This is a genomic window from Arthrobacter sp. Z1-15 (assembly GCF_054792395.1).
Window position 1 is genome coordinate 2925800 of sequence record NZ_CP096454.1, and the last position, 56543, is coordinate 2982342.

General features: G+C 66.7%; 52 protein-coding genes and 1 pseudogene (2 of these 53 running past the window's edge). 22 read left to right on the plus strand and 31 right to left on the minus strand.

All coding sequences use genetic code 11. The features are described from left to right. Positions 1 to 591: the 3' portion of a ThiF family adenylyltransferase gene (locus M1D40_RS13330; protein WP_461169140.1), read on the plus strand. It extends 483 nt beyond the left edge of the window; 591 of the gene's 1074 nt are visible here — the last part of the coding sequence; its start codon lies off the left edge, out of view; the stop codon is at positions 589 to 591. A gap of 10 nt (positions 592 to 601) precedes the next feature. On the opposite strand, the gene M1D40_RS13335 is transcribed toward M1D40_RS13330, so the two are convergent. Beyond that, a complete protein-coding gene (locus tag M1D40_RS13335) occupies positions 602 to 2719 on the minus strand; it encodes an ATP-dependent DNA helicase UvrD2 (RefSeq protein ID WP_341393520.1) in 2118 nt (705 codons plus the stop codon). After that, entirely contained in the window at positions 2716 to 3681 is a 966-nt protein-coding gene (nudC, locus tag M1D40_RS13340) for an NAD(+) diphosphatase (protein WP_461169141.1), read from the minus strand. The genes M1D40_RS13335 and nudC overlap by 4 nt, the downstream gene beginning before the upstream one ends. 141 nt (positions 3682 to 3822) lie before the next feature. On the opposite strand from nudC, the gene M1D40_RS13345 reads away from it, so the two are divergent. The 4 genes from M1D40_RS13345 (at position 3823) to M1D40_RS13360 (ending at position 7543) form a co-directional block, all read left to right on the plus strand. Further along, the gene (locus M1D40_RS13345; protein WP_461169142.1) at positions 3823 to 5286 is read left to right on the plus strand and encodes a macrolide 2'-phosphotransferase; all 1464 of its coding nucleotides are present in this window, start codon (positions 3823 to 3825) and stop codon (positions 5284 to 5286) included. A 258-nt stretch (positions 5287 to 5544) separates the two neighbouring features. Next, the gene (locus M1D40_RS13350) at positions 5545 to 5931 is read left to right on the plus strand and encodes a GntR family transcriptional regulator (RefSeq protein ID WP_341393517.1); all 387 of its coding nucleotides are present in this window, start codon (positions 5545 to 5547) and stop codon (positions 5929 to 5931) included. Next, positions 5928 to 6857, plus strand: a complete 930-nt coding sequence (locus M1D40_RS13355) for an ABC transporter ATP-binding protein (protein WP_461169143.1) — start codon at positions 5928 to 5930, stop codon at positions 6855 to 6857. Before M1D40_RS13350 ends, M1D40_RS13355 begins: the two co-directional genes overlap by 4 nt. After that, positions 6854 to 7543 (plus strand): hypothetical protein, encoded by a 690-nt coding sequence (locus tag M1D40_RS13360; protein ID WP_341393515.1) that lies wholly within the window; start codon positions 6854 to 6856, stop codon positions 7541 to 7543. The genes M1D40_RS13355 and M1D40_RS13360 overlap by 4 nt, the downstream gene beginning before the upstream one ends. Positions 7544 to 7884: 341 nt before the next feature. Here M1D40_RS13360 and M1D40_RS13365 read toward each other — a convergent pair whose 3' ends face one another. Beyond that, entirely contained in the window at positions 7885 to 9495 is a 1611-nt protein-coding gene (locus M1D40_RS13365) for an HNH endonuclease signature motif containing protein (RefSeq protein WP_461169144.1), read from the minus strand. Between the two features lie 42 nt (positions 9496 to 9537). On the opposite strand from M1D40_RS13365, the gene M1D40_RS13370 reads away from it, so the two are divergent. Beyond that, positions 9538 to 9777, plus strand: a complete 240-nt coding sequence (locus M1D40_RS13370) for a hypothetical protein (protein ID WP_461169145.1) — start codon at positions 9538 to 9540, stop codon at positions 9775 to 9777. Positions 9778 to 10249: 472 nt separating this feature from the next. Here the strand turns inward: M1D40_RS13370 and M1D40_RS13375 are convergent, their stop codons facing one another. Genes M1D40_RS13375 through M1D40_RS13385 form a run of 3 tightly spaced genes read right to left on the minus strand, consistent with a single transcriptional unit; the run spans position 10250 to position 17456 of the window. Then, positions 10250 to 13768 carry an ATP-dependent helicase gene (locus tag M1D40_RS13375; protein ID WP_461169146.1) on the minus strand — a complete coding sequence of 1173 codons (3519 nt, stop codon included), beginning with the start codon at positions 13766 to 13768 and terminating at the stop codon, positions 10250 to 10252. Continuing rightward, positions 13765 to 17055 carry an ATP-dependent helicase gene (locus tag M1D40_RS13380; RefSeq protein ID WP_461169147.1) on the minus strand — a complete coding sequence of 1097 codons (3291 nt, stop codon included), beginning with the start codon at positions 17053 to 17055 and terminating at the stop codon, positions 13765 to 13767. The genes M1D40_RS13375 and M1D40_RS13380 overlap by 4 nt, the downstream gene beginning before the upstream one ends. Further along, a complete protein-coding gene (locus M1D40_RS13385) occupies positions 17052 to 17456 on the minus strand; it encodes an MGMT family protein (RefSeq protein WP_341393511.1) in 405 nt (134 codons plus the stop codon). The genes M1D40_RS13380 and M1D40_RS13385 overlap by 4 nt, the downstream gene beginning before the upstream one ends. 69 nt (positions 17457 to 17525) lie before the next feature. Between M1D40_RS13385 and M1D40_RS13390 the strand changes: the two genes are divergently transcribed. From M1D40_RS13390 to M1D40_RS13405, 4 genes are all read left to right on the plus strand, one after another. After that, positions 17526 to 18209, plus strand: coding sequence for a 3'-5' exonuclease (locus M1D40_RS13390; RefSeq protein ID WP_341393510.1), 684 nt, complete (start codon positions 17526 to 17528; stop codon positions 18207 to 18209). A 286-nt stretch (positions 18210 to 18495) separates the two neighbouring features. After that, the gene (locus M1D40_RS13395; RefSeq protein ID WP_341393509.1) at positions 18496 to 19476 is read left to right on the plus strand and encodes a methionine ABC transporter ATP-binding protein; all 981 of its coding nucleotides are present in this window, start codon (positions 18496 to 18498) and stop codon (positions 19474 to 19476) included. Further along, positions 19473 to 20273 (plus strand): methionine ABC transporter permease, encoded by an 801-nt coding sequence (locus M1D40_RS13400; RefSeq protein ID WP_445818873.1) that lies wholly within the window; start codon positions 19473 to 19475, stop codon positions 20271 to 20273. Before M1D40_RS13395 ends, M1D40_RS13400 begins: the two co-directional genes overlap by 4 nt. A 128-nt stretch (positions 20274 to 20401) precedes the next feature. Beyond that, positions 20402 to 21241 (plus strand): MetQ/NlpA family ABC transporter substrate-binding protein, encoded by an 840-nt coding sequence (locus M1D40_RS13405; RefSeq protein ID WP_461169148.1) that lies wholly within the window; start codon positions 20402 to 20404, stop codon positions 21239 to 21241. Between the two features lie 75 nt (positions 21242 to 21316). Here the strand turns inward: M1D40_RS13405 and hemL are convergent, their stop codons facing one another. From hemL to hemE, 8 genes are all read right to left on the minus strand, one after another. Further along, positions 21317 to 22645, minus strand: a complete 1329-nt coding sequence (gene hemL, locus M1D40_RS13410; RefSeq protein ID WP_461169149.1) for a glutamate-1-semialdehyde 2,1-aminomutase — start codon at positions 22643 to 22645, stop codon at positions 21317 to 21319. Beyond that, the gene (gene hemB, locus M1D40_RS13415) at positions 22645 to 23628 is read right to left on the minus strand and encodes a porphobilinogen synthase (RefSeq protein WP_461169150.1); all 984 of its coding nucleotides are present in this window, start codon (positions 23626 to 23628) and stop codon (positions 22645 to 22647) included. The genes hemL and hemB overlap by 1 nt, the downstream gene beginning before the upstream one ends. 32 nt (positions 23629 to 23660) lie before the next feature. Beyond that, positions 23661 to 24539: a uroporphyrinogen-III synthase gene (locus tag M1D40_RS13420; RefSeq protein ID WP_461169151.1), complete on the minus strand. Its 879-nt coding sequence runs from the start codon at positions 24537 to 24539 to the stop codon at positions 23661 to 23663. Between the two features lie 24 nt (positions 24540 to 24563). Next, complete coding sequence (gene hemC / locus M1D40_RS13425; protein WP_341393504.1) at positions 24564 to 25520, minus strand: hydroxymethylbilane synthase; 957 nt, start codon at positions 25518 to 25520, stop codon at positions 24564 to 24566. Further along, entirely contained in the window at positions 25520 to 26725 is a 1206-nt protein-coding gene (locus M1D40_RS13430) for a ferrochelatase (protein WP_461169152.1), read from the minus strand. The genes hemC and M1D40_RS13430 overlap by 1 nt, the downstream gene beginning before the upstream one ends. Further along, a complete protein-coding gene (hemQ, locus tag M1D40_RS13435; RefSeq protein ID WP_341393503.1) occupies positions 26722 to 27441 on the minus strand; it encodes a hydrogen peroxide-dependent heme synthase in 720 nt (239 codons plus the stop codon). Before hemQ ends, M1D40_RS13430 begins: the two co-directional genes overlap by 4 nt. Before the next feature lie 74 nt (positions 27442 to 27515). After that, positions 27516 to 29051 (minus strand): protoporphyrinogen oxidase, encoded by a 1536-nt coding sequence (gene hemG / locus M1D40_RS13440; RefSeq protein WP_461169153.1) that lies wholly within the window; start codon positions 29049 to 29051, stop codon positions 27516 to 27518. Between the two features lie 2 nt (positions 29052 to 29053). Beyond that, a complete protein-coding gene (gene hemE, locus M1D40_RS13445; RefSeq protein ID WP_341393501.1) occupies positions 29054 to 30115 on the minus strand; it encodes a uroporphyrinogen decarboxylase in 1062 nt (353 codons plus the stop codon). Between the two features lie 157 nt (positions 30116 to 30272). Here hemE and M1D40_RS13450 point away from each other — a divergent pair, with 157 nt between their 5' ends. Further along, positions 30273 to 31634: a glutamyl-tRNA reductase gene (locus tag M1D40_RS13450; protein ID WP_461169154.1), complete on the plus strand. Its 1362-nt coding sequence runs from the start codon at positions 30273 to 30275 to the stop codon at positions 31632 to 31634. 73 nt (positions 31635 to 31707) lie between these two features. On the opposite strand, the gene moeB is transcribed toward M1D40_RS13450, so the two are convergent. Then, positions 31708 to 32895: a molybdopterin-synthase adenylyltransferase MoeB gene (gene moeB, locus M1D40_RS13455; protein WP_461169155.1), complete on the minus strand. Its 1188-nt coding sequence runs from the start codon at positions 32893 to 32895 to the stop codon at positions 31708 to 31710. A gap of 116 nt (positions 32896 to 33011) precedes the next feature. On the opposite strand from moeB, the gene M1D40_RS13460 reads away from it, so the two are divergent. From M1D40_RS13460 to M1D40_RS13470, 3 genes are read left to right on the plus strand one after another with little or no spacing between them, the layout of a single operon-like run. Next, positions 33012 to 33626, plus strand: a complete 615-nt coding sequence (locus M1D40_RS13460; RefSeq protein ID WP_341393498.1) for a TetR/AcrR family transcriptional regulator — start codon at positions 33012 to 33014, stop codon at positions 33624 to 33626. Positions 33627 to 33672: 46 nt separating this feature from the next. Then, a complete protein-coding gene (locus tag M1D40_RS13465; protein ID WP_341393497.1) occupies positions 33673 to 33897 on the plus strand; it encodes a DUF3107 domain-containing protein in 225 nt (74 codons plus the stop codon). Positions 33898 to 33922: 25 nt separating this feature from the next. Continuing rightward, complete coding sequence (locus M1D40_RS13470; RefSeq protein ID WP_461169156.1) at positions 33923 to 34225, plus strand: hypothetical protein; 303 nt, start codon at positions 33923 to 33925, stop codon at positions 34223 to 34225. Positions 34226 to 34227: 2 nt separating this feature from the next. On the opposite strand, the gene M1D40_RS13475 is transcribed toward M1D40_RS13470, so the two are convergent. Both M1D40_RS13475 and M1D40_RS13480 read right to left on the minus strand, forming a co-directional pair. Continuing rightward, complete coding sequence (locus tag M1D40_RS13475; protein WP_461169157.1) at positions 34228 to 34923, minus strand: SGNH/GDSL hydrolase family protein; 696 nt, start codon at positions 34921 to 34923, stop codon at positions 34228 to 34230. Between the two features lie 172 nt (positions 34924 to 35095). Beyond that, positions 35096 to 35821, minus strand: a complete 726-nt coding sequence (locus M1D40_RS13480) for a ferritin-like fold-containing protein (RefSeq protein WP_341393494.1) — start codon at positions 35819 to 35821, stop codon at positions 35096 to 35098. 384 nt (positions 35822 to 36205) lie between these two features. Between M1D40_RS13480 and M1D40_RS13485 the strand changes: the two genes are divergently transcribed. Together M1D40_RS13485 and M1D40_RS13490 are read left to right on the plus strand one after the other, a co-directional pair. Continuing rightward, complete coding sequence (locus M1D40_RS13485; protein WP_341393745.1) at positions 36206 to 37834, plus strand: DEAD/DEAH box helicase; 1629 nt, start codon at positions 36206 to 36208, stop codon at positions 37832 to 37834. Between the two features lie 19 nt (positions 37835 to 37853). After that, positions 37854 to 38750 (plus strand): DNA-methyltransferase, encoded by an 897-nt coding sequence (locus tag M1D40_RS13490; protein ID WP_341393493.1) that lies wholly within the window; start codon positions 37854 to 37856, stop codon positions 38748 to 38750. 92 nt (positions 38751 to 38842) lie between these two features. Here the strand turns inward: M1D40_RS13490 and M1D40_RS13495 are convergent, their stop codons facing one another. The 3 genes from M1D40_RS13495 to M1D40_RS13505 all read right to left on the minus strand — a co-directional run bounded on the left by M1D40_RS13495 (position 38843) and on the right by M1D40_RS13505 (position 41930). Next, entirely contained in the window at positions 38843 to 38974 is a 132-nt protein-coding gene (locus M1D40_RS13495; protein WP_341393492.1) for a putative transporter small subunit, read from the minus strand. 43 nt (positions 38975 to 39017) lie between these two features. Continuing rightward, positions 39018 to 40685: a sodium:solute symporter family protein gene (locus M1D40_RS13500; RefSeq protein ID WP_461171063.1), complete on the minus strand. Its 1668-nt coding sequence runs from the start codon at positions 40683 to 40685 to the stop codon at positions 39018 to 39020. Positions 40686 to 41081: 396 nt separating this feature from the next. Then, positions 41082 to 41930 carry a PHP domain-containing protein gene (locus M1D40_RS13505; protein WP_461169158.1) on the minus strand — a complete coding sequence of 283 codons (849 nt, stop codon included), beginning with the start codon at positions 41928 to 41930 and terminating at the stop codon, positions 41082 to 41084. Between the two features lie 104 nt (positions 41931 to 42034). Between M1D40_RS13505 and M1D40_RS13510 the strand changes: the two genes are divergently transcribed. Continuing rightward, on the plus strand, positions 42035 to 43633 hold the full coding sequence (locus M1D40_RS13510) for an aminopeptidase P family protein (protein ID WP_445818871.1): 1599 nt from the start codon (positions 42035 to 42037) through the stop codon (positions 43631 to 43633). Positions 43634 to 43777: 144 nt separating this feature from the next. Here M1D40_RS13510 and M1D40_RS13515 read toward each other — a convergent pair whose 3' ends face one another. Beyond that, entirely contained in the window at positions 43778 to 44758 is a 981-nt protein-coding gene (locus M1D40_RS13515; RefSeq protein WP_341393490.1) for a YflT domain-containing protein, read from the minus strand. Between the two features lie 161 nt (positions 44759 to 44919). Here M1D40_RS13515 and M1D40_RS13520 point away from each other — a divergent pair, with 161 nt between their 5' ends. Genes M1D40_RS13520 through M1D40_RS13530 form a run of 3 tightly spaced genes read left to right on the plus strand, consistent with a single transcriptional unit; the run spans position 44920 to position 47949 of the window. Further along, positions 44920 to 46203, plus strand: coding sequence for a magnesium transporter (locus tag M1D40_RS13520; protein ID WP_341393489.1), 1284 nt, complete (start codon positions 44920 to 44922; stop codon positions 46201 to 46203). Continuing rightward, positions 46196 to 46804 (plus strand): DUF1003 domain-containing protein, encoded by a 609-nt coding sequence (locus M1D40_RS13525; RefSeq protein WP_341393488.1) that lies wholly within the window; start codon positions 46196 to 46198, stop codon positions 46802 to 46804. Before M1D40_RS13520 ends, M1D40_RS13525 begins: the two co-directional genes overlap by 8 nt. Positions 46805 to 46806: 2 nt before the next feature. After that, positions 46807 to 47949 carry an Mrp/NBP35 family ATP-binding protein gene (locus tag M1D40_RS13530; protein WP_461169159.1) on the plus strand — a complete coding sequence of 381 codons (1143 nt, stop codon included), beginning with the start codon at positions 46807 to 46809 and terminating at the stop codon, positions 47947 to 47949. Between the two features lie 20 nt (positions 47950 to 47969). On the opposite strand, the gene M1D40_RS13535 is transcribed toward M1D40_RS13530, so the two are convergent. The 4 genes and pseudogenes from M1D40_RS13535 to sigE all read right to left on the minus strand — a co-directional run bounded on the left by M1D40_RS13535 (position 47970) and on the right by sigE (position 50020). Further along, a complete protein-coding gene (locus tag M1D40_RS13535) occupies positions 47970 to 48395 on the minus strand; it encodes a sec-independent translocase (RefSeq protein ID WP_341393486.1) in 426 nt (141 codons plus the stop codon). Positions 48396 to 48465: 70 nt separating this feature from the next. Beyond that, positions 48466 to 49161 carry a hypothetical protein gene (locus M1D40_RS13540; RefSeq protein ID WP_461171091.1) on the minus strand — a complete coding sequence of 232 codons (696 nt, stop codon included), beginning with the start codon at positions 49159 to 49161 and terminating at the stop codon, positions 48466 to 48468. Between the two features lie 177 nt (positions 49162 to 49338). Next, positions 49339 to 49401, minus strand: a pseudogene (locus tag M1D40_RS13545) (hypothetical protein); the annotation flags it as partial. 4 nt (positions 49402 to 49405) lie between these two features. Next, the gene (sigE, locus tag M1D40_RS13550; protein ID WP_461169160.1) at positions 49406 to 50020 is read right to left on the minus strand and encodes an RNA polymerase sigma factor SigE; all 615 of its coding nucleotides are present in this window, start codon (positions 50018 to 50020) and stop codon (positions 49406 to 49408) included. Between the two features lie 238 nt (positions 50021 to 50258). On the opposite strand from sigE, the gene M1D40_RS13555 reads away from it, so the two are divergent. Continuing rightward, entirely contained in the window at positions 50259 to 50897 is a 639-nt protein-coding gene (locus M1D40_RS13555) for an O-methyltransferase (RefSeq protein WP_461169161.1), read from the plus strand. Positions 50898 to 50901: 4 nt separating this feature from the next. Here M1D40_RS13555 and M1D40_RS13560 read toward each other — a convergent pair whose 3' ends face one another. From M1D40_RS13560 to M1D40_RS13585, 6 genes are all read right to left on the minus strand, one after another. Then, positions 50902 to 52473 carry a leucyl aminopeptidase family protein gene (locus tag M1D40_RS13560; protein WP_461169162.1) on the minus strand — a complete coding sequence of 524 codons (1572 nt, stop codon included), beginning with the start codon at positions 52471 to 52473 and terminating at the stop codon, positions 50902 to 50904. Between the two features lie 90 nt (positions 52474 to 52563). Further along, a complete protein-coding gene (locus M1D40_RS13565; RefSeq protein WP_152219550.1) occupies positions 52564 to 52731 on the minus strand; it encodes a DUF3117 domain-containing protein in 168 nt (55 codons plus the stop codon). A 155-nt stretch (positions 52732 to 52886) separates the two neighbouring features. Then, the gene (locus tag M1D40_RS13570) at positions 52887 to 54143 is read right to left on the minus strand and encodes a hypothetical protein (protein ID WP_461169163.1); all 1257 of its coding nucleotides are present in this window, start codon (positions 54141 to 54143) and stop codon (positions 52887 to 52889) included. Further along, complete coding sequence (locus tag M1D40_RS13575; RefSeq protein WP_341393480.1) at positions 54133 to 54711, minus strand: DNA-3-methyladenine glycosylase I; 579 nt, start codon at positions 54709 to 54711, stop codon at positions 54133 to 54135. The genes M1D40_RS13570 and M1D40_RS13575 overlap by 11 nt, the downstream gene beginning before the upstream one ends. Beyond that, positions 54708 to 55094 (minus strand): DivIVA domain-containing protein, encoded by a 387-nt coding sequence (locus M1D40_RS13580; protein WP_461169164.1) that lies wholly within the window; start codon positions 55092 to 55094, stop codon positions 54708 to 54710. The genes M1D40_RS13575 and M1D40_RS13580 overlap by 4 nt, the downstream gene beginning before the upstream one ends. Positions 55095 to 55132: 38 nt before the next feature. Then, positions 55133 to 55903 (minus strand): LOG family protein, encoded by a 771-nt coding sequence (locus tag M1D40_RS13585; RefSeq protein ID WP_341393478.1) that lies wholly within the window; start codon positions 55901 to 55903, stop codon positions 55133 to 55135. Positions 55904 to 56039: 136 nt separating this feature from the next. Here M1D40_RS13585 and M1D40_RS13590 point away from each other — a divergent pair, with 136 nt between their 5' ends. Further along, on the plus strand, positions 56040 to 56543 hold the 5' portion of the coding sequence (locus M1D40_RS13590; protein ID WP_341393477.1) for an amino acid ABC transporter ATP-binding protein. It continues 288 nt past the right edge of the window; 504 of the gene's 792 nt are visible here — the first part of the coding sequence; it begins with the start codon at positions 56040 to 56042; its stop codon lies off the right edge, out of view.

Genomic DNA, 56543 nt, shown 5'->3' on the forward strand with positions numbered 1-56543 from the left:
GTCGGCCCCGGCTACCCGCTGACGGACCAGGGAATGCGCCGCGCGCAGGCGGTCAAACGGCACATTTACCGCCTCGATCCCACCGTGCAGGTCCTCCTCGCCGCCGGCTCTGACGCTTCCGGTCCGAAACGGGCACATCTCGATCTGGCCGTCCGGGTGGGCCCGCCCCCTCCTGCCGGACGGGCAGGGGACGCCCCGGCAAGTGAACATCCCCATCTTGCGGTCACCGTCCAGGAAACCGGCGTGGACGTCGGCCCGCTGGTCGTCCCCGGGCTAACGCCCTGCCTGGAGTGCCTGGACCGGCAGCTGGCTGACGGCAACAGCACCTGGTACACCGCGGCGGACGCGCTGGAACGGCAGCAGGTGGAAGCAGCACCGGCCGGAGAGGAGACCTGCGGCGCGGTTGCCGCTGCCGGAGTCGCCGCGGGGCAGGTTCTCGCGTTCCTGGACGGCGTGGTCCAGCCGGCCACATGGTCGGCAATTCTGGTGCTGCGGGCCGCCGACGGGTATGTCGGACCGAAAAAGCTGTCCTTCCATCCGGACTGCGGCTGCCGGCTGCAGCAAAAGGGATCCCCGGCGCAGGCGTCCTGAAAAGCCGGCCCTAGTTGTCCGCCAGGACCCGCAGGACGGCTTCCCCGTAGCGCTCCAGCTTGGAGGGACCGACGCCGGGCAGCGTCGCCAGACGGTTCAGCGACGGCGGCCGGTCCTCCGCAATGGCCACCAGGGTGGAATCCGTGAAGACGACAAACGCCGGGACGCCGGCCTCGGAAGCCGCAGTGCGGCGCCATTCCCGCAGGGCGTCGAAGGTGCTTTCCTCGTAGGTCACCGGGCACTCGGAGCACCGGCCCACCTTGCGCTCCGACCCGGTGGTCAGCAGTGTGCCGCAGACCCGGCACTTGGCCGGACCGCTGGCCTTGCGGCGCGAGGCAGCCTTCGGCGCCGCCGGGCGCTGCGCGTCGCGGGCCGTCTGCGGACGCAGCCCGTCCAGGAAGCGGGACGGCTTGCGGTTGGCACGGCCGCCCGGGGTGCGGGCAGTGGACCAGGACAGGTGCAGATGTTCCCGGGCACGCGTGATGCCCACATACAGCAGGCGCCGCTCTTCATCCACTGCCTCGGGGGTGTCCGCAAAGGAAATCGGCATCAGCCCCTCGCTCAGCCCAACCAGGAACACGGCATCCCACTCCAGGCCCTTGGCCGAGTGGAGCGATGCCAGCGTCACGCCCTGGACGGTGGGGGCGTGCTGGGAGGCTGCACGCTCGTCGAGCTCCGCCACGAAGTCCATCAGGGTAAAAATGGAATCCGGATCCTGCGTGCGGGCGGCGTGCAGTTCATCGGCCAGCGACACCAGGGCCGCCAGAGACTCCCACTTTTCCCGGACGGCCCCGCCGCCGGCGGGCGCCTCGGGGCTGTAGCCCAGGGACACCAGGATGTCCCGGACCAGCTGCGGCACCGGATCATTGCCCACTGCCCGGGAGGCTGCACGCAGCTGCGCCATGGAGTCGCGGACTTCCCGCCGGGCAAAGAACCGCTCCCCGCCGCGCAGCTGGTAGCCGATCCCGGCCGATGTCAGGGCCTGCTCATAGGCCTGGGACTGCCCGTTGGTACGGAACAGGATGGCGATCTCGGCCGGCTGCACGCCGTCCTTGATCAGCGCCTTGATGCGTTCGGCCACGGAGGCGGCCTCGGCGTCGTCGTCGGCGCATTCGGTGAAGGTGGGCTCCGGGCCGGCCGGGCGCTGGGCAATCAGTTCCAACGGCTTGGGCCAGGGCGGGGCAAACCGCGAGCGCTCGCCTTCGGCCGTCCGGGCGGCCAGGATGCGGTTGGCCAGTCCCACCACCTGCGGAGTGGAGCGGTAATCCCGGACCAGTTTCACGATGGGAGCGTCAGGAAAGCGCGACGGGAAACCCAGCAGGTGCTTGGAGGTGGCCCCGGTGAAGGAATAAATGGTCTGGCTGGAATCGCCCACCACGCACAGCTCGTCCCGGCCGCCCAGCCACAGATCCAGCAGCCGCTGCTGCAGCGGGGAAACGTCCTGGTACTCGTCCACCACGAAGTGCCGGTACTGGTCCCGCACCGTTGCGGCCACGCGGGCGTCCTCCTGCAGGATGCCCACGGTAATCAGCAGGACGTCCTCGAAGTCAATGACGTTGCGGTCCACCTTGACGTCTTCGTAGGCCTGGAAGATGCGGGAGATGGTGATGAGGTCAAAACCGGCCGGAGCGTCCCGGTCCTTGGCAGCCGAGACGTAGCTCTCCGGAGTGAGCATGGAAACCTTGGCCCACTCAATTTCAGCCGCAACGTCACGGATGGCGGCACGGTCGGTGGACAGGCGCAGGCGGCGGGCGGCTTCGGCGATGAACTGGGCCTTGTGGCTGAGCAGGTCCGGCATCTGCCCGCCTACGGTCTGCGGCCAGAAGTACTGCAGCTGCTTCAGCGCCGCGGCGTGGAAGGTTTTAGCCTGGACGCCGCCGGCTCCGAGGTCGCGCAGCCGGGTGCGCATCTCCGCAGCGGCCCGGGCGGTGAAGGTCACCGCCAGCACGCGCTGCGGCTTGTACACCCCGGTGTGGACGCCGTAGGCCATGCGGTGCGTGATGGCACGGGTCTTGCCGGTGCCTGCCCCGGCGAGCACGCAGAGCGGCCCGGTCAGGGACGTTGCCACCTCACGCTGTTCATCATCCAGTCCGGCAAGAATCCGTGCTTCCGCGGAGGTTCCGCTCATGCCCGGTCCTCAATCTCCGGTTCGGCGATGGGTCCTCCGTACCAGCGCTCGATCAGGTTCCGGGCAATGGAAATGCCGCTGGCGATGGTTATCTCGCCGCTGGCAACGGCGTCGCGCAGCTCATCGCGGGTGAACCAGCGGACATCGGAAATTTCGACACCGTCGTGCACGGCTGCGGCGGGGTTTTCCGTGCGGGCGGTAAAGCCCAGCATCAGCGAGCACGGAAACGGCCAGGGCTGCGATCCCAGATACTGCGGCGAGTGGACCACGAGGCCGGATTCCTCGGCAATCTCCCGGATGACCGCACCTTCCAGCGATTCCCCGGGCTCAACGAACCCGGCGAGCGTGGAGTAGCGGTTGCCTTTCCAGGCAGCTGCGGAGCCCAGGAGAAGGCGGTCCTCGGGGTCGGTAACGGCAACGATGATGGCCGGATCCGTGCGCGGGAAGTGCTGGCTTCCGTCCGCGGGGCAGCGGCGGACCCAGCCGCCCTGCTCCGGAACGGTGGGAGTCCCGCAGCGCGGACAGTGGGTGTGGACGGCGTGCCAGTTGGAAACGGCAGCGGCCTGCACGAACAGTGCGGCGTCCAGCTCGCCGAGCAGGACGGCAACCTCCCGCAGCGACGCCCAGCGGGCACCGCCGGTTTCCAGCAGCGGATCCTCCTCCGCGAGGGTGACCAGCACGACGTCGGTGCCCGCCGGTTCCTGCGCGTCGGCCAGTGTGCGGCCCAGATAGACGGGGACCTCGCCGAAACCTGTTTCGGCAACGGGGGCCAGCACCACCTCGGTGTCGCTGATCAGGGCCTTGCCTCCCGCCATGTACATGACGCGGGTGCCCGGGTTGGCACGGATCTGATCGAACAGGTCCGCGGCCACGCGGCGGTCCGATCCGCGGTCCACCGCGGTGCGGGCCAGCGGCAATATTCCAAGAGGGGGTACAACTGCTACCGATGCTGGGCTGCTCATGTCTCTACCGTACTGACTCGCACCCCCCAACCTGTAGTTGGAACAGGACTACCTGCCCGGGCTGAGTTATTGCTCACGCATCCGGCGACTCGCCGCCAGCTTATGGTTATTCGTGCCACATCTACCTCTACGGTTGAAGATGTGAAACGCACCCCCATGGAATTGGCCGCAATGGCCAGCGCCGCCGTCCCCGGGCTGGCCCCCACCGGCGTCGCCGGCTCCCCCGACGACGCCGCGGACTTCGACGCCGCCGTGCTGGTTGACGAAGCAGGAAAGCAGTGGCGGGTACGCTCCCCCAAACACGTTGACGCCAGCATGAGGCTGGAAACCGAACTCCTCGTACTGCGGGCATTTGTGCCGGCGGTGCGGGCGGAGCTTCCGTTCGCGCTCCCCCATGTGGCGGGAACCGTGAGGCAGGGCGACCTGTGCACCTTTGTCTACTCCCATCTGCCCGGCTCCACCCGGGACATCGATTCACTCGTGGCCGAAGGCGGAACGCTGCCCCTGGAAGTGGGCCGGGCCATGGCCGCCATTCACAGCCTGCCCCAGGACCTCGTGAACGACGCAGACCTGCCCAGTTACTCCGCCAACGAATTCCGGCAGCGCAAGCTCAATGAACTGGACCAGGCCGCCACCACCGGCAAGATTCCCCCCGTGCTGCTGCGCCGCTGGGAGCATGCCCTGGAGGACGTTACGCTGTGGCGGTTCAATCCGTCAGTAGTGCACGGGGACCTGCATGAGGACAACCTGCTTGTCTCCAACGGGCGGATCAGCGCGGTCACCGGCTGGACGGATCTTCGCATCGGAGATCCTGCGGACGACTTCGCGTGGCTGGTCGCCGCCAATGATCCCGCCTTTACCGAGGCTGTCCAGTCGGCCTACAACGCCGCCCGTACCGAAACCCCGGACCCGCATCTGATCCGCCGCGCGGCCCTGTCCGCCGAGTTCGCCCTGGCCCAGTGGCTGGTGCGCGGGGTCGCTGCCGAAAACCCCGTGATGATTGCCGAGGCCGAGGAGATGCTGGCCACGCTGGAAGCGGACATCCTCGAACAGGATGCTGCAGCGAAGGCCGAGGAAGCGGAAGCCGCTGCAGCAGCCAGGGAAGCCGCCGTCTCCGCGGAACGGGAGGCTGCCGCGAAGGCCGCATCGGAACCGGTATCCGGTGCCGTTCCCCTGACCGCGGCCGGATCCGCTCCGGTGAAGGACCCGTTCGTCCCCGGTGCCGCTGCTTCCACCTCCGGCTCCGGCTCCGGCTCGAAGAATGCGACGGCGGGAACGTCAGCCGCCAAGGGTGCGTCAGTCAGCCCCGGCTCGGCGCGTGTCAGCGTAACCCCCATCGTGCCGGACACCGGTTCCGCCGGCGCAGCGGCCGGCGACGCCACGGGGCCGATCGCCCGGGTCACGGTACTGCCCGCCGATCCGCACCCGGCGGCCAAGCCGGGCCCCGGCCCCGTTCCCGCCCCTGCTTCACGGGAATCAAAGCAGCAGGCTGCCGGCAAGGGCACCCCCGCAGAGGTAAGCAGCAAGGGCACCCCCGCAGAGGTAAGCAGCAAGAATTCCACCGGCAAGGATCCTGCCGGCAAGCCCCTTGGGAGGGCCAAGTAGGGCGATCCAAGCTCCTGCGAGGAACAAGCCCAAGCGGTATCCAAGCCAGCCAAAACCAGCCAAAGGCCGGGGAAACAACCGTTTCTCCGGCCTTTGCTTTGCCTGCAGGCAAAGTCAGTATTCTTTGCTCGAACCCTTGTGCCGGGCGTCAACAGGTTCTATGGTTACCTACATCACTAACTAACCAATTGACCGACGAGCCGCCGACGCGGTTCCGGTCAGCGAAGCGAGGCCAACCGTGAACCTCAGGCCCACGTCGTGAGCACCTTCGACGACACACGCCCCATCTTCCTGCAGATTGCTGAACGCATCGAAGGGGACGTCCTCGACGGTGTCCTGCAGGAAGAGAGCCAGGTGCCCTCGACCAATGAAATCGCATCTTTTTACCGCATCAATCCCGCGACCGCAGCCAAAGGCGTCAATCTGCTCGTTGACGAGGGTTTGCTCTACAAACGCCGCGGGATCGGCATGTTTGTGGCTCCCGGAGCACGCGGGATCGTCCTGGCCAAACGCCGGGAACAGTTCTACCGCCAATATGTCCGGCCCGTCGCCGATGAAGCGCGGAAACTGGGAATCGGTGCGGAAGAGCTGACCGAGCTCATTCGTCGCAGTGCCGCCGAACATGAAGGGACCCCGGCACCATGAACGTCATAGAAACCCGCGGACTGACGCGCCGCTACCGCGACCAGCTGGCCCTGGACGACGTGACCCTGAACATTGGGGCCGACCGGATCTACGGACTGCTGGGCCGCAACGGCGCTGGCAAGACCACGCTGATGTCCATCCTCACCGCCCAGGAGTTCGCCAGCTCCGGCGACGTGCGGGTCTTCGGGGAGCACCCGTTCGAGAATGAGCGGGTGCTCTCCAAGCTCTGCTTCGTCCGGGAATCACAAAAGTACCCGGATGACTTCACCATCAGTAACGCCCTCGATGCAGCAGCCTTTTTCTTTCCCAACTGGAACAAGCAGCTGGCACAGACACTGCTGGAGGATTTCCAGCTGCCGCAGCCGAAGAAGCACCGGATCAAGAAGCTCTCCCGCGGCCAGCTCTCGGCCGTCGGAGTCATCATCGGTTTGGCTTCCCGGGCGGAGCTGACCTTCTTCGACGAGCCCTATCTGGGCTTGGACGCCGTCGCGCGGCAGCTGTTCTACGACCGGCTGCTCACCGATTTCGCCGATCAGCCCCGGACCATCATTCTGTCCTCGCACCTGATCGATGAAGTGGCAAACCTGCTTGAACACGTGATCGTCATCGACCACGGACGCATTGTCATGGATGACGAAGTGGACGCCGTCACAGGCTCCGCCTTCGCTGTCGCAGGCTCTTCCGCTGCCGTGGAGAATTTTGTGGGCGGCCGGCCGGTCCTGCACCGGGAAGGTCTTGGCGCGCTGAGCTCGGTCACCGTGGACACCCCGCTGTCCGGTGATGACCGCGATCTCGCCCGGACTCTGGGCCTGGAGGTGGCGCCGGTGTCACTCCAGCAGCTGATCATCAGGAGAACCCTCAAGGCCAACGAATCCTACGGTTCCGCGCCGGCAAACAACGACACCGATCTGGAGGTACTGCAATGAACCGGCCGCTCGCAGTAGCGCGCATGCAGCTGCTCAACAAATGGATATATCTCGGAATTCCGGCAATCATCCTTGTCTCGTCCACCCTGATTGCCCTGGCTATCATCGCTGTCATTCCCGACAGCGGAGCACCCAACCTGGTGTTTTCCGGCCAGGCCGTCATGTGGTACTTCCTCGGCATCGGTGTTCAAGCCCTGACGCTAACCTTCCCTTTCTCACAGGCAATGAGTGTCAGCCGCCGCTCCTTCTACCTCGGCACACTCGGCCTCTTCGCGGTGATGTCATTGAGCCTGGGCGTGCTCTACTGGCTGCTCGGCCTGGTGGAAGAAGCAACAAGCGGCTGGGGCCTGAACGCCCACATATTTGCCCTGCCCTGGATCGCCGAGGCTGCGTGGTACACGCAAATCCTGCTGTACTTTGCGCTCTCGACCCTGCTGTTCATGTTCGGATTCTGGTTCGCGACCGTTTACAAGCGGTGGCGCACCGGCGGCCTGGTTGCCGCATGTGTCGGACTAGCCCTGATTCTGCTGGCGGCCGTCGCATCCGCGACCTGGACGGAGTCCTGGGCAGCGGTGGGAGCCTGGTTTGCACAGCTGACACCGCTTGCCCTCACCGGCTGGCTGCTGCTGGGCGGGGTGGTGCTGGCCGCCGGATCCTACGGAACACTCCGCCGGGCGGTGCCCTAGCGGTTGGCCGCGGACGGTAGGAACGGACTGCGCGCCTGAATTGCATAAGACCTGAATTGCATAAGAAAGGCCTCCGGATGAGGCGGTGTTTGTTGAGAACATCTGCCGAACCGGAGGTCTTTCATGTCCCCCCGTCGGGCAGAACCAACCACACATCCACACATCCACACATCCACACATCCACACATCCACACATCCACACATCCACACATCCACACATGATGCTCGCGCGTTGTAGGGTCGGTTCTCACCTTGGCTGCACGCCCATCATCATGGCCCCAGGCATACCCGCTGAAGAATCACCCACCGACCAGCCACGTACCAACCACGCAGGGACTGCCCTAGAACGGCGGCGGGTCATCCCCGTAGTCATCCGCGCTGCTGCCTGCCCGGGTGTCCGTGGTCGTGACCGTCCCGGAATCTATGTGGGGCACGGTCCGGGAATCTGCACGGACAGCCGCGACGGACCGGTCCCCAGCACCGTCCGGGCCGGTTCCCTGCATGACCGGAGCAAGAGCCAGGTGCGGTTCGGTACGGTAAGTCCGTCCTCCCGGCGATGTCCACTCAATAACCCCGGCCGCCGGCTGGCAGGCCTTCCAAAACCCCTTGGTTTTGAACATGTGGTGCCTCCGGCACAAATGCTCGAGGTTGTCATGATCCGTGGCCCCGCCCTGCACCCACGGCCTGGTGTGATCGATCTCGGAAATCACCGCATTCGTCCGGCACCCCGGGAACCGGCAGGTCCCGTCCCGAGCCCGCAGCCACCGTTGAAGTCCGGCCCGGACTTTCCTTCGGCGGCCCACCCGCAGGATCTCCTCAGTATCCGGATCCCGCTCCACCGGCGTCCATTTCCCTGCCTCCCGGGCCATCCGGCGGGCGGCTTCCGGACTGATCGGCCCGTAACCATGCAACTCCGCCGGCTGATCGTCCGCGCCGAAGAGCGTTTCAGCGCTGATCAGCACCAGAATCTCCGCCCTAGCCCCAGCCCTGGCCCAAGCCCCGGCCTTGGCCCGGGCATCGGTGCTGGCATCACTGCCACAACCGGCGCCGGTGCCAATGCCGGCGGTATCCATGCCGGCAGGTTGGGGCTCACGACCACAGGGGTGACTGCCGCCGGACATAAGCAGGTCCTGAAGGATGTCCGCCCGCAACTCATCCACCCTGCGGGGATCACCATCAGCCTGCTCACCCCGGGCAGCCCTGCTCAGCTGAGTGAAGATCGCCTGCGCGTTCTCCGCCGGCAGGAACGCCGAGAGCCAGGACATTCCATCCGCCGCAGGCTCCAGACACACCTTGCGCTTGTCCAACGCACTCAGCTGGCGCTGGACAATGCCCTGCGGATACTGGTTTTCCCGCAACCGCCGCGCCCGCACCCGGAACTGAGCCGCAGTCTGACCCGCTGCAGCCTCCAGCAGCTTTGCCTCGAACCCCGGAAGCTCCACAGCTTCGATGTCCTGGCACTGATCCAACACCGTCTGGGCATGACCGTAACTGATCCCGCCCTGCTCCAGATTGCCCAGAGTCACGGCATGAACTCCGCAGAGACTGCCCGCCTCAGACATCAGCCGCTGCCAGGTACTCTGCGGCACGCAAAGGATCGCTGCTGCCTCCGACGCCGCAAGACTGAACGCCATACCCGGATCAGGCTTTCCGGACGGGAAATGCATCTCGTCCCGGTAAATACTCTGCATCCGGTGCAGGACCTTAGCCTGCTGCGCCTGCGCCCACCGCATCAGATGATCCAGGCGGGAGAGCACAGCACCGGCAGTCTGCTCATCCAGCGCATCCGCGCCCTGCAGAACCAGAGAACCGGATAACCCGTGTTGGCAGGCACTCCCGGCCGCATCACCGGAAACAACAGTGTCGTCGGAAGCAGTAGTGGTGGCGCTGGCGCTGAAAGCAGTGTCGCCGGAAGCCGGGGGCGAATCGGAACGACCCGGAGCAGCAGCCAAAGAGGTAGCAGAAGAGGAGGCACCGACAGCAGCTGATACGGCGTGGAAAACCGAGTAACCGGGCGGTGCAGCGGCCTCCCCGCCGGCGGTGGGGCCGACGCCGAGGGCGGTGCCGTGGCCGTGGCCGTGGCCGTGGCCGTGGCCGTGGCCGTGGCCGTGGCCGTGGCCGTGGCCGTGGCAAAGTCGATGCCGGCAACCATAGCCATCGCAGGCTTGGTGCCGGATGCGGTGCCGGCAGCCTGCTCGCCGAACCGCTCGGAACCGGGAAAAGTCCTGTGCTGATCCATGCCTTCAGGCTTTCACCTGCCTCTGACATTTCCGCCGCCAAAAGAGCCCCCAACAGCCCAAAACAGGCCCTATTTCGGCACCCCAAATACCCGACTTTTTTGGCCGACTACCTGCTTGAGTTTCGAACGGGCCATACGGGCGGGTCAGTGGGGAAACGGCGGGAAATGACCCGCGGTGCACCTGCCTAATAAGCGGCTCGCAAATTACCGGCCCACCGCGTACCCAACGTCCAGAGCGGTTACGGCTAGCCAGGCCTTCCGATACGCATACCGCAGGGCGGACAAAGGTGCGGCCGCCTCCTCAGGAGACGGCCGCACCTTTGCCTTTCCCGCCGGCTGTCTTTCCCGCCGGCTGCCTTTCCCGCTGTTTCTTTCCCACTGGCTGTCTTTCCCACTGGCGGGTTCCGGCGTGCCAGGCCGGCCGGGCAACCTGCGCTAGGGCCATCCCGCACTAGGGCCATCCTGCGCTAGGACGAAGAGTTCGCCGACCGAATGATGTCCTCAAGCTCTTCTTCGCCCAAGAGGTTGAACGGACGGACCAGCTTGTCTGCCGCCACGTAGTAGAACGCGGCATTGACCTTTTCCAACGGCACCTGTTTCAGCCGGGCCCAGGCCAGCCGGTACACCGCCAGCTGCACCGCCCTTACCGCGAGCTTGTCCTTGGAGGGCGGGGCTCCGGTCTTCCAGTCGATCAGGTCCCAGGTGCCGTCCGCGTCCTGGAAGACGGCGTCGATGCGGCCGCGCACCACCACGGCATCCACCCGTGTCTCCACGGGTACTTCGATGAAGGCCGGAGTGCGCTGCGCCCAGGGCGAGGACTCGAAGGTGGCGATCATGTCTTCCAGCTGGTAGGCCTCGTCCACGTACGCGTCCGCCGCACCGGGATGTTCATCGATGTCCAGCATGCCGCTGGTTCCAAAGAATTCCTCCACCCAGGCGTGGAACGCCGTGCCTTTGCGGGCGGCCATTCCGGGCTCCCGCGGCACGGGACGCCGCAGCTGCCGGGTGACTTCCTCCGGATCATCCTTCAAGTCAACCAGCAGCGACGCCGAGATGTGCGCCGGCAGTTCAACCTCCACCACCTGGTTGGGCGGATGGTGGCGGGCCAGGACCAGCTCCACCTCTCGAGCCCAGCGCGTGGGTTCAAACACTCCCGGCGAGGATTCGCGGGGCCCATCCTCCTGCAGCCCCTCCGCGCCGGCCAGAATGTCGATTTCGGACTGCCCGACACGGCCCGCCTGGCGGTCAGCGGCTTCCATCACCGCGGCAGCAGCCCTTTCCATGGCTGCTCGCCGGTCCCCCAGAGGATCAACCGGCCACTTCTGCCGCTGCACATCCGCGTTGGCCGGGTTGGAATCGCCTTCGTCACCGGGCTGCACCCACGACAGGAGAGTGAAGCCCGGTGCACCCGCTTCCCCAAGGTCGTAGAGATCCTGCAGATAGCGGGAGACCGCCGTCGGCTTGGACCGTCCGCCGCCCCACACACTCGAAGTGCAGATCAAGACGTACTTGGCACGGGTGAACGCCACATAGGCAAGCCGGCGTTCCTCACGCTCGGCGTGACCGCGCGCGTCTTCGCTAAAGAGTTTTTCACTGTCCACCCAGCTTTTCTGGTCTTCCTGTTCCCAGTCCCATTGCGGAAGGTCGGGGGCGTCGCCGCGCAGGGGCCAGGGAATGGAGCCCTCGCCGCTGCTCCAGCGGGAGTCACGGTCGTTGGGGAACTGGCCCTCGTTCAGGCCCGGAACCACCACGACATCCCATTCCAGTCCTTTGGAGGCGTGGACGGTCAACAGCTGCACTGCTTCCCGGCTGGCCTCGAGCTGGGTGACGGGCAGTCCGTTTTCCTCGTCGTTGGCGGCTTCGAGCCAGGCCAGGAAAGCCGTCAGGTCCACACGTTCGCTGGAGGAGCTAAAGGTAGCCGCGGCATCGATGAACGCGTCGAGGTTCCGCCGGGACTCATGGATGGACACGCCCGGTTTCGCCGCCACTTCGATGTCCAGCAGGATGCGACGCTCGACTTCGCCGATCAGCGTTGTGAGGTCCTCCCCCACGTAGCTGCGCAGGTCCCGAAGCTCGTCGCGGAGCAGCTTCAGCCGTCGCAGCCCTTCGGCGGAAAGCGACCGCCCGGAGCTGGAGACCCATTCCGGGCGCGGCAGGGAATCCACGGCCTCCACCAGCGACCCGGCTTCGGCCATGTCCGCCTCCACAACGGTTTCGGAGCCGTCCGGCTGCTCATCCGGCCGGTGCACGTTGGCTGCATCGGCCGCGGATACCGCGTGCTCGCGGACCCGGACCAGGTGCCGTGACCAGTCCGCCAGCGCCATCAGATCGGCCGGACCTATGCGCCAGCGCGCTCCGGCCAGGATCCGCAGCATGGAGTCCGAGCGGCCCGGATCTCCAAGCACCCGCAGCACTGCCAGCACATCCACCACTTCAGGCGTCGAGAGCAGCCCGCCGAGTCCGACGATCTGCACCGGGATGCCGCGCGCTTCCAGCGCCTCCCGAACAGGTCCGAACTGCTTGCGTCCGCGGCAGAGGACGGCCACGGTGGGCTGCAGCGGCTTGCCGGCGTCGTCCGTTTCAAACCAGCGGTTCCGATGCGCCAGCACCTGGTCGGCGACGGCGTCGGCCTCGCCGAGGATGGCTTCGGCCCCGTCCGCGGCGGGAACCGAAACGTCAGCCAGGTAGCGTCCGAGGTAGACCTCGCCTACAGGCGCTTTGGGCTTGGCCTGCAGCTCAGGCACATGCGGCAGCCGCTGGCGCGCCAGCCAGGGAGCAGTGCTGTTCAGGGGTGCTGAAACAGTGTTGGCGGCGGCCAGAATCGACGTGGAGTTCCGCCAGGCGACGGAGAGGTTGGCAACGGGAGCCAGTGCACGCGTGCCGTCCGGAAGGAACAGCGGGAACTGGTCCCGGAAGGTACCGAGCTGGCCGGCCGACGCGCCGCGGAAACCGTAGATGGACTGGTGCGGGTCGCCAACCGCCGTGACCGCACGGCCGTCTCCGAAAAGCTGGGAGAAGAGCACCATCTGGGCGTGCGAGGTGTCCTGGAATTCGTCCAGCAGCACCACCTTGTACTTGGCCCGCTCCATCTCCACTGCCTCGGGAATGGTGGCGGCGATCGTGGCGGCCATTTCCACCAGGTCGCCAAAGTCCAGCTGCCGGCGCTCGAACTTCGCACGCCGGTACGCTTCGACGAGCTCGGTGACGGAGATCCGGGTGCGCAGCCTGTCCATAAGTTTCTGCACGGCCGCGGTTGCCGCCTTGGGCTTGCCGGCCAGATACGGCAGCCGCGTGACGGCCTCCAGGTGCTCGGCCAGGTGCTCACGCACCTCGGCCGGACTGGTAAGGTGTTCGGCGCATTCACCGGCCATCTGCAGGACCCCGTTGACCAGGGTGGATTTCGCGGCCGTGAAGTGCTCGAAGTCCCCGGCATAGGCTTCCACTACCTCGGTGGCGAGCTGCCAGGACTGGGCGCCGCCGAGCATGACGGAATCCCGTTCCACGCCCAGGCGGAGCCCGTAGTCGTTCACGATGCCGTTCGCGTAGGAATGGTACGTGGAGACGGCGGGGTCCAGCCTGGCGTCCTCGGACACGTCGGGGCCGCTGCCCGGCGGAATCAGGCCCGGATCAGCGGTGCCCGCGGCCTGGACCCGGTACAGCAGTTCCAGGCGCTGGCGGATGCGGCTGTCCAGTTCGCCGGCGGCCTTGCGGGTGAAGGTCACGCCCAGGATTTGTTCGGGGCGCACCAGCTTATTGGCCACCAGCCAGACCACCCGGTCCGCCATGGTTTTGGTCTTACCGGATCCGGCACCGGCAATGACCAGCAGCGGTTCCAGCGGCGCCTCGATGATTCCAATCTGGTCCGGTGTGGGGTACTGCACGGGATTCGCCGGGTCGGTATGCAGCATTTCAGCCAGTTCGCGGGCAGAGTAGCGCGGAGCCGGGGGAATCTCGGGGGGAAGCGTTTCGGTCAGGGAGGCACTCATTCGGTGACCTGCTTTCCTTCGGGGCACAGGGGGCAGATTTCGGGAAGCCGGCAGCCGTGGCCGCCGAACCCGCTGCGGGTGGGGTCGTGGACGGTGTCGAACCGGGCATCGGACATCAGCGCGGCCGCTTCACGGACCATGTCCCGCGCCGTGGTGTCCTCGGGATCCAGCGGCGGCTGCTGCTGGACGGCAACGGACTTGCTGGTGGTTCCCAGCTGGACCAGGGCGGCGCCGCCGGGCCGGGACGGCTGTACTGCTGCAGCGCCGTCTTCCGGTGCATCACGGTTCACGGCGCCTTCCCGGACCGCCTCCTGGTAAGCAGCCAGCTGGGGATGTTTTTCGAGATCGTCCTTCTTGGGCGCCGATTTGCCGGTTTTGAGGTCGACGATGAAGAGCCGCCCCTCGGAGTCGATCTCCAGCCGGTCAATCTGCCCGCGCAGCAGCGCCGTGCGTTCGCTGCCGCGGATCTCCACGGGCACCTCGGCGGCAAAGTCCCGCTCCACGGCCACCAGTGACCGCCCTTCCTGGCGCATGGTGATGACGTAGGCGGCAAGTTTGCGCACCATGGTCTCCGCTCGCCGGAAATCCAGCTTGCCTTCCCAGTTGTCCTTCATGCCCAGTGTGGGCCAGCGGCGCTGCAGTTCCTGGACGTACTCGCTGCCCGAGGCCTCGGGCAGGTCCTGGGCAATCTGATGGACCAGGGTGCCCAGCGAGCGGGCGAAGTCAGTGGCCTGTTCACCGCCGGCTGCGGAGACGAACCAGCTCAGGGGCGACTTCAGCACGGCGTCGACCTTGGACGGCGACACCGGAATGGGAGTTCCCTCGGGGATGACCGGATCCGTGGTGGACAGCTCAGCCAGTCCCCACCATTCCGACGGCGCTGCACCGGGGACCCGGACCGGATGATTGAGCATGGTGCCCAGATGGTGCACCGCTTCGTGTGCCAGTTCCGGTTTGTCCTGCTCCTGCTGCGTATAGGCGCGCAGCTCCGCAACGAGGGACCGCAACGTAAGGGGGCGCAGGACCTCGGTGCGTTCGCGCTTGACGGCCTGCGGCGGGAGCGGATCCACCAGGTCCAGGAACGCCGAGGGCTGTTCGTCGTCGGACGACACCGCGGTGCAGACCAACAGCTCGCGTGCCCGGGAGACAGCCGTGGAGAAGCTGCGCAGTTCATCGTGGCGGATCGCGTGCATCAGGGACTGCGGACTGCGGTGTTTGGCGAATCCGTCTCCGTGCTCAATAGCGGCCACCAGGTCTCCGCTGCCCAGCAGCTCACCGCGCAGGCGCAGGTTGGGCCAGACGCCGTCCTGCACCCCGGCAACAATGACCATGGGCCATTCCCGGCCGGCGGCGCTGGCGGGCGTGAGCAGTTCCACCGCCTCACGGCGCTGCGCACGGGCAGCCAGGGTGTCCATCGGCAGCTCGGAACTGGTCAGGTAGTCCAGGAACTGTGCGGGCGTGGAACCGGGCAGCTGGTCCACATATCGTTCAGCAGTCTGGAAAAGGGCCATGATGGCGTCGAGGTCGCGGTCGGCCCGGGCCCCGGCCGGGCCGCCGGAGAGGGCAGTTTCAGCCCACTTCTTGGACCACCCGGAAACCGACCACAGCGCCCAGAGCACTGTTTCAGCGGTGGCTCCGGGCTGTTCCGCCGCGGTCCGCCCGGCCCGCAGCATGGCGGCGGTGCGCTGGGCAGACCTCGCTTCCCAGGACAGGCCGGCGAGTGCCAGGCCGCTGGGCGAGACCGGATCCAGCAGGGCTTCCACAAGCAGCGCGTCGCTGGTACGGCCTCCCCCGCCGCGTATTTCTTCGCGGCGCAGCGACTGGCGGAGCCTGCGCAGTTCGATGGAGCTGGCTCCGCCGATCCGGGAGGTGAGCAGCGATACTGCGGCCTCCGGGGTGAGCAGCTCCGGATCCAGGACGACGGCGAAAGCCTCCAGCAGCGGCCGCACTGCGGCTTCATCCCGCACCGCCTTCTCCGCAACCGGCACTTTCACGTCAATGCCCTGGCCACTGAGGTAACGCTGGATGCGCGCCAGCTGCCCGCCGGTGCGCACAATAACGGCGATGTCCTCGAGGCTCCGTCCGTCCAGCAGCTGGGCTTCCAGGATGCGCTGGGCGATGTAGCGCAGTTCATGCATGGGGGAATCAACCACGTGCGCTTCGGCCCGGCCCGCTGCGGAGCTTTGGGTTTCGGCGGCTTCTGCGGGTTCCGGCGCTGCGGATTCCTGCGGTGCGGGCGGCAGCACCGCAGCCCGGTAACGGGGAAGCTGCCCGACCACCGAAATCCGCGAAGCAGTCCGAAGCCAGGCTTCGGCAACGGATCCGGTGAGCCGGTGGGGTCCGGACAGAACGAAGGTCTGGAGCCCCTCCCCCAGGGTGTCGGTGAGTTTGCCCAGCAGGTCCGGACGGGCGCCGCGGAAGCCCTGGACCACTGTGTCCGGACACGCCGTCACCACTGTGTCGCGTCCCCCTGCGAGAAGCCCGAGCAGGGCATGGATGGCTGGGTTGGCCTCCTGCAGGTCATCCACGAGGATCAGCTGGAACCGGGCCTGTTCCGCCGCCAGGAACTCCGGATCCGACTCCAGGATCTGCAGGGCGGTGGTGATGATGCCGGCGGGGTCGAAGGCCTCGGGCATGCGGATGTCCAGGACGTCGCGGTACTCCGCATACAGTGCGCCCGCGGCAATCCAGTCTTCACGGTTGTGCCGGCGCCCCAGATCGGCGACCTCCTCCGCGGAAATGCCGTACTCGATGATGCGGTCGAAAAGCTGCCGGATTTCCTGCCGGAAACCGCGGGTGGGCAGGGCAAGGTCCAGGGATTCGGGCCAGGGCAGGGCGGGGACGCCCTGCTGGCCGTGGCCTTCGAGCAGTTCCTTGATGATGACGTCCTGCTCGGCTCCCGAGAGCAGCTTGGGTGCCCGGGTGATGTACGGCAGCCGCCCCTCGGCCTTGGCCCGCCGGATCAGGTCAAAGGCGTAGGAAGCCCAGGTGCGTGCCGGCGACGTGCTCAGCGTGCCCTGCAGCCTGGCAGAGAGGGAATCCCGCAGCGCAGCCGCGGCCAGGCGGGTGGGCGCCAGCAGCAGCAGCCCGGCCGGGTCCAGTCCCGCAGCGATCCTGGCAACGGCGGCCTCCACCAGCACGGTCGACTTTCCGGTGCCGGGGGCACCCAGCACCAGGACGGGACCGCTGCCGGCGGGCAGGTCCGCAACAGCCTGCTGGTCCGGGCTCAGCTGCGGGGCTTCGGCGGTTCCGGCCGACGGTCCAACCAGTTGCAGTTTTACGCTCATGCCTCTACTTCATCACGTCCCGCCGACATTCCTGTTTCGGGCGCCGCCAGCCCGGCCCGGACCCCCTCAATCACCGTCCAGTCGCCCTCGGAGGGGAACCAGCGGGCCGGGCCGATCCGCACCCGGTATCCCCCGCCGTCGTCGTCAGGTGTTCCGGACAGCGGCGTCCCCTCGGTGCGGTAGTGCTCCAGGGCGCGCCGCTCGTGGCAGCGGGGAGGCTCTCCCCCGGCCCGGATGACGCGCCACCAGGGCAGGCCCGTGCCGCTGCGGGACAGGACTGCACCCACCTGCCGGGGACCGCCCTCGTGCAGAATCTCAGCGATGTCCCCGTAGGAGAGGACCCTGCCGGCCGGAATCAGCGCAACCACTGAACGGACGGCGTCGACATACTCATCGCGCATGACTCCAGCCTAGCGCGGCCCCGTCCCCGGGAATCTTCGAATGTCAGTGCCCGCCGGTACGTTTATTCCATGAACAGCTGGCATGAACTCCCCCACGCGGCCTTTGACCTTGAGACCACCGGCCGCGACCCGCATACTGCGCGCATCGTCACCGCATCCATCATTCTCGTCGACGGGCAGGGGCAGGTCCTGCAGCACCACGAGTGGCTCGCCGCGGTCGAAGAGGAGATTCCCGCAGAAGCAGCCGCCATCCACGGCGTCAGCACCGAACGCGCCCGGGCCGAGGGACGTCCGGCCCCGGAAGTGACTGCTGAAATCGCCGGAGTCCTCGGCGGATTTTTCGCAGCCGGCATCCCTGTCCTGGCCTTCAACGCCTGCTACGACTTCACCGTGCTGAACCGTGAGTGCGAACGCTTCGGGCTGACCGCACCGGCACCGGCACCCGTGATCGATCCCTACATCCTGGACAAGCAGGTGGACCGGTACCGCCGCGGCAAGCGCACGCTCACGGCGCTGACCGAGCACTACGGCGTCGGCTTCGAGAACGCGCACACCTCGGCCGCCGACGTCATGGCGACCCTGGGCGTGGCCCGCGCCATGGCCGGACGATATCCGGTGCTGCACGGCGACGCCGCGGAACTGCACCGGGCCCAGATCGGATGGGCCGGGGCCCAGGCCGCAAGCTTCCAGGACTACCTGCGGCGCAAGGATCCGGCGGCGGTCGTGGACGGAGCCTGGCCCGCCCGCTCCTGACACACGCGCGCACGGGGCGTCACGGGACGCAACATCACTTCGCGGAGCACCCCCGAGTCCTGTCCTGCTGCCCGCACATGAGATACTTGCACCTGTGTTAGGCGCTGATGGCGCCCCAGGCGTGCCCTAAGGAGACCCGCGGTTCAGGACTCTCCGGCGGATCGGCGTCTCGTGCCACGCGATTGGCAGACACCCCGCACAGGCCCAGGCACCCGGACGTGCCCGGCACGTCCCTGTGCCGTCATCCGGCCGCTGACCAGCCCCGATACGTAGACCACGAGGATCAATGATCACAGTTACCGACCTGCGCAAGGTATACCGCCAGGGCGACCGCATCGTCACCGCGCTCGACGGCGTCAGCCTGAGCGTGCCGAAGGGTTCCATCCACGGGATCATCGGCCACTCCGGTGCCGGCAAGTCAACGCTCGTGCGTTGCCTCACCCTCCTGGACCGGCCGACGTCAGGCTCGGTAACCATCGACGGCCGGGAGCTGACCGCGGTGAAGGACTCCGAGATCCGTGCGGCCCGCCGCCGGATCGGGATGGTGTTCCAGCATGCGAATCTGATGGATTCGCGCACCGCCGCCGCCAACATTGCGCACCCGCTGGAACTTGTCGGTACGAAAAAGTCGGTCATCGATGCCCGGGTGAAGGAACTGCTGGCCCTCGTGGGCCTGGAGGGAAGCGCCGGCGCCTACCCCGCCCAGCTTTCCGGCGGACAGAAGCAGCGCGTGGGCATTGCCCGGGCGCTGGCCTCCGATCCCGATGTGCTGCTGTGCGACGAGCCGACCTCGGCGCTGGACCCCACCACCACCGACGACATCCTGGACCTCATCTCGGACCTCACCCGCCGCCTGAACCTGACGGTGCTGATCATTACGCACGAGATGAACGTCGTGAAGCGGATCTGCGACTCCGTGTCCCTGCTCGACGCCGGCCGCGTGGTGGAACACGGACCGCTGCGCGAGGTTGCCTCCGACCTGAGCGGCCGGCTGGCCAAGCAGCTGATCCCGCTGCCCGCCACCCCGCCGTCGCCCGGCGGTCCGGTCCTGGAACTCCTGTTTACCGGCGAGACCACGTCGGATCCGGTGCTTTCCGCGCTGACCCGCCGGTTCGACACAGACGTCAACGTCCTTGCCGGCAGCGTAGAACTGCTGGCCGGCACCCGCTTCGGACGGCTGCGCATCCAGTTGGATACGCATACCGATATGGCCGCCGTCCATGAATACCTCGCCCTGCAGGGCGTCACCGTGGAGGTGGCAGCATGAACTTCCTGACCGGACTCTTCGACAATCCCGGCATCACCAAGGCCCTTCCGGAGGCCGTGCTCGAGACCCTCCAGATGGTGGGCATTTCCGGCTTCTTCACCCTGCTGATCGGCCTGCCGCTGGGCGTCTTCCTGCACGTCAGCGCGCCCGGGGGCCTGCTCCCCATGAAGATCATCAACCGGATCGTCAGCGACATCATCGTCAACATCACCAGGTCCGTGCCGTTCGCCATCCTGATGGTGACCCTGATTCCGCTGGCACGCCTGATCACCGGCACCTCCATCGGACCGGTGGCCGCCTCCGTCTCACTGAGCATCGCCACCATCCCGTTCTTTGCACGCCTGGTGGAAAACGCGCTCCGCGACGTCTCCGGCGGCAAGATCGACGCAGCACTGGTCATGGGCTCCACCAAGATGCAGGTGGTGACGAAGGTGCTGCTGCGTGAGGCCCTGCCCGGCCTCGTAGCTGCCCTGACCACCACGCTGGTAACCCTCGTGGGCTACTCCGCCATGGCCGGCATCGTCGGCGGCGGCGGGCTCGGCCGTCTGGCCTACAACTACGGTGTCCAGCGCTTTGACACCCAGGTCATGGTGGTCACGATCGTCATCATTGTGGCCCTCGTGCAGATTATCCAGCTTGCCGGCGACTACGCTTCCCGCCGGGTGGACCACCGGTCCGCCGCGGGCACGGGCCGGCGCAGCCGCCCGGCCGCCGCAGCCGCAGCAGCAGCCGACGCCGGCCCCGCCGCCGCTCCCCGGACCGCCGCCGACCGCGAATTCGACGAGACCAAGGTCTAGTCCAAGTCTTCGTGAGGTCCGGGCCGCGCCCCGGACCCTTACGGATCTGCAGCCAGTAGCCGCTAGCTGCACATTCCCCCGGACGGCGGAGTTCCGCTTCCCCGGGTCACGTGAAAGGAACGCACTCGATGCGTAAAGCACTTACCCTCGTTGCCACCGGTGTGGCCACTGCCCTGGCGCTGACGGCTTGCGGCGGATCGGATTCCGCCGCCAGCTCCGTGGACAGCCTTGACCCCGCAAACCCGGTAACCCTCACCGTGGGTGCCAGCCCCACGCCGCACGCCCGGATCCTGGAATTTGTCCGGGACAACCTCACCGCCGACACCGGCCTGGAACTGGAGATCCAGGAGTTCGACGACTACGTCACCCCGAACATCTCCCTGAACGACGGCGACAGCGACGTCAACTTCTACCAGCACCTGCCGTACCTGGAATCCCAGATGGAAAAGCAGGGCTACGACTTCGAACACGGCGCCGGCATCCACGTGGAGCCCTACGCCGCGTTCTCCGACAAGCACGACGACGCCTCCTCCATCGAGGACGGTGCCCGGGTAATGGTCACCAACGACCCGTCGAACCAGGCCCGCGCCCTGAAGATGCTTGAGGAGGCCGACCTGGTGAAGGACATCGCCGAGGATTCGTCGGTGCTGACCCTGACCGAGGAGCAGAACTTCAAGAACCTGGACTTCCAGGAAAACAATCCGGAACTGCTGGTCAACGACCTGGGCGATCCCACTGTTGACCTGGCCATCATCAACGGCAACTACATCCTTGAAGCCGGACTGAACACCGACGATGCCCTTCTGGTGGAATCCGCCGAGGACAACCCGTACGCCAACTTCCTGGTCTGGAAGACCGGCAACAAGGACGCACGGATCGACAAACTCGAGGAACTGCTCCACTCCCCCGAAACCAAGGCCTTCATTGAAGAGACCTGGCCGAACGGCGACGTAACGGCTGCCTTCTAGAGCCGGCAACGAAAAACCCCGCACCTCCCGTCAAAGGGAGGTGCGGGGTTTTTCGTTGCCCGGCGGGCTGCGGATTTACGGCTGAGCTGCAGCAGCGGCCTGTGCGGCTGCCGGGAGCGCGGCGTAAATGCGTTCCATTGCGGCGTCGTCGTGGGCGCCGGAAAGGAACCAGGCCTCAAAGACCGACGGCGGCAGGTACACGCCGGCGTCCAGCATGGAGTGGAAGAACGGCTTGTACCGGAAGGCTTCCTGCGCCTGGGCCTGCTCGTAGTTGTGCACACCGGTGGCCGAGGTGCCGAAAGCGACGCTGAAGAGGCTGCCGGCCCGCTGGATGCTGTGGTCCACCCCGGCCTCAGTCAAAGCGGCGGACACGGCGGCGGACAGCTCAGCGGAGCGGGCGTCGACGTTGGCATAAACCTCGGCAGTGGCTGCCTTCAGGGTGGCGACACCGGCGGCCATAGCAATCGGGTTACCCGAAAGGGTGCCGGCCTGGTAGACCGGGCCCAGCGGCGCGAGGTAGTCCATGACGTCGGCACGGCCGCCCAGGGCGGCTACGGGCATGCCGCCGCCGATGACCTTGCCGAAGGTGAACAGGTCCGGCGTCCAGCCCTCTCTGGCGCCGGTCAGGCCCCAGTAGCCGGCCGGACCGGTACGGAACCCGGTGAGGACCTCGTCGAGGATCAGCAGGGCGCCGTGGGAGGCGGTGATCTGTGAGAGGGCGGCGTTGAAGCCTTCGCCCGGGGTAACCACACCCATGTTCGCCGGTGCAGCCTCGGTGATGACGGCCGCGATGTTCGCGCCGTGCTCGGCGAAGGCTGCCTCAACGGCGGTGATGTCGTTGTACGGCAGGACCAGCGTTTCGGCTGCGGTTGCTTCGGTGACACCGGCGGAGCCGGGCAGCGCCAGCGTGGCCAGGCCCGAACCGGCGGAGGCCAGCAGTCCGTCGAGGTGGCCGTGGTAGCAGCCGGCGAATTTGATGATCAGGTTCCGGCCGGTGAACCCGCGGGCCAGCCGGACGGCCGTCATGGTGGCCTCGGTTCCGGTGGACACCATGCGCAGGCGCTTCACGCCCGGCACGCGGTCCATGACCAGCTGCGCCAGCTCGGCTTCCGCCGGGGTGGACGCACCGAAAGACAGCCCGTTATCCACGGCTGCATGCACGGCGGCCAGGACGTCAGGGTGGGAATGTCCCACCAGCGCCGGCCCCCAGGAGCAGACGAGGTCCACGTATTCGCGGCCCTCGGAATCCGTGATGTACGGGCCCTTGGCGGAAACCATGAACCGGGGCGTGCCGCCCACTGAGCCAAAAGCACGGACCGGGGAGTTCACTCCGCCGGGCATCAGTGCCCGGGCCCGATCAAAGAGTTCTTCGGAGGATGACGTGGCGGTGACAGGTGAGGTCATTACTTGCTTTCCTTCAGCCAGGCTGCCAGCTCGGTGGCCCAGTAGGTGAGAATCATATTGGCGCCGGCACGCTTGATGCCCAGGACGGATTCCTCGATGGCCCGGCGGCGGTCGATCCAGCCGTTGGCGGCGGCAGCTTCAATCATCGCGTACTCGCCGGAGATCTGGTAAGCGCCCACCGGGACCGGGGACATGGCGGCCACATCGGCCAGGACGTCCAGGTAGCTCATGGCGGGCTTGACCATCACCATGTCGGCGCCTTCCTCGAGGTCCAGTTCGACTTCGAGGAGGGCTTCACGGCGGTTGGACGCGTCCATCTGGTAGGTGCGCCGGTCGCCCTTCAGCTGGGAATCCACGGCTTCGCGGAACGGACCGTAGAAGGCCGAGGCGTACTTCGCCGCGTAGGCAAACAGTGACACATCGGTGTAGCCGGCCGTGTCCAGGGCCTGCCGGATGACGGCAATCTGTCCGTCCATCATGCCGGAGGGGCCGAGGACGTGGGCGCCGGCGCGTGCCTGTTCCACTGCCATCCGGCCGTAGATTTCCAGCGTCGCATCATTGTCCACGCGGCCCTGCGCGTCGAGCACGCCGCAGTGTCCGTGGTCGGTGAATTCGTCCAGGCAGACGTCGCTCATGATCACCAGGTCGTCGCCGACCTCTTCCCGGACCGCTGCGATGCCCCGGTTCAGGATGCCGTTCGGATCCGTGCCGGCGCTGCCGACGGCGTCGCGCTCGGCGGGGATGCCGAAGAGCATGATGCCGCCCACGCCCAGGTCAACGGCTTCGGCGGCGGCCTTCTTCAGGCTGTCCAGAGTGTGCTGGACGACGCCGGGCATGGATGCCAGCGGATTGGGCTCGGTGAGGCCTTCCCGCACGAAGGCCGGAAGAATCAGCTCGGCCGGATCCAGCCGGAACTCTGCGGTCATCCGCCGCATGGCGGGGGTGGTGCGGAGGCGGCGGGGACGGCGCTGGGGGAAGCTCATGGAAATAATTCTGCCTTCCGGTAATGAGGGAACTAAGTGGTGGGACCCGTAGACATAGCGACGGAGAGTGCCTGCGCTATTCCCGCCGGTGTTGGCTGCTCCGCCACAGCGTGCGGGGGTACGTGCAGCTGCCCCATCTGGGCGGCGGTGCTGTCACCGATGGCAACAAGCAGCGTCCCTTGGGGAAGGGGCGAGCACTGCCGCAGGAAACGCCGGGCGATGCTGGGCGAGGTCAGGACGACGGCGCGCGGGCCCTGCGGCGTGCGGGCCAGGAACTCCTGCGGGGTGAGCAAGCGGGGACCGCCCGCCTGGCCGTCGCCGGGCGCGGGGGTGAACCGGACCCCCGTTGCCGGGTAGTCCACGGTGCAGTAGGCGGTTACCGGGCTGACCTCCCAGCCCAGCCCGGCCAGCGCTGCGGCCAGGGCCGGGTCCGCCAGGTCGGCCTGCGGAAGCAGGAGCCTCAGCGCGCCGCCCTCGGGGTCGGACACGGAGGGGTGGGGCCAGGATTCCGCCAGCCCGCGGGCTGACTGGTCGCGGTCCGGCATCAGGTCCACGTCCAGCCCGATGTCTTCCAGGGCCTGCCGGGTGCCTGCTCCGACGGCCGCAATAAAAGTTCCGGACGGAACGGCAGTGGAGGCCGGCACGCCCAGGGCAGCGCAGCGCCGGACCATGGCGCGCACCGTGGTCACGCTCGTGAAGACCACCCAGGCGAACCTGCCGGCCCGGAGCGACTTCAGTGCACGGTCCAGGTCGGTGGTGTCGGCGGGGAACTGGAAGTCGATCAGCGGCATCAGTTCCACCGCCGCTCCGCGCGCTTCCAGCTCGGCAGCCATGGCCGCCGCGCGGTCCGGAGTGCGCGGAAGCACCACGGTGAGCCCGGCAAGTTCCGGCCTGGGTTTGTTCGCTGCCACGTCAGCGGGTCCGGGAACGACGCATCAGCTGACCGCGAGGTCCGTCAGGGACGCTGCACCGGCCGCCAGCAGGTCTTCGGCGAGGCGCACGCCCAGGGCGCGTGCGCCGTCCTCGTCGAGCACAGCGGATGCCGCCGAACGCCGCATGACGCGGGTTCCGTCGTCGCTGCACACTACGGCTTCGAGGTGCAGGCGGGTTTCGGTCAGCGAGGCCAGCGCGCCAATGGGCGCCGTGCAGCCGGCTTCCAGCCGGTTCAGCAGTGCCCGTTCGGCCGTGACGGTCAGCCGGGCGGCGTTGTTGTCGTAGGCGGCCAGTGCACGGCTCAGCGGGCCGTCGGCAGCGTCGGGGCTGCGGCATTCCACAGCCAGCGCTCCCTGGCCGGGCGCCGGCAGCATGACGGCCGGGTCCAGGAACTCCGAAACCATCTCCAGTCGGCCCAGGCGTGCCAGCCCGGCGGCCGCCAGAACGACGGCGTCGAGGTCGCCGGGGGCGCCTTCGACAAGTCCCGCGACCCGGCCCAGCCGGGTGTCCACGTTGCCGCGGATATCAACCACGTCCAGGTCCGGCCGGGCGGCGCGCAGCTGCGCGGCCCGGCGCGGGGAGCCGGTGCCCACGCGGGCACCCTCCGGAAGCTGCGCCAGGGTCAGTCCGTCACGGGCGCAGAGCGCGTCGCGGACGTCCACCCGCGCCGGAATGGCGCCGATGGCCAGTCCTTCAGCCGCGCCGGTGGGCAGATCCTTCAGGGAATGCACGGCGACGTCGCAGTTCCCGGCCAGCAGCGAATCGCGCAGCGCGGCAACAAAAACTCCGGTGCCGCCGATCTGGGACAGCGCAGCGCGGTTGATGTCGCCTTCCGTGCGGACACGCACCAGTTCGACGTCGAAGCCGCCGAGTTCGGACAGCGCGTTCGCGACCGTTGTGGTCTGGGTGACGGCCAGGGCACTGCCCCGGGTACCGATCAGCACCGGCGAGTGTGCCACTACTGCACGCCCACGGTGGAATCGGCGCCGGCAATCGTCGGCTTCTCGCCGCGCAGGTTCGCGCAGCAGCCCGGACGGCAGACGTCGTACCAGGGGCCAAGCTTCGTCACGGCAGGGCGGTCGGCAATGTTGTGTTCCACGGTGCGCTCGGAGAGCAGGTCCACCAGGCCGGAAACGAAGGTCTCATGGATGCCCGGGGTGGGGGCGCGGTGCGCGGCCAGGCCCAGCTCGCGGCAGGTCTCCATGGCTTCGGTATCCAGGTCCCAGAGGACTTCCATGTGATCGCTGACGAAGCCCAGCGGAACAATGACGGCGCCCTTGACGCCCTTGGCGGGCAGTTCGGCGATGGCATCGTTGATGTCCGGTTCCAGCCAGGGGGTGTGCGGGGAACCGGAGCGGGACTGATAGACCAGCTGCCAGTCCACGCCTGCGGCTTCGGGGATGCGGTCGATGATCGCCCGGGCATTCGCCAGGTGCTGCGCCACGTAGGCGCTGCCTTCCTCGAACTCGCGGTCGCGCGGGCCGGAGGCTTCGGCGTCGGCGGTGGGGATGGAGTGGGTGGAGAACAGGATCTCGATCTTCCCGTCTTCCTCGCCGCGCTCGGCCAGCTGCTCGCGGACCCTCGCCAGCGAGTCGCGGACGCCTTCGACGAAGGGCTCCACGAAACCGGGGTGGTCGAAGTACTGACGGACCTTGTCCACCTGCAGCTTCTTGTCCAGCCCGGTGGCGAGCAGGTTCATGCCCAGGTCCTCGCGGTACTGGCGGCAGCTCGAGTAGGAGGAGTACACGCTGGTGGTGACCATCAGCAGGCGGCGGTAGCCGGTGTCGTAGGCCTCCTGCAGTACATCCTTGATGTACGGAGCCCAGTTGCGGTTGCCCCACAGCACCGGCGTATCGATCCCGCGGCGCTTCAGCTCGGCCTCGAGGGCGGCCTTCAGCGCACGGTTCTGCTCGTTGATGGGGCTGATTCCGCCGTTGGCGCGGTAGTGGGTGGCCACCTCTTCGAGGCGCTCGTCCGGGATGCCCCGGCCGCGGGTGACGTTGCGCAGGAACGGGATAACGTCTTCCTGCCCTTCGGGACCGCCGAAGGAGGCCAAAAGGATGGCGTCGTAGTGCTTGGGGGCCATCCGGCCGTTCTCGTCCACGCCCTCAAACGGGTCAAGGGGCGCTGACTCATTGGACTGGTTACTGGCAGCAGTTGTCATTTCAGTACCTCGGCAACTTCGGCGGCGGCAATGCGCCGGCCGGTATAGAAGGGGATTTCTTCACGGACGTGGTTCCGCGCCTCGGTGGAGCGCAGATGGCGCATCATGTCCACCAGATCGGTCAGGTTGGGAGCTTCCAGGCCCAGGATCCATTCCCAGTCGCCCAGGGCGAAGGAGGCAACGGTGTTGGCCAGGACCTGGGGGAATTCGCGGCCGAGCATGCCGTGGTCGCGCAGCATCTTGCCGCGCTCCTCTGCGGGCAGCAGGTACCACTCGTAGGAGCGCACGAAGGGGTACACGCAGATCCAGGCTTCGGGGGCGATGCCGCGGGCGTAGGAGGGCCAGTGGTTCTTGGAGAACTCCGCGTCGCGGTGCACGCCCATGGCGGACCAGGCGATTTCCGTGCCGGCGAACAGGCCGGAACGGCGGATCTCGCGGATCGCGGCCTGGAGGTCCTCGGCGCGGCCGCCGTGCAGCCACACCATGATGTCGGCGTCGGCGCGCATCGCGGATACGTCGTAGAGTCCGCGCAGGGTGACCTGACGGCCTGCAAGCTCCTGCGTGAGGGCCTCAAAGGCCTTGGTGTTTTCTTCAGCGTCTGCTGCGGCAGCGCCGGATCCGGCCTCGGCAGACCGCTTGAAAACGGTCCAGAGGGTAAAGAACTGTTCTTCGGCGACGGCTGTTTCTTCGGTGCTCTGACCCATGGGCTCACTCATGATTAACAGTCTGCCCTTCCGGGCAGCCTTAGACGAAATACTCCACTTCTACTTCTTGTAGAAAGTGGTTAATGTCACAGCCCTTCGAGCTGCTCCGCCAGGCCCGAGATCCGTGCCCGGGTATCGGCGGTTACGGCGGCCAGCCCCGTTCCGGCCAGCCAGGCCCCCACAACTTCCAGCCCGGGAACCGCGTCGACGGCGGTGCGCACCGCGGCAACCCGGTCCCGGTGCCCGACGGCGGCGGACGGCAGGGCGCCGACCCAGCGGACCACGTCCCAGCCGACCACATCGTCAACACCCAGCGGAACCTGCAGCAGCACCGAGGCATCAGTCAGCGCCTGGGCAAACAGGTCAGCGTCCTCCCGGTCCACCGGACCGGGCGCTGCCTGCGCTGCCTGCGCCGCTGCCGCCGCGGCTGCGCTCAGCGCCCGCCCGTAGGACAGGCGCAGCACGTGAGTTCCCGGTCCGGTGGAGTCCGCCAGCCACTGCCACTTGGCGGTGGCGTGCGTCAGGGCTTTCGCGCCCACTGCTTCAACGTCTTCAGCCACGAGGACACCTGTCCCCCGCGGATGGGCGTCAAGGTCCGGCTGGTCCACCACCAGGGTCACGAGCGCAACGCCGGGGCCGGGGCCCGGGCGTGCGGCTGCCAGTTCAGGCACGGTTCCGGCAAGGAGGTCTACGGCGGTGGGACCGTCCGTCGCCATGACCAGCGCGTGGGCGGAGAGCGTGCGGCCCGCTGCGGAAACAATCCATCCGTCGCCGTCGCGTTCCACCGCTTCGACGGTGACGCCCGTGTCCACCTTGACGCCGAGAGCCGCCAGGTCCTCTTCCAGCGCACTGCTGAGCCTGCCCATACCGCCGGCGAGGCCGGCAACAGCGGATCCGGCGGGAGCCGCGGCGCGCATGGATGCCACCGCCGCGGACAGGGACCCGTGCTTGGCAATCGCCGCGCGGAGACCGGGAGCAACCGAGTCCACGTCCAGGACGTCCGGATCCGAGGAATAGACGCCTCCGACAACGGGGGCCACCAGCCGGCGCAGCACTGCGTCTCCCATGCGGGCCCGGACAACCTCGCCGAGGCTGGCACTTTCCTTCCGCGCCAGTGCGCCCACGGGCAGGATCCGGTCCAGTGCCGCGCGGGCGGCCCCGGCCCGTCCGATCGCCCGGACAATCTCCGGGGCGCGCGGGTCGGCGGGAATGCCGAGCAGCCCGCTCTGCGGCATGGGCTGCGCAGCGGCGGCGGTGTCCTCGCCGGACAGCTGCAGCCAGGCACCCACGCGGTTGGGCTGGACGACGGCGTCGCTCAGGCCCAGTTCTCCGATCAGGTCCGGCACTGCGCGGGACCGGGTAGCGAAGGATTCGGCTCCGCTGTCCAGGGTCAGGCCGGCAACTGAATGGGTGCCTACGCAGCCGCCCACCGAAGCGCCGGCTTCAAGCAGCGTCACGGCAAAACCCCGGCGGGCCAAATCACGGGCAGCAATAAGTCCGGAGACGCCGCCGCCCACCACCACGGCACTGTGTGCCGGAACGGCGGGGACGGCAGCTGGCTCGGCACCGGGACCGGGCTTGCGGGTCACCGGGAAGTGGGGAAGAACCGGGCGGTGCGGCATGGTTACGGCTCCACCGAGTGAATCAGCTTCACGACCCGCGTCAGGACCTCCGGGTCAGTGTCCGGCGGGACCCCGTGGCCCAGATTGACCACGTGGCCCGGGGCACCGGCCCCGGCGGCCAGGACGTCCCGGACATGCGCCTCCAGTACCGGCCAGGGAGCCTCGAGCAGCGCGGGGTCGATGTTCCCCTGCAGCGGCGTGGTGCCGCCCAGGCGGCGGTTGGCTTCATCCAGCGGCAGCCGGTAGTCCACGCCCACCACGTCGACGCCGACGTCGCGCATCGCACCGAGCAGTTCCGAAGTGCCGGTCCCGAAGTGCACCAGCGGAGCTCCCAAGTCCCGGACATGATCCAGTGCCCGGGCGGAGGCGGGCGCTACGTGCCGGGTGTAGTCGGCCAGGCCCAGGGACCCGGCCCAGGAGTCAAACAGCTGTCCGGCGCTGGCGCCGGCTTCCAGCTGTGCGCGCAGGAACATGCCCGATGCGTCCGCCGCCCAGTGAGTCAGGGCCTGCCAGGTCTCCGGATCAGCGTGCATCATGGTGCGCGGCCCGAGGTGGTCGCGCGACGGCTTGCCCTCCACCATGTAGGCGGCGAGGGTGAACGGGGCCCCGGCGAATCCGATCAGCGGGGTCTTTCCCAGCTCCGCGACGGTCAGCCGGACGGCTTCCCGGATCGGCTCGAGGGCCTCCTCAGTGAGGACCGGCAGTGCAGCGACATCAGCCGCGGTCCGTACGGGCCGGCCCAGGACGGGCCCGACGCCGGGCACAATGTCGACGTCGACGCCGGCAAGCTTCAGCGGAATAACGATGTCCGAAAAGAAGATTCCGGCATCAACGTCGTGCCGGCGGACCGGCTGCAGGGTGATCTCCGAAGCCATGGCCGGGTCCAGGCAGGAGTCCAGCATCGCGGTTCCCTCCCGCAGCTTGCGGTATTCCGGAAGCGACCTTCCGGCCTGACGCATAAACCAGACCGGTCGGCGGGACGGAGTTCCGCCCCGGTAGGCGGTAATCAGGGGGGAATCGGCCGTGCGGCCATCCATGAGCGGATGAGAGGCGCTAAGAGTCATACCCTGATTCTCTCCAAAATCCGGCCCGATGGATAACCAGGACCCCCGGAGGAGGCCGGCGGGCGGTCCAAGGTGATGGGAAACACCCCGGAAAGGGATGTTAGTTAGGGCGCCCTATTGGGGTGAACACCGCCCCGGTGGCTAGTATTGAGGCACTGTGGTTCTACTTTCCCTTATTGCGACGCACTCCGATGTTGATCTGGAAACTGTTGCCCGCCTCAGCGCCGGTGCATCCCAGGTCTCCTCCTCCCTGCTCGAAACCGGATCGGCGGTGTCCGGATCCGTAGTCCTGGCCACCTGCAACCGGTTCGAGGTTTACTGCGAGGCAAAGTCGGAGGCGGACATTGAAGCAGCCCGCTCCGCCGTCGTCGCAGAAATCAGCCGGCATTCCGGCCTCAGCAAAGACCTCGTTTCGCGCTCCTTCACCACCAACACGGGCGAATCCGTGGCCAAGCACCTCTTTGCCGTGGGCGCGGGCCTTGATTCCGCCGTCGTCGGTGAACGCGAAATTGCCGGCCAGGTCCGGCGCGCGCTGATCGAAGCCCAGGAAAAAGGCACTGCCAGCGGCGGCCTGACCCGGTTATTCCAGACCGCCTCCCGTACCGCCAAAGATGTTGGCGCCCTGACAGCCCTCGGAAAACGGGGGCTTTCCATCGTGTCCGTGGCACTGGAACTGGCCACCGACCTTTCGGTGGACCTGGACTGGCGGAACAAGAAGGTAGTCGTGTTCGGCACCGGAGCCTACGCCGGGGCCACCATGGCGCTGCTCAAGGAGCGCGGATGCACCGACATCAGCGTCTATTCGTCTTCCGACCGGGCCGAATCCTTCACGGCATCCCGCGGCGGCACCCCGCTGACCCGCGATTCCCTTCCCGCCGCCCTGGCCGCCGCGGACGTTGTGATCGGTTGCAGCGGCAGCGACAGCCAGGTCAGTGCCAAGGACATCTCCCGGGTCCGGGCGAACAGCAACAAGCCGCTGATCATCATTGACCTTGCCCTCACCCACGACTTCGAACCTGCAGTTCGGGAAGTGGACGGGGTGGACCTGATTACCCTCGAGTCGGTGCGTTTGGCCGCTCCCGCCGAGCAGGCGGAATCGCTGAAGCAGGCCAGCGGCATTGTCGCCGACGCCGCCAAGGCCTTTTCCGAACTCCAGCTCAGCCGGCAGATGGACTCCGCAATCGTGGCGCTGCGCCGGCACACGCTTAACGTCCTGGACAGCGAACTGGAAAAGGTGCGCGCCCAGCACGGCTGCACCGGCGCTGCCGAAGAAGTGGAGTTCGCCATGCGCCGCATGGTCAAGCAGCTGCTGCACGTTCCCACGGTCCGTGCCCGCGAGCTTGCCGCCAGCGGACAGCAGGACGACTACATCAAGGGCCTTGAAGCCCTGTTCGGCATTACTCCGGACCAGCCGGTCACCCGCCGTCCCGCCGCCCCCGCGCACGGCAGCCCCCACCCGGGCCACAACGGCGGCCCGGAAGCCGACGATGCCGGCACCGACACGGCGCAGTCCGCCTAACTCTTCGTCCAGGCGGCCCAACTCTCAGTCCACGCGGCCCGGCGCCTGTGTCCGGTTCAGCACGTCCCGGCGCTTAGTACACCTGCTTCGCCGGTTCGATTTCCCGCACCCACTCCAGGATCCCCCCGGATACGTTGAACACGTCCGGATATCCCCGTTCCCGGAGGAAGGCAGTTACTTCAGCTGACCGGGCGCCCGACTTGCAGTGGACGTAGATTTCCTTCCCCGGCTCGGGCAGCTGCTCACCCGAGAGGATTCCCGCCCTTGGCATCAGCACCGCTCCGTTAATGCTCACGATCGCGTGCTCACCCGGCTCCCGGACATCCAGCAGGTCGAAGTCGCGGTGTCCGGCACTCCGTTCTGCCAGCAGCTGCTGCAATTCGCGGACCCCCACAGCGGGCACTTCCGCCGACGCACCGCCGGGCCCCTTCCCCGCGGGCAGGCCGCAGAACGCCTGGTAGTCGCTCAACTCGGTGACCGGCTCCGCGGCCGGGTCCTTCCGCACCCGGATCTCCCGCCAGGCCATATCCAGGGCGTTGAGCACCAGGACCCGGCCCAGCAGGGTTCTGCCCGTGCCGGTAATCAGTTTCACCGCTTCATTGACCATCACCGACCCGATCTGCGCGCACAGCACTCCCAGCACGCCGCCTTCGGCGCAGGAGGGGACGGACCCCGCCGGCGGAGCCTCGGGATAGAGATCCCGGTACGTGGGCCCGTGTTTTCCCCAGAACACGCTCACCTGCCCGTCAAAGCGCAGGATGGATCCCCAAACGTAGGGTTTGCCCAGGATCTCTGCCGCGTCGTTCACCAGGTAGCGGGTGGCAAAATTGTCGGTGCCGTCCAGGATCAGGTCGTAGCCGGCGAAGATCTCCAGCGCATTGGAAGCATCCAGGCGCACCGGATGGAGGCGGACCTCAACGAGGGGGTTGAGCTCAAGGACACTGCGGCGCGCAGACTCGGCCTTCAAGCTGCCGACGTCGGACACACCGTGGATGACCTGCCGCTGCAGGTTGGATTCTTCCACCGTGTCGTCGTCGATAATTCCCAGTGTTCCCACCCCGGCCGCTGCCAGGTACAGCAGGGCAGGCGATCCCAGTCCCCCGGCGCCGATTACCAGGACACGGGCGTTTTTCAGGCGCTGCTGCGCCTGCATCCCGAATTCGGGCAGCAGGAGGTGTCTGGAATAACGGAGGGTTTCCTCGTCCGTCAGCCCTGCTGCAGGCTCAACCAGCGCAGGAAGTGCAACGTGCTGCTCAGTCATGAGTCCAAATGTAGTCCTCAATCGTGCTGCGGAACGTGTTGCACTTATTACCCGCGGGTAAACTGAAGTCCGTTGTCCGGGCGCCTTGGCCCGGTGCCGTTGAGAGGTCCGAACACGTGAGCAACCAGCAAACCGGCAAATCCACCCGGCTCCCCCGGGAGGAACGCCGCCGCCAACTGCTGAGCGCCGCGCAGGAGGTTTTCGTCAGCAACGGTTTTCACGGGGCTGCCATGGATGACATCGCCGAAGCCGCACGCGTCAGCAAACCCGTGCTGTACCAGCACTTTCCGGGCAAGCGCGAGCTGTATCTGGCACTGCTGGAGAACCACCTCGGGACGCTGACGGAGTTCCTCACCTCGGCCCTGAACTCCACCACCGACAACAAGCTGCGCGTCCGCGAAACCATGCGGGCCTATTTCCGCTTCGTGGCACAGGACAGCCAGGGCCACCGGCTGGTCTTCGAATCGGACCTGACGAACGACGTCGAGGTCAGCGCCAGGATTGAAGAGTTCAACGCCCGGTTCGCCAGCAGCATCGCCGGGGTAATCGCCGAAGACACCAAGCTCTCGCCCGTGGAGGCCACTTTGCTGGGCCGGGGCCTTGCCGGAATGGCGCAGGTCAGCGCCCGTTACTGGCTGGAAACCGAAGGAGACCTGGACATCGATGCGGCCTCGGAACTCATTTACCGTTTAGCTTGGCGCGGAATCAGCCGGTTCCCCAAAGAGATCTAGAGTAGATTTCGAACCGGATACGTTCATTAATACAGGAGGCACCACGGTGGAAGTAAAAATCGGTATTCAGAATGTTGGCCGCGAGATTGTCTTTGAGTCGAGCCAGAGCGCCGAGGCCGTTGCCGATGTCGTGGCTGAGGCCCTCAACGCCAACAAGGAGCTGCGCCTGAAGGATGACAAGGGCAGGCTCATCATGGTTCCCGCCGGTGTCATCGGCTACGTGGAAATCGGCGCTGAAGAGGTACGGCGCGTCGGTTTCGGCGCCCTCTAGGCTCCAGGAACGGGCGGACGGGGAGATGGCCAGCCTGATTGTTGCCGCTGTTGCCTCCATGGCAGCCGGCTTCATCGTGTGGGGTGCTGACCGGCGCCGGTCCCGCTACGGCATCTTCCTGCTCCCGGGCCTGGCCCTGGCGGCCGGACTGTTGCTGTGGGTGGTGCTGCAGCTTGCCGGCGCGGGTTCCGATCCGGACCTGCACTGGCTTGTCTGGGCACTTCCCCCCGCTGCCGCCGCCGTCGCCGCCGTTGCAGGTGCCCTCATCGTGGGTCCGGCGCGCGAAGCGCAGGACACGGCTGATCTGGAACGGGTGCTGCGGCTTTAGCGTTACGGACCGCCCGGCTCGCCCGGGCCGGCGGCACCCGCGGCCAGCAGGAAGCCCAGTTCGCGGGCAAACACCCGGCCCGCCGCCCGGTGCCCGGCGGGCGTGAAGTGTCTTCCGTCCGGCTGCAGGAACTGGCCAAGGCCAAAGCGGGTCCACCAGTCCCCCACGGCAAGAAACTCCACCCCCTGATCCCCCGCCACCGAGGCGAGCAGTCTGTCCGCAGCGTGCCTGCTTCCGCCCGGGCCCGGCCCGGGACCGGAGGAAATGACTCCCACCATGACCAGCCGGGACAGCGGATACGTCCGTCGCATCTCGGTGATCATTTCTTCAGCTGCGCGGGCCAGCTCCTGGTCGGAGGCATAACCGACGTCGTTCCCTCCGCCCTGAAGCACCACCAGTTCGGGTTTTCCCTCCGGCAGCAGCCATTCCTTGCGCGTGAGCGCATCGTGGTACCTGCCCGTGGTGCCGGACGCTTTGGTGTAGCCCGTACCGCCGGCACCCCGCAGAACAGTGCGGTAGCCCAGCTCAGCCAGTCCGCGGTCCACCCACGTGCCGGCACCGGTCTGGGAATCACCGATGACCACGGCGGAAGGTCCGGTTCCGGTTCCGGCCAGCCTTTCCGAGCCCGGCGCGGAGAGCACCACGGCAGCGGCACCCATCCACAGGAAGCCCCGCCTGGCAACAGATGTCCTGTCCATTCCTCCCCCGTTGCTCACCCAAAAAACCCTGCGGTAATCCGCACGGTCGACGGCCTCATCAGCACTTGACCTGGTTGAACGGCAATCGGCCTGCTGATCAGTCCAAACCGGGGTCAAGACGGCGCTGAAGCGCCGTTTATGTGCAGGTTCAGGCAGTCAGGCAGTCAGGCAGTCAGGCAGTCAGGCCAAGCCTGCTCATGCGCCGCGAATGGTTGCGGGTTAGCGAAGCAAAGAGCGTTTTGACCTCATCCTCGTAGATGCCCTGCTCCGTGTCCTGCAGCAGTCCGCCCAAAACCGCCCGTTCGAGGACAACCCGCTGGGCCTGGGTCAGGGCTTCTCCAACCAGCCGCCGTCCCCACAGCGCCAGCCGCGAGGAGAGCCGCGGGTCATCGGAGAGCGCCTGCCGGAGCCGTTCCTCGAGGACCGCGCCGCTGGGCTCGGTTTCCTGCAGTCCCAGCACCAGCTCCGCCGTTACGGGGTCCAGGCGCGAGGCAACCGCCTGGTAGAAGTCGTCGGAAATGCCGTCCGTGACATAGAACTTCATCAGCGACTCAAACCAGTCCGCCGGCCGGGTCCGGTCGTGGAAGGCATCCACCGACGGCTGGAACGGCTGCATGGCGGTTTCGGGGTCAAGCCCCAGGGATCGAAGATGGCCGCTCACCCGTTCAAAGTGTTCGTATTCCCGCACGGCGAGCCGGCCCAGCACCGTCCGGTCGTGCAGCGTCGGCGAGAACCGGGCATCGGAGGACATGCGTTCAAAAGCCGACAGCTCGCCGTAGGCCATCACCCCGAAAAGGTCGGCGAGGAATCGCTGGTACAGCTCGGCGGCGTCAGGGGAAGAACCCCGCAGCTCCGGGCCCTGAAGGGCAAGGGGATCGGGACGGGTCCGGTTCGTCATGAAGTTCAGCGTACCGCCGGAGTCCGCCTGCGCGGCGCACCCGCCTCCAATGCGCGGTCAAAGGCGACCACCGGTTAGACTTGTTGGGTAGTAAAAGGATGCCCGGTCGTCTGATAGACCTTAGCCAGACCCGCAATACCTACGCGATCTTGATATTTTGGCCGCCGCCCGTGCCCGATGCACCGCGGCGGACCTGCAGTTGTTAGCCCGCGATCGGCTTCCGCTGGACGCATCATGCGCGCGCCATCCGCTCCGGTATGGGCTCTGACAGCCACTCGTCGAGCGTGGCGCCGCGATGCCTAACTGAACGGTATTTAATTGAACACTGAACTTCCCCAGGTGGACGACAAGCGCCACCTCACCGCTGATGACAGCAACGAAGCTCTGTCCCTGGCCGATTCCCTCGCCACGTCGCAGGCGGCCGCTGAAATCCCGGAGCTGACCTTCGCCGATTTCGGCGTGCGTGCCGACATTGTGCAGTCCCTCGCCGAGGCCGGAATCACCCACCCCTTCCCGATCCAGTCCATGACGCTTCCCGTTGCCCTGGGCGGCCATGACATCATCGGCCAGGCCAAGACGGGTACCGGCAAGACGCTGGGCTTCGGCATCCCCGCAATCCAGCGTGTCATTGCCCCGGACGACGAGGCCTATGCTTCCCTCGCCGTTCCCGGCGCACCGCAGGCTCTGATCGTGGTGCCCACCCGTGAGCTTGCCGTCCAGGTGGCCGGCGACCTTTCCACCGCAGCCAAGCGCCGCGGCGCCCGCATCGCCACGATCTACGGCGGACGCGCGTATGAACCCCAGATCGATGCCCTGACCGCCGGCGTGGAAATCGTCGTCGGAACCCCCGGCCGGCTGATCGACCTGTACAACAAGAAGCACCTCTCGCTGAAGAACGTCCGCATCGTGGTTCTCGACGAAGCCGACGAAATGCTGGACCTGGGCTTCCTGCCCGACGTCGAAACCCTGATGGCCGCCACCCCCGCCGTCCGCCAGACGCTGCTGTTCTCGGCCACCATGCCCGGCGCCGTCGTCGCCATGGCACGCCGGTACATGACCAAGCCCACCCACATCCGCGCCGCAGATCCGGATGACGAGGGGCTGACCAAGAAGGACATCCGCCAGGTTGTCTACCGCGCCCACAACCTCGACAAGAGCGAAGTGGTGTCCCGGATCCTGCAGGCAGAAGGCCGCGGCCGCACGATCATCTTCACCAAGACCAAGCGCACGGCCGCCAAGCTGTCGGAGGAGCTGACCGACCGCGGCTTCGCCGTGGCCGCCATGCACGGAGACCTGGGCCAGGGCGCCCGCGAGCAGGCCATGCGGGCCTTCCGCAACGAAAAGGTGGACGTCCTCGTCGCCACGGACGTCGCCGCCCGCGGGATCGACGTCGACGACGTCACCCACGTCATCAACTACCAGTGCCCCGAAGACGAAAAGACCTACCTGCACCGCGTGGGCCGCACCGGCCGCGCCGGCAACAAGGGCACCGCAGTGACCTTCGTGGACTGGGACGACGTTCCCCGGTGGGGCCTGATCAACAAGGCCCTGGGCCTGGACCAGGCCGAGCCCGTGGAGACCTATTCCTCCTCCCCGCACCTCTACACGGACCTGAACATTCCCGCAGGCACCAAGGGCCGGCTGCCGCGCAACAAGCGCACGCACGCCGGGATCAACGCCGAGCAGATCGAGGATCTGGGCGAGACCGGCAAGAAGAACGCTGCAGCGCCGTCCCGTGACGGTGCCCGCGGAGGCGATCGGTCACGCGGCGGTACCCGCGGCGACCGTCCCCGCGGCGGCGACCGCACGCGAAGCAGCGACCGCCCGCGGTCGGAGAAGCGGGACAATCCCCGCCGCTCGGACGGCGAAACGGCTGCCGCCCCGGCACAGAAGGCTGATGCTCCCGCAGCTGCCTCAACCGACGCGTCGGCCGAGCGTCCCCGCCGCAGCCGTACGCGCACCCGCCGCCGCAACGGTGAAGTGGTCGGCGACACCGCCCGCGCAGCCGAATAGCACGGCAGCGCAACAGCCCATGAGCACACCCCTTTGGTCGCCGGACGGCAGGTCGCTGGTGGTCCACGCGGACAACGCAGTGTTCCTGCCGACCCTGCCGGACGGCGCCTTCACCATGATCTACGTGGATCCCCCGTTCAACACGGGCCGGTCGCAGCGGAGGCAGCAGACCACCATGGTCCGCAGCGCCAACGGCACCGGCGACCGGGTCGGGTTCAAAGGCCGCAGCTACAGCACGGTCAAGGGCCTGCTTTCCAGTTACGACGACGCCTTCGAGGACTACTGGGCGTTCCTGGAACCGCGGCTGGCCGAAGCCTGGCGTCTCCTGGCCGACGACGGCACGCTGTACGTGCACCTGGATTACCGGGAAGTGCACTACGCCAAGGTCATGCTGGACGCCCTCTTCGGCAGGGACTGCTTCCTCAACGAAATTATCTGGGCCTATGACTACGGCGGCCGGGCCAAGAACCGCTGGCCGGCCAAGCACGACAACATCCTCGTCTATGTCAAGAATCCGGCTGCCTACCACTTCGACAACACCGAGGTGGACCGGGAACCGTACATGGCGCCGGGCCTGGTCACCCCTGAGAAGGTAGCCCTCGGGAAGCTTCCCACGGATGTCTGGTGGCATACCATCGTCTCGCCCACGGGCAAGGAGAAGACCGGCTATCCGACCCAGAAACCCGAGGGCCTGCTCCGCCGCACCGTGGCCGCCAGCAGCCGCGAGGGTGATTGGGTGCTGGACTTCTTTGCCGGTTCCGGCACCCTGGGTGCCGTTGCAGCAAAGCTGAACCGGAAATTTGTCTGCGTGGATGCGAATCCGCAGGCCATCGAGGTGATGGCCAACCGGCTCGGGCACGCTGCCGACCTCGTCCCGGCCGAAGCAGTGGCCGCTGCGGCGGTAACCGCGAGGTAGCAGCCAGGTCAGTCAAAAGGGCGCCGGGTCCGCAGGAAATATCCTGCAGACCCGGCGCCCTTTACGCGCTTTTCGCGCTCCGGCCGGCATCGTTAGATGATGCTGCGGCCTTCCCTCCGGGCCTGCGCCCAGTCGCGGAAAAATGCACGGGAAATCTGGACGAGGATTCCAGCCACGAGGACGGGCCAGACCAGGACGTAGACGGTAAGCCAAAATGTAGCCATGGTGATGCTCTCCTTAGGGGGGATGGGGCCGGGGCTGCGGGAATCAGGCCCGGGGCAGGGCGGCGGCCGGGACTTCTTCCACCGGGCGCTTGTCGAAGTCGCCTATGCGCTGCCGGATCAGGTCGAAGTCGAAGTCCGAGGTGCTGCGTACAGACATCAGGAAGCAGACAACGGTGCTGACTGCGTAGGCAGCCAGTGAGCCGGTCAAGACCTCGTAGTCATGCAGGAACCCCATGACAAATGGCGCTGCCGCTGCGGCCGCTGCCGCCCCGATGATCAGGGCCGGCTTGAGCCCGAAGAAGCCGAAGGCCATCAGACCCAGGACAACTCCCACGCCGACCACCGACACTGCGTCGAAGACATAACCGATGGAGCCGTCCATGGGGAACCAGCCGAAGCGCACCGGGATGAAGACCGCGAGGGCTGCCAGCACTGAGACGGTAAACGCCATGTTGGTGACCTTTTTCCAGTAGAAGCTGGCCAGCACGGGAAATACCAGGGCACCCCACAGCGCGCCCACAAACACCAGCAGATCAAGGATGTTCATCTGTCCGCTGGCGAAATACAGGCCCGCGCCGGTCGCGACCACCATGGAGAGGCGTCCGATCAGCAGCATGGTCTTGGGGTTGGCCTTCCCCGGCTTGGCGATGTTCTGGCCGTAGACGTCCGCCATCATGATGGAGGACAGGGCCGAAAGATCGGAGTCCGCAGTGGAGGAAAGCGACCCGAGGATCATGATGAAGAAGACCCCCAGCAGGACCGGCCCAAGGTAGGTGGAGGCCATTTGCGGGATGATGTTGTTCAGGTCCGAGTCCATCGGGCTGATTCCCAGGTACAGGGCCATGACCCCGAGCATGCCGATGCCGATCACCGTCGCCCCGTAGCCGATAGTGGCCGTCACGAAGGTCTTTTTGATCATGTCCTCGCGCACCGCGAACAGCCGCTGGGCGATGGTCTGGTTGCCGATAGCGTAGGCCAGGACCGCCGCAATGTACGGGGCGCCCTGGTTGAGGAACGCTTCGGAAGAAAAGAAGTTCGACTGCTCCGGCGTCAGGTTTGCCGCGCCGGACTCAAACATGGACGGTCCGCCCGCAGCGAAGAAGATCACCGGAATGATGATGACGACGGCTCCGAGCATCGCGACGACCTGGGCGAAGTCCGTCAGGACCGAGGCCCGGAAGCCGGACCACAGTGTGTAGAGCAGGACTCCCGCGGCTACGGCAACAATCCCCTGCTGAAAGCTGAAGGGTGAAAGCAGGGCAACGAGGGCACCGCCGGCAATGAAGTTTGAGGTCAGCGAGATGACGCTGCCAACCACGTTGGATCCGGCCAGCATCAGCTGGCTTGATTTTCCGTGCCGGGCGCGCATGACCTCAGCCAGCGTGTGGGCTTTGGGCGCTACCTTGCGGATCCGTTTGCCGAACGGGTAGATGAACAGAATCATCAGGGCGCCCCACAGCCCGTAGTGGATGGGCCCGGAAATCCCGTAGGTGTATCCGGAGGTCGCGGAGGCATACATGGATGACGCCCAGATCCAGGTGGCCGTCATGCTTGCGGCCGATACGCCGAACCCCACTTTGTTGCCGGCGGTCATGTAACCGTCTGCATTTTCCTTCTTTTTCCCTATCAGCGTGGACATAAGGAATGTTCCGCCATAAAAAAGGACGAACAGTGTAATTACTGTCCATCCCCCCAATTGATAAAAATCCATTCCTTCGTCGGGCACATTTTCCTCTCAGCCGCGGCAAAAGCCCGCCGCGGGTTTTTGATGCAAAAGGCCGTCAACCGCACTCCGGCGGGCCTGTGGATGGAGGCAGGCGCTGCAGGGCGGATGTCGTGAATGCTGATATCCGTTGACGGGCGGCCTTCATCGGGGCAGCAGCGCGCGAGCGTCGCCGTAATACGGTGAGCGAAGGCTCAAACCGCGGCGGGCAGCTGCACAGCCGCCCGGAGAATTGCCCTGGGGCATCCATCAGACGGTGTCCCCCAGAACCTCGCCTGACTTTTACAAGCTAGCAGGTCTGCTGCATGAATCAGCAACTGTGCATAAATAATTCCGGGAAATTCCTGCATTTACCCTGCAGCGCATTATGTCCCCGCGGTCTCTTTAGCTTCTAACGACGCCGGTTCCGGTGGCCAGCGATGCTATTTTCTCCAGGACCTCCGGCTCGGTGGTGAATTCCCCCAGCCGGTTTGGCTTGCCCGTCCCGTGGTAGTCGCTGGAGCCGGTGACCAGCAGCGAGTTCTCCTGTGCCAGCTGCTGCAGCCAGGCTCGTCCTTCGGGCGGATTGTCCCGGTGGTTAACCTCAACACCCAGCAATCCGGCGTCGATCATCTCGTGGAAAGTCGCCTCGCCCACCACCCGGCCCCGCGAGGATGCCACGGGATGCGCAAACACCGGCACGCCTCCGGCCTGCCGGATCAGCTCCACGGCCCGGGCCGGGTCCGGTGCGTAGTGGGCAACAAAGTACCGCGACCGGGCGGTAAGGATGCCGGAGAAGGCTGCGGAACGGTTCGGGACCACGCCCGCTGTCACCAGCGCATCCGCAATGTGCGGGCGGCCAATCGTCGCTCCGGGGGCAACATGTTCCTGGACCAGTTCCCAGTTGATGGGAAAGTCCTCGGCCAGGCGCTGGACCATCAGCTCCGCCCGCGACACCCGGGCTGACCGCGACCGGGCGATCTCAGCCAGCAGCCCGGGGTGCGCGGGATCGTGCAGATAGGAGAGGACGTGCACGCTGATCCCTTCGCTGCTGCGGCAGGACACCTCCATGCCCGGCACCAGGGTCAGCCCCAGCGCCCGGGCAGCCTCCCCTGCTTCTTCCCACCCGGCCGTGGAATCGTGGTCCGTCAGCGCCACGGCGTCGAGCCCTGCCTCTGCGGCGGAGCGCATAACTTCCGCCGGCGGCTGGGTCCCGTCGGAAACGGTTGAGTGGGTGTGCAGGTCGATTCTCACCTCCTCAATCTACTTGGTTCTCCCGGGCGCCGGGCTACCCGCGCCGAGGGGGCCAGGCGGCGGAGATGTTTGGCGGCCCCGGGCGGCAGTGAGACCATGGAGGGGTGACTACTGATGCGAATCCACTGACCACCGCTGATACGTCCGGACTCGGAGAGTTGTCCGAAGGGCAGCCCCTGGATGACCGCGTAAACAACCGCTCCCAGAAGCCCTCCAACGAGGCCTACAAGGCGTTCATGGCCACCGGCTGGGCCGAGGACAACGCAGAGCTTCCCGCCCGCGCCGAGGTTGCACCGTACGCGGCCAAGCGCCGCCGCGCGCTGTCCGAACGGTTCCCGGGCGAACGGCTCGTGATCCCGGCCGGGCCGTTGAAGGTCCGGTCCAACGACACCGATTACCGCTTCCGTCCGCACTCCGGGTTTGCGCACCTGACCGGCCTGGGCCTGGATCAGGAGCCGGACGCCATCCTGGTGATGGAGCCGGTGGAGCCGGGAACGGGCGACGACGGCGGCAACCACACCGCGGTCCTGTACTTCCGCCCGCTGGCCGGCACTGACAGCGAAGAGTTCTACTCGAACGCCCGCTACGGTGCTTTCTGGATCGGCTCCCGGCTGGGCCTGGAACAGGTCAGCGCCCTGCTGGACCTGCCGACGCGCCACTTGGACGAAGTCGAAACGGCCATCACGTCCAATGTCGGCGACCCGACGTTCGGCGGAATCTCTGTTCGCCTGCTGCGCAAGGTCGACGAAATGGTAGATGCCCTGGTGGACACGGTCCGCTACAACACGGCCATGGATCCTGAGAACGCGGACCTGAGTGCGCTCGACGCCCTGGACGGGGAACTCACCGAGGCGCTGTCCGAACTGCGCCTGATCAAGGACGCCTGGGAAATCAAGCAGATGGAAGCCGCCGTGGCGGCCACTGTCAACGGTTTCACCGAAGTCATCAAGGCTCTCCCCCGGGCCATCGCCCATCCCCGCGGCGAACGCGTTGTTGAAGGCGCGTTCTTTGCGCGTGCCCGCGAAGAAGGCAACGACCTCGGCTACGACACCATCGCCGCGGCCGGCAACAACGCCACCGTCCTGCACTGGATCCGCAACAACGGCACCGTCAACGCCGGCGAGCTCCTGCTCCTGGACGCCGGTGTGGAAGCAGACAGCCTCTACACCGCCGACATCACCCGCACAGTGCCGGTCAACGGCAGCTACTCCCCCGTTCAGCGCAAGATCTACCAGGCTGTCCTGGATGCTGCCGATGCAGGCTTCGCCGCTGCCAAGCCGGGCGCCAAGTTCCGTGACGTCCACGCCGCAGCCGTCCGGGTCCTGGCCGAACGGCTCGACAGCTGGGGGCTGCTTCCCGTGCCGCTGGAGGAAGCACTCTCCGACGAGGGCCAGCAGCACCGCCGCTGGATGCCGCACGGCACCAGCCACCACCTCGGCATGGATGTCCACGACTGCGCGCAGGCCCGCAAGGACCTGTACCTGGACGGCGTCATCACCGAGGGCATGGTCTTCACCATTGAACCGGGCCTGTACTTCAAGAACGAGGACATGACCGTTCCGGAGGAGTACCGCGGCATTGGTGTCCGGATTGAGGATGACATCCTCATCACGGCCGACGGACCCGTCAACCTCAGCTCAGCGCTGCCGCGCAACCCGGAGGACGTCGAGAACTGGATGGCCGGCCTGTACGCAGCCGAATAGACTGCCCGCTCCCCCGCCCGTAGAAGCTGCGAGCGGCCGCATAACAAAAGCAGTACATGAAAGAGGCTCCGCACCCTTGGGGTGCGGAGCCTCTTTCATGCTTTTCGGCGGTGGTTCCTGCTGCTAGCGCTTATCGTTGCTCTGCTAGCGCTTGTCGTTGCTGCTGGCACTGCCGGCGGTGTCGTCCCGGGTTCCGGCGCCGGTGTCCTGCTCCGGGGCGGTTCCGGGTGCATGCGCTCCGGCGGATTCAGAGCCGCGCTCCCCGGCAGCGGTGTCTTCAGCGGCCTGCGGAGCCGGAGCCGGAGGAAGCCGCACGCCGTACTGCGGCCGGCCGTCCGGGAGATCGGGGAACTGGCCCCGGGGCACCGTTCCGGTCTGGGCCGGCGATGCCGGGGCACCCTGCGGGCTGCCGGCGGCGTCCTGCCCGGCTCCGTCCTGGCCTGCCGGGGCGGGCTGCTGCGGATTGGTTGCCTGCCCATAGGGGTTGGCCCAGCTTGCCGGACGCTCCGGAGCGGCACCCTGCTGCGGACCCTGCTGCGGGTTCTGTCCCTGGTACGGCCCCTGGCCGCTCTGGTAGGGCGGCGCGCCCTGGTACGGGGGGCGGTTCTGCGGGGGCTGCGGGTGGCCGTGCTGTCCGATCATCGGCAGCTGCTGCAGCAGCCGGCGGGCATCATTGGCGGCCTGCGGCGCAACAATGACGTCGTAGCTGGTGGCGACCACCTGGCTGATGGAGGTGAAATCGCGCCGGCCGCGCTGCAGGGCATAGGCCAGCACCCCGAAGAGCAGCCAGAAAACCGCACCCAGCGCCATGGAGGGAAGCAGGGAGATATAGGACTCCCCGCCGGCAAACAGCATCAGGGCCAGACCGACAAACAATCCGAACCAGGCGCCGGTCGCCGCCGAGGACAGCGCTACCTTCGGGTAGGACAACCTGCCGGTCACCCGCTCCACCGATTTCAGTTCGTTGCCGATGATCGAGACCATCTGAACCGGGAACTTGCTGTCTGCCAGATAGTCCACCGCTTTCTGGGCGTCGAGGTAGGCGGTGTAGCGGCCCACCGTCTCACCCTGGGGCAGGCTGCGGCCTTCATCGCGTGGCGGCTTTGAACCGAAGAGGTTAGACATTCTTCCATTCTGTCCCACTTCCCGCCCCGGCGGTGGCTGTATCGCTTGAAGTGAACGGTCTCCGCGGCAGTTCCCGCAGGCCGGTGGTTCCCTGAACCGTGCTGCCTCCGCTGCCCAGGCCAAATACGGCGGAAGCGCCGGGCACCACGTAGCCTAAGAATGTGAGCAAAAATCCTACCCGTGTCTTCATTGCACGCCTGCTCGGCCTCGACGTCTTTGACCCTTTGGGCGACCGCCTGGGCCGGCTGCGCGACGCCGTCGTGCTGGACCGCGGTCCCGGCCGCCCGCCGCAGGCCGTGGGCATTGTGGTGGAAGTACCCGGGAAGAAACGGGTTTTTGTTCCGATTACGCGCATCACCTCCATGGATCCCAGCCAGATCATCTGCACCGGGCTGGTGAATCTGCGCCGTTTTGAACAGCGCGGGGCGGAGATGCTCGTCGTGGCCGAGCTCTTCGACCGCAAGGTCCTCCTCCGTGACGGGAGCGGCGAAGCAACCATCGAAGACATTGCCATCGAGCAGAACCGTGCCGGCGACTGGCACGTCTCCAACCTGTTTGTCCGCCGCGGCGGTTCCCCCTCCCGGCTGCGGTCCCTTCGCCGGCGCGGGGAACCGATCATCATCGACTGGGCGGACATCTTCCACTGGGACGTCAGCGGCCCGCAGGCAGCAACCCAGTTCGTCGCGCAGAATGATGACCTGAAGGCCGCGGACTTCGCCGAGGCCCTGCATGAGATGAGCGGCAAGCGCCGGATCGAAGTGGCCAGCGAGCTCCAGGATGAACGGCTTGCCGACGTGCTGCAGGAACTTCCGGACGACGACCAGGTGCAGATCCTGCAGTCGCTGAACGTGGAGCGTGCCGCTGACGTTCTCGAGGAAATGGATCCCGACGACGCCGCCGACCTCCTGAACGAGCTTCCCGAGGAGCAGAAGGAAGAGCTGCTGCAGCTCATGGAGCCCGAAGACGCCCGCGATGTGCGGCGCCTGATGCAGTATGAGGAGGATACCGCCGGTTCGCTGATGACTCCGGTCCCGGTGATCCTGCCGCCGGAGGCAACCGTGGCGGAAGCACTCGCGCATGTCCGCAGGGAGGAGCTGACACCGGCCCTGGCCTCCTCGATCTATGTGTGCCGGCCGCCGCTGGAGACGCCCACGGGACGGTACCTCGGCGTCGTGCATATCCAGCAGCTGCTGCGGTCGGCTCCGCCCGAAGCGCTGGGCAATATCCTTGATACAGATTTGGAGCCGGTGCGGGACTACGCGAGTATCAGCGAAGTGTCCCGCATGCTGGCCACCTACAACCTCAATTCGCTGCCGGTCGTGAACGACGGCGGCCGCCTTGTGGGAGCAGTGACAGTGGACGATGTCCTTGACCATCTGCTTCCCGACGACTGGCGTGCCTCTGACGATGCACCAACCGCAAAGCAGGGAAGGACACATGGCTGAAAGAGTAAAGTCCCAGACCAGCGGCCTGGACACCCCCCGGACCGCCCGCACGCGCTGGCTGCCCCGGCTCTCTCCCAACCCCGATGCCTTCGGTCATGCCACCGAGAACTTCGCTCGGTTCATGGGAACGCCAACGTTCCTCGTGTACATGACGGTCTTCTGCGCCGTCTGGCTGATCTGGAACACCTGGGGTCCGGAGCCGCTGCGTTTCGACAACGTGGCCCTGGGCTTCACCCTGCTGACCCTGATGCTCTCCCTGCAGGCGTCCTACGCGGCGCCGCTGCTGCTGCTTGCCCAGAACCGGCAGGACGACCGCGACCGGGTCTCGGTGCGCCAGGACCGGGAACGCGCCGAGCGCAACCTGATGGACACCGAATACCTGACGCGGGAGATCGCCGAACTGCGGATTGCCCTGCGCGAGGTTGCCACCCGTGACTACGTGCGCTCCGAGCTCCGAAGCCTGCTCGAGGAACTGCTGGAGGCCAACGAGGCAAACGACGACGGACAGGGGCAGGGACGGCGGACAACACGCCGGCGCCACTCCGAGTCCGGGGCCACGGACAGCATGCCCAAACTCAACCCCGGCGGGAGGGAAGGCTAAGGATGGCGGCAGTACAGCAGACCGCTGACCGGGCCCTCGCCGCGTTGGGCTCCGTCCTGGACCCGGAACTTCGGCGCCCGATCACTGAGCTGGGCATGGTCACCGGGGTGTCGGTGAACGACGACGGCGCCGCCTCCGTGGGCATCCTGCTGACCATCGCCGGTTGCCCTCTCCACGAGACCATCACCGCCGACGTCGAGCGCGCCCTGGCCGCGGTCGACGGGGTCAGCAGCGTCCGGGTGGACCTGGGCGTGATGAACGCCGAACAGCGCGCGGCGCTGAAGGAAATGCTGCGCGGACCCGGCGGAACAAAGGACATTCCCTTCAACCGCCCGGGTTCCCTGACCCGCGTGTACGCGGTGGCCAGCGGCAAGGGCGGGGTGGGCAAGTCCAGTGTCACGGTCAATCTCGCCGCTGCCATGGCAGCTTCGGGGCTGCGCGTGGGGATTGTCGACGCCGATGTCCACGGGTTCTCCGTTCCGGGGCTGCTGGGCATCACCCAGCCGCCCACGCGGGTGGATGAAATGATCCTTCCGCCCGTGGCGTACGGGATCAAGACCATTTCCATCGGCATGTTCGTGTCCGGCAACGCCCCGGTCGCCTGGCGCGGACCCATGCTGCACCGGGCCCTGGAGCAGTTCCTGACGGATGTCTACTTCGGGGACCTGGACGTGCTGTTCCTTGACCTGCCGCCGGGAACCGGGGATATTGCCATTTCGGTGGCGCAGCTCCTGCCGCAGTCGGAGATCCTCGTGATCACGACGCCCCAGGCCGCAGCCGCCGACGTCGCTGAACGCGCCGGATCCGTCGCTTCGCAGACCGGGCAAAGCGTGGCCGGAGTCATTGAAAACATGTCCTGGCTGCAGCTGCCCACCGGGGAGAGGATGGAGCTGTTCGGTTCAGGCGGCGGCAGTATTGTCGCCAAACGCCTCACCGAAGCCCTGGGCAAGGAGATTCCCCTGCTCGGCAGCATCCCGCTGGATGTGGAGCTGCGGACGGGAGGGGATGCCGGATTGCCGGTGGTGCTCACGGAGTCCGCGTCAGCCGAGGGATCGGCGGGGGCTGAACTCCGCCGCATCGCCGCGGCCCTGGCCCGGCGTCCGCGCGGACTGTCCGGCCTGAAGCTGGACGTCACCCCGCGCTGACAGCCGGAGGCCGGGCTGGCCTAGGTGGCTTCGGAATCGAAGGGCGCCCGGTCTCCGGACTTCAGCCGCATCAGCGGTTTGACGGCCGGCGGGGAGGTGGGCGCCGCAGCGCTTTCCGCTCCCGGTGCCCGCGTGCTTCCGCGGGGGGCCGCCGGGGCAGGGCGGGCGCTGACAGGTTTGACGGCGTCCTCGATGTCGTCAAGCAGCGCTTCCTTGATGATTCGGCGCGGATCGTATTGCCGCGGGTCCAGCTTCCGCCAGTCCACTTCGTCGATCTCGGGGCCCACTTCTTCGCGGAGCTGTTCCCTGGCTCCGGTGGCCATCCGCCGCAGTTCACGGATTAGCCGGGCCAGCTGGGAAGCGTACTCGGGCAGGCGTTCCGGCCCCAGCACCACGACAGCGAGAATTCCCAGGACGAGCAGCTCATATCCGTTGATTCCGATCACCTGTGAAGACTACCTTTCCCGCAGTCCTGCAGGCCACTCGCCGGGCGGGGGCATCCGCGGAGCGGCCCGCTCAAGACCCGGTCCCGGTCATGACGGACAGTCCGCGCTGAACCCGGTCCCAGAGGCCCTGCGCGGTGTCGGGGATATGGCGGGCCAGCCGGGACGACTCGGTGAGGGAGATCTCGCTGACCGCGTCGTCCAGGACTTTCTCCGCCGGAGTGGCGGCAACGGAGTAGGTGACCCGCTGTGAATCCACGACAGCCTGGTGGGGACGCTGCGGATGGAGCCAGACCTTCGGGCGCCCCGGGTAGGTTCCGTCCTTGCGGAGGACAAAGCCCTCCTCCGTGACGGTGTGTCCGCTGATCCCGTCCAGGGCAGGTTCCGGAGTTCCGGTGTCGGACCTTGTTTCGTACACCGTTACCGTGCTTCCGTTCCCCTCAAGGGTCATGATCACGGCAGGTTGCCCGCCAACGCGTCCCGAATGTGCTGCAACCAGCGACATTCCCACCGTCTGCAGTTCCGGACAGGTCCAGCCGTGGCTCCTCAGAACCTCTATCTGATCGGGTGTCAGCAGGTGACCCTCACCGCCGGTGACTTCGCTCCAACCGGCAGCCAGGCTCGGAGCCGAGGCTCTGAGCGCAGTTGCCTGGGACCATCCGCCCAGCAGGTACGCGGTGGACAGGACCAGGCCGACGGCGGCGAGGGCGCCGGCGGCAAATTTGAGGCCCCGGGAACGGCGGCGCTTGCCGGCGGCCGGGGTCGGCACCTCCGCGTACCCCTGGGCTCCGGCACTTTCCGGACGCGCAGTGCGTTCGATATGCTCCCGCAGATTGGGGCCTGGTACCGGAATTTCCGCTGACCGCAGACGGCTGCGAAGCCGGCGCTCCCGTGCAGCCTCGGCACGGCACGCGCTGCATCGGGATAGATGAGCCTCAACTGCAGCGGCTCGGGCAGGACTGGCCTCGTTGTCCAGGAACTCCTGCAGCAGACGTTTGGGATGTCGCATGGAATCAGCTGGCGCCCGCCACGCGTGGGAGGGCCAGCCGCGGTCCGGCACCGCGCCGCTGCTGAGGGTCGCGGTGTGCCAGCTTCTCTTTCAGCATGGTCCGGCCCCGGTGAATCCGGGAACGCACAGTGCCGAGTTTCACTCCGAGGGCGAGCGCAACCTCGTCATAGGAGAGCCCCTCAAGGTCACAAAGGACAACGGCGGCACGGAAGTCAGGCGGGAGTTCGTCCAGCGCCCGGGTGATATCGACGTCGAGATTGTTGAATTCAAAGCTGCGCTCGGGCCCGGGCCCGTTGCTGGGCAGGCGGCTCTCGGCTTCCTCGCTCATGCCGTCAAAGCGGATCCGGCTCCGGCGGCGCGCCTGGTCCAGGAAAAGGTTGGTGGTGATGCGGTGCAGCCAGCCGTCGAGGGTGCCGGGCTGGAACTTGTCCAGGGATCGGAAGACCCGCACAAAAACCTCCTGGGTGAGGTCCTCGGCGTCGTGCCGGTTTCCGGTGAGCCGGTAGGCCAGACGGTAGACTTTCGCTGAATGCGCCGTCACGACCTCCTCCCAGGTGGGCCTGACCCACTCGGAGTCTGCCGCTTCGGCTGGCGCTTGGGGCGTCGTCGTCATGGTCATCCCTCCTTCCCTGGTTCCGGCCGTACGCCCGCAGGGCGTACGAATTCCCGGTGCTGTTTCCTGCATAATTATGTTGACGCATCAATCTGGGAATTGCCTGTTAGCACGCACCGCGCGGCCGCACAAGAGCGGTTACCGTCCCGTTTGAGTCGGCGCGCTCCCTCCGGAAGACGGGCGGACAGCCGCGTGGCCCTAAGCTTGACTAAGCATGCTTCCCCTTCCAATGAAAGTGACACGAATGAGCGCCGACAAGCAGACCAGCTGGTCCTACACGGAGGGACTGCCCTTCGAGGACGAAGTTCTGCTGCGCGCGCGGGAGCGCTCCTATGAACTTGGCGTTTCCCCGATCTCCACCGGTGTCGGGGCTGCCCTGACGGTCCTGTCAGCCGCTTCCAAGGCCCAGACCGTGGTGGAAGTGGGAACCGGAGCAGGCGTTTCCGGTGTCTGCCTGCTGCGCGGCCTGGGACCGCAGTCCGTGCTGACGACCATCGATTCCGACGTCGACCATCTGCGGGCCGCGCGCGAAGCGTACCGGGAAGCCGGAGTGCCGGGAAACCGGACCAGGACCATCTCGGGGCGCGCCGCCGAGGTCCTCCCCCGGCTCACCGACAGCGCCTACGACATGGTCTTTATCGACGCGGACAAGCCGTCGTTCCCGCTGTATGTGGCCCAGGCCGTGCGCCTGCTCAAGCGCGGCGGGCTGCTGGTGGTCAACGATGCGCTGGACCACGGCAAGGTATCCGATCCCGCGGTGCGGGAGGCAACCACCAACACCATGCGCAAGGTGGGCAAAGCCATCCGCGAGAACGAATCCCTCGTTTCCTCGCTGCTGCCCACCGGCGACGGCCTGCTGCTGGCCGTGAAGACCGGCAGCTAGGCTCTCAGCTGCCCTGCGGAATGTCCCTGAGATAGGAAATCAGCAGGCGGGTACCGAATCCGGTGGCACCCTTGGAAACTTCATGGGTATCTGATCCGGCACGCATGGGGCCGGCAATGTCGATATGGGCCCATGCCGTGCCGTCGACAAACTTCTCCAGGAACAGCGCGGCCACGATCGCACCGGCACCGAACTTGAGCGCGGGCGGCGCCACATGCGCCAGGTCCGCAGTGGCTGAATCCAGTGCGTAGTCATACTCGTGAACCAGCGGCAGCTGCCAGACCCGGTCTCCGGAAGTGCTTCCGGCCTTTTCCAGTGCAGCGAGCAGCTGCGGAGAATTAGCAAACAGTGCTCCGTACTGCTGGCCCAGTCCCAGCGCGGCCGCCCCGGTCAGGGTAGCCACGTCCACCAGGACATCCGGTGCCAGTTCCGCCGCCGCATAGGCAAGTGCGTCGGCCAGGACCATGCGGCCCTCGGCGTCCGTGTTGCCGATTTCCACGGTTGTGCCGTTGTAGGTCTTCACCACGTCTCCTGGGCGGTACGCGGATGCGCCTATCGCGTTTTCGGCCAGCGCCAGCACCGCGGTTACCCGGTGGGGAAGCTTCAGCGCAGCCGCGGCCTCAACCGCGGCCAGCACAACGGCGGCACCGGCCATGTCCATTTTCATGGCCATCATGGCGTCGCGGGGCTTCAGCGAGATTCCCCCCGAGTCAAAGGTGATGCCCTTGCCCGCCAGGACGATGTGCTGGCCTTCTCCGGACTCCGGCCGGTAGGAAAGCTGCACCAGCCGCGGAGGATGGGCGGATCCTGAGCCGACCGCCAGCAGCCCGCCAAAACCCTGCCTGCGGAGTTCATCCTGGTCCAGCACGGACACTTCCAGTCCGGCGCGGGTTGCGGCGGCACTGCTCTGTGCTGCCATCCACTCGGGGGTTGCCCGGTCCGGCGGGAGGTTTGTCAGATCCCGTGCCAGCCAGACGGCGCGGGCGGTGATTTCGGCGATCTTCAGGGCCTCCGGGTCCAGCCCGGTCACTTCCATTTCCTTCGCCACGGGAGGGCCGGCAGGAGTTTTGCCCTCCCGGGGAGCCCGGTACCCGCCCAGAAGGAAGCCCTCCACGAAGGCCTGCTGGGCGGCAGCGTCCAGACCGTCAGCAACGGCGGTGCGGATCCGCCGGGCGCCCCGGGTGGCCCGGGCAAGGGCGGCACCGGCACGGCGCATGCTCAGCACCGATTCATCACCGACGCCAAGGAAAATCAGTTTGGCCGGCATCTGGCCGGTCTTGCCTGCGGGCGGCCCCACCAGGAGAGACTCACCGGCTTTGCCGGTGACTCCCTCAGCGGCGGCACGGGCAGCCACGTCCACCTCGTACCAGAGCGCCGTTTCCACGGCGCCCCGGCGCGGCTGGGGCGTGGGATGCAGCGCCTCCTCCGAATCCTCCCGGAGCGTTGTCTGCGGAGCGGCCGCCATGGCAACAGCCAGGACGTCGACTCCTTCGTCAGGCTCCGGCCGCAGCCCGGAACCGGCGGCGGGAATGCCGGCCCCCGGCTGCAGCGGTTCCGCCGCGGACACAGCGGTCATTGCCGTGCCCTGCGGCTCAAGCCCTGCGGCTGCCCCTGCCGGGGTGGCCCTGGAGGATCCTCTGGGAGGTCGCTGCATCTGTTTGCGTTCCTAGCTCGTGGCGCCCAGCAGGCAGTCTTTCAGCTTGCCGGCTTCCTCTGCGTTCAGCTCAACAACGAGACGGCCGCCGCCGTCGATCGGCACTCGCAGGATGAGGCTCCGCCCTTCCTTGGTGACCTCCATTGGTCCGTCCCCAGTGCGCGGTTTCATTGCAGCCATGTTCCAGTTCCCCTTTCACAGTGCGCTGCGGGCAATCCCCCAGTCACATGTAACCCTCTGTCGCACGGCCTCAAACCAGCTCCGGCGGCAATTGTCCTTCATTATTCCGCACAAAGGTGACGCAAACGAAATTTCGTGTGTTCCCCGCCACAGGATCAGGGTGGATAATCCCCTCCGCCGGGAAGCGGTGTCCATCTCCACAGCCACGCCACCCAGACAATCTGGAGAACCAGGAACCCCGCGGCCACCGTCCAGCGGTAGGCACGGGAGGTGCTCAGAAACGCCAGCGCCAGGCCCAGCGGAAACAGCGGCAGCAGCAGCCGAAACGTGCTGGTCAGCGGGTTCAGGAAGGCAAACAGGTACATCAGGTACGCCGCGCACCATACCTGCAGCTCAACGCCCAGCCGGCGCACGGAGCCGGAATTCAGGTACAGGGCAGCCAGGAGCACCAGGAGCAGGAGCGCTGCCGGACCGAGAACCGGGCCGAACAGCCGCTCCGCCTCGTCGAACCAGGGCTTGAACAGCAGCAGGTGATCACCGCGCCAGGCAGTCTCCGTGTCCGTGTAGGCACGCAGATCCCCGGTGACGGCCCAGGCGAGCGCGGGCCACGCGAGGGCGCCGACGCCGGAGGCCAGGCCCAGCACGATCATCCGCCAGGTCTCGGCCAGGGAAAACGGTTCGGTCCGGCGTCGGATCCACCGGCGGATAAAGAGCACCAGCATCATCAGTGCGAAGGCCACCCCCACCGGGCGGGACAGGCACATCACCAGCACCACCGGCACCGCGGCCAGATAACGGCGCTGCACCAGCAGGTACAGGGCCGCGGCGAGCAGCAGCAGGTTCAGTGACTCCGCATAGGGCACCTGCAGGATCGGCGATACCGGATTGACCGCCACGAACACAACGCCCCAGAGTGCGGTTCCGGCCGAAGCCTTCAATGCAAAGAGCCGGTACACCATCAGAGCCGCACCGAAACCGGCGGCCGTGGCAACCACCGGCCCCAGGACTTCCCATCCCAGTCCCGTTACGGCCGCGAGCGCCCGCACCAGTCCCGGAAAAAGTGCGTAGAACGCCCATTCATTCTCCAGCGCCCGCCCGGTTGCGTCCCGCGGTATTTCGGCGGGGTAACCGCCGCTGAAGATCTTTCCGTACCATTCGCTGTCCCAGGCTCCGATGAACTGCAGGTACGACGGCGTGCCCTCCCACCCCCAGGGGTTCAGCTCCTGCCGGGCGGCCACAGCCAGGAACAGGCCGAAGGAGAACAGGCGGGCAAGGGCCCAGACTGCGAGGACCTTCGCGTACCAGGGCCAGCGGCCAAAGGCCCCGGCCGCCGCAGCGGCTGCGCCGGCCAGGACGCGGTTGGGCCCTGACGCCCGCTGCTGGTCATTGTCCGGGGCAGCCCTACCCTCCATGGCGCACCCAGCAGCTTTCCAAATGATCGTTGACGAAACCGGTGGCCTGCAGCATGGCATAGGCCGTGGTGGGCCCTACAAAGCGGAATCCCCGCTGTTTCAACGCCTTGGCCAGTGCGGTGGATTCGGCGGTTACCGCGGGAACATCCGCAAGGGTTCGCGGTGCCGGACGCGACGGGTCCGGGCGGTGCTCCTGAAGCAGCTTTTCCAGGCTCTCGCCTACGGGCAGCTGCAGCAGTGCCCGGGCATTGGAGATGACGGCGTCGATCTTCGCACGGTTCCGCACAATTCCGGCGTCGGCCATCAGCCGTTCACGGTCAGCGTCGGTATAGCCGGCGACGACGGCCGGATCGAAACCGGCGAAGGCTGCCCGGAAGGCAGGACGTTTGCGCAGGATCGTGATCCAGCTCAGGCCCGATTGGAAGGCTTCCAGGCTCAACCGTTCAAAAAGGGCATCTTCCCCGGTCACCGGACGGCCCCATTCCTCGTCGTGGTACCGCTGGTAGTCGGGGCTGCTGACGGCCCAGGGGCAGCGCAGCAGTCCGTCGGTGCCGGCTGCAGTACTCAAGGACGCACTTCCGGCTCTTCGGGCCCGCCCGGTTTTTCCGCTTCTTCCGGACCGGAGCTGCGCTGAGGCTTCCGCAGGGCGTCCAGAGCTGCATCCCGCTCGGCGAGCGCAGCCGCCAGCCGGGACAGGACCTCGTCAACCTGGTCCATGCGATAGCCCCGCAGTGCCACGGAGAACCGCAGCCGGCCGATATCGGACGCCTGCACCTTCTCGGGCAGCAGGACCGGGGGCAGCCTGGGATCCGGTTCGGCCAGCCCGGGGTCGCCGCCCGTCCCCGGAGCGACGGGTCCGGCTGCGGATTTGCGGTGCAGCGGAAGCCCTGTGGCAAGGAGGGCAACGGCTCCTGCGGCAAAGACTGCCAGGAAGACCAGGATTGTTGTCACAGAACCATCGTGCCAGATGAGGCGGCTGCCCCGGGCCGCTACGGGGAGACGTGCCCGGCGCTGTCGGTGATCATCAGCCGTACAGCCTCCGCCGGATCATCCACCACGTGGATCAGGTCGAGGTCTTTGGCCGAGATCATGCCCTCACCCAGCAGAGTTCCCCGGACCCAGTCCATGAGCGGGCTCCAGAATTCGGTGCCGATGAGGACGATCGGGAAGGACGTAACCTTTTGGGTCTGCACCAGGGTCATGGCTTCGAAGAGTTCATCCATGGTGCCGAAGCCTCCCGGAAGGACGATGAATCCCTGGGCGTACTTGACGAACATGGTCTTGCGGACGAAGAAGTACCGGAAGTTGATGCCCAGGTCCACCCAGTCATTCAGCCCGGTTTCAAACGGGAGCTCAATGCCCAGGCCCACCGACAAACCCTCAGCTTCAACCGCACCCCGGTTTGCGGCCTCCATGGAGCCCGGTCCGCCGCCGGTGATGACCGCCAGCCCTTCCTCCGCGAGCAGCCGCCCCACTTCCTCACCGAGTTTGTAATAAGGCGAGCCGGGGAGGCTGCGGGCGGAGCCGAACACGCTGACTGCAGGACCGAGCTCGGACAAAGTGCCGAAGCCCTCCACGAACTCGCTCTGGATGCGCAGCACGCGCCAGGGGTCGGTATGCGTGAAATGCGTCTGGTCGCTGCCGTCCAGCAGGTAGCGGTCCGACTGCGGTGCAGCAGCCTGCGCCCGGCGCAGTTCAACGGGTCCCCGCTTCCGGGGAGTGCCGATACGGGGACGGGACGTGTTGTCGCTGAGTTCCATGCTTCAAGGGTAAGCACATGTGTGGCAGCGGTCTCACGCCGGCCGCGGGCCGTGTTTGGTTGCTCTTGCGTCACGATTGCGGAGAAATTGTGGACTATGACACATTGCGGACACAATCATTGGCTATCTTCTTCTTATGACCCGTGACACATCCGAAGGCGCTACGCCTGATTCTGCATTGCCTGATTCTGCTGCTCCTCTTGTCTCGCTCAAGAACGTCAACAAGCACTTTGGGGACCTGCACGTCCTGCAGAACATCAACCTCGACGTAGCCCGCGGCGAAGTGGTCGTGGTGATCGGACCGTCAGGTTCCGGAAAGTCCACGCTCTGCCGTGCCATCAACCGGCTCGAGACCATCGACGACGGCGAAATCGCCGTTGACGGAAAAGTCCTGCCTGCCGAGGGCAAGGCCCTTGCCAAGCTGCGCGCCGACGTCGGCATGGTTTTCCAGTCCTTCAATCTCTTTGCCCACAAGACCATCCTCGACAATGTGTCGCTGGGCCCGGTCAAGGTCAAAGGCATGAAGTCCGCCGAAGCGAAGAAGCTCTCGATGGACCTGCTGGAACGGGTGGGAGTGGCCAACCAGGCGAACAAGCTTCCCGCCCAGCTCTCCGGCGGCCAGCAGCAGCGCGTGGCGATT

Excerpts from the sequence above, each read along its gene's own strand:
- nudC (WP_461169141.1), bottom strand. The coding sequence starts at position 3,681 with ATGAGCAGCCCAGCATCGGTAGCAGTTGTACCCCCTCTTGGAATATTG.
- M1D40_RS13385 (WP_341393511.1), bottom strand. The coding sequence starts at position 17,456 with ATGCGCGATGAGTATGTCGACGCCGTCCGTTCAGTGGTTGCGCTGATT.
- M1D40_RS13360 (WP_341393515.1), top strand. The coding sequence starts at position 6,854 with ATGAACCGGCCGCTCGCAGTAGCGCGCATGCAGCTGCTCAACAAATGG.
- M1D40_RS13555 (WP_461169161.1), top strand. The coding sequence starts at position 50,259 with ATGAGCGCCGACAAGCAGACCAGCTGGTCCTACACGGAGGGACTGCCC.
- M1D40_RS13380 (WP_461169147.1), bottom strand. The coding sequence starts at position 17,055 with ATGAGCGTAAAACTGCAACTGGTTGGACCGTCGGCCGGAACCGCCGAA.
- hemL (WP_461169149.1), bottom strand. The coding sequence starts at position 22,645 with ATGACCTCACCTGTCACCGCCACGTCATCCTCCGAAGAACTCTTTGAT.
- M1D40_RS13395 (WP_341393509.1), top strand. The coding sequence starts at position 18,496 with ATGATCACAGTTACCGACCTGCGCAAGGTATACCGCCAGGGCGACCGC.
- M1D40_RS13565 (WP_152219550.1), bottom strand. The coding sequence starts at position 52,731 with ATGGCTGCAATGAAACCGCGCACTGGGGACGGACCAATGGAGGTCACC.
- moeB (WP_461169155.1), bottom strand. The coding sequence starts at position 32,895 with ATGACTGAGCAGCACGTTGCACTTCCTGCGCTGGTTGAGCCTGCAGCA.
- M1D40_RS13400 (WP_445818873.1), top strand. The coding sequence starts at position 19,473 with ATGAACTTCCTGACCGGACTCTTCGACAATCCCGGCATCACCAAGGCC.
- M1D40_RS13500 (WP_461171063.1), bottom strand. The coding sequence starts at position 40,685 with ATGGATTTTTATCAATTGGGGGGATGGACAGTAATTACACTGTTCGTC.
- M1D40_RS13405 (WP_461169148.1), top strand. The coding sequence starts at position 20,402 with ATGCGTAAAGCACTTACCCTCGTTGCCACCGGTGTGGCCACTGCCCTG.
- hemE (WP_341393501.1), bottom strand. The coding sequence starts at position 30,115 with ATGACTCTTAGCGCCTCTCATCCGCTCATGGATGGCCGCACGGCCGAT.
- M1D40_RS13480 (WP_341393494.1), bottom strand. The coding sequence starts at position 35,821 with ATGACGAACCGGACCCGTCCCGATCCCCTTGCCCTTCAGGGCCCGGAG.
- M1D40_RS13430 (WP_461169152.1), bottom strand. The coding sequence starts at position 26,725 with ATGACAACTGCTGCCAGTAACCAGTCCAATGAGTCAGCGCCCCTTGAC.
- hemB (WP_461169150.1), bottom strand. The coding sequence starts at position 23,628 with ATGAGCTTCCCCCAGCGCCGTCCCCGCCGCCTCCGCACCACCCCCGCC.
- sigE (WP_461169160.1), bottom strand. The coding sequence starts at position 50,020 with ATGACCATGACGACGACGCCCCAAGCGCCAGCCGAAGCGGCAGACTCC.
- M1D40_RS13495 (WP_341393492.1), bottom strand. The coding sequence starts at position 38,974 with ATGGCTACATTTTGGCTTACCGTCTACGTCCTGGTCTGGCCCGTCCTC.
- M1D40_RS13375 (WP_461169146.1), bottom strand. The coding sequence starts at position 13,768 with ATGAGTGCCTCCCTGACCGAAACGCTTCCCCCCGAGATTCCCCCGGCT.
- M1D40_RS13585 (WP_341393478.1), bottom strand. The coding sequence starts at position 55,903 with ATGGAACTCAGCGACAACACGTCCCGTCCCCGTATCGGCACTCCCCGG.
- M1D40_RS13570 (WP_461169163.1), bottom strand. The coding sequence starts at position 54,143 with ATGGAGGGTAGGGCTGCCCCGGACAATGACCAGCAGCGGGCGTCAGGG.
- M1D40_RS13335 (WP_341393520.1), bottom strand. The coding sequence starts at position 2,719 with ATGAGCGGAACCTCCGCGGAAGCACGGATTCTTGCCGGACTGGATGAT.
- M1D40_RS13470 (WP_461169156.1), top strand. The coding sequence starts at position 33,923 with ATGGCCAGCCTGATTGTTGCCGCTGTTGCCTCCATGGCAGCCGGCTTC.
- M1D40_RS13475 (WP_461169157.1), bottom strand. The coding sequence starts at position 34,923 with ATGGACAGGACATCTGTTGCCAGGCGGGGCTTCCTGTGGATGGGTGCC.
- M1D40_RS13490 (WP_341393493.1), top strand. The coding sequence starts at position 37,854 with ATGAGCACACCCCTTTGGTCGCCGGACGGCAGGTCGCTGGTGGTCCAC.
- hemG (WP_461169153.1), bottom strand. The coding sequence starts at position 29,051 with ATGCCGCACCGCCCGGTTCTTCCCCACTTCCCGGTGACCCGCAAGCCC.
- M1D40_RS13560 (WP_461169162.1), bottom strand. The coding sequence starts at position 52,473 with ATGACCGCTGTGTCCGCGGCGGAACCGCTGCAGCCGGGGGCCGGCATT.
- M1D40_RS13530 (WP_461169159.1), top strand. The coding sequence starts at position 46,807 with ATGGCGGCAGTACAGCAGACCGCTGACCGGGCCCTCGCCGCGTTGGGC.
- M1D40_RS13390 (WP_341393510.1), top strand. The coding sequence starts at position 17,526 with ATGAACAGCTGGCATGAACTCCCCCACGCGGCCTTTGACCTTGAGACC.
- M1D40_RS13525 (WP_341393488.1), top strand. The coding sequence starts at position 46,196 with ATGGCTGAAAGAGTAAAGTCCCAGACCAGCGGCCTGGACACCCCCCGG.
- M1D40_RS13515 (WP_341393490.1), bottom strand. The coding sequence starts at position 44,758 with ATGTCTAACCTCTTCGGTTCAAAGCCGCCACGCGATGAAGGCCGCAGC.
- M1D40_RS13355 (WP_461169143.1), top strand. The coding sequence starts at position 5,928 with ATGAACGTCATAGAAACCCGCGGACTGACGCGCCGCTACCGCGACCAG.
- hemQ (WP_341393503.1), bottom strand. The coding sequence starts at position 27,441 with ATGAGTGAGCCCATGGGTCAGAGCACCGAAGAAACAGCCGTCGCCGAA.